The 55,863-nt window shown below is 64.9% G+C and carries 52 protein-coding genes (1 of these 52 only partly in view); 27 read left to right on the top strand and 25 right to left on the bottom strand.

Annotated elements, in window-relative coordinates:
* Window positions 1-102: 102 nt before the first annotated feature.
* Entirely contained in the window at window positions 103-957 is an 855-nt protein-coding gene (locus tag LRP30_RS20540; RefSeq protein WP_249761798.1) for an NAD(P)-dependent oxidoreductase, read from the top strand.
* Between the two features lie 50 nt (window positions 958-1,007).
* Here the strand turns inward: LRP30_RS20540 and LRP30_RS20535 are convergent, their stop codons facing one another.
* The 3 genes from LRP30_RS20535 to recG form a co-directional block, all read right to left on the bottom strand.
* Window positions 1,008-1,436: a hypothetical protein gene (locus LRP30_RS20535; RefSeq protein ID WP_249761499.1), complete on the bottom strand. Its 429-nt coding sequence runs from the start codon at window positions 1,434-1,436 to the stop codon at window positions 1,008-1,010.
* Between the two features lie 227 nt (window positions 1,437-1,663).
* Window positions 1,664-1,870, bottom strand: a complete 207-nt coding sequence (locus LRP30_RS20530; protein ID WP_091894458.1) for a hypothetical protein — start codon at window positions 1,868-1,870, stop codon at window positions 1,664-1,666.
* Window positions 1,871-2,025: 155 nt separating this feature from the next.
* Window positions 2,026-4,134 carry an ATP-dependent DNA helicase RecG gene (gene recG, locus LRP30_RS20525; protein WP_128941163.1) on the bottom strand — a complete coding sequence of 703 codons (2,109 nt, stop codon included), beginning with the start codon at window positions 4,132-4,134 and terminating at the stop codon, window positions 2,026-2,028.
* A gap of 197 nt (window positions 4,135-4,331) precedes the next feature.
* Here recG and LRP30_RS20520 point away from each other — a divergent pair, with 197 nt between their 5' ends.
* Both LRP30_RS20520 and mfd read left to right on the top strand, forming a co-directional pair.
* Complete coding sequence (locus LRP30_RS20520; RefSeq protein WP_128933833.1) at window positions 4,332-4,622, top strand: succinate dehydrogenase assembly factor 2; 291 nt, start codon at window positions 4,332-4,334, stop codon at window positions 4,620-4,622.
* Entirely contained in the window at window positions 4,619-8,137 is a 3,519-nt protein-coding gene (mfd, locus tag LRP30_RS20515) for a transcription-repair coupling factor (protein WP_128933834.1), read from the top strand. Before LRP30_RS20520 ends, mfd begins: the two co-directional genes overlap by 4 nt.
* A gap of 131 nt (window positions 8,138-8,268) precedes the next feature.
* On the opposite strand, the gene LRP30_RS20510 is transcribed toward mfd, so the two are convergent.
* From LRP30_RS20510 to LRP30_RS20500, 3 genes are all read right to left on the bottom strand, one after another.
* Window positions 8,269-9,492 carry a GGDEF domain-containing protein gene (locus LRP30_RS20510; protein ID WP_128941165.1) on the bottom strand — a complete coding sequence of 408 codons (1,224 nt, stop codon included), beginning with the start codon at window positions 9,490-9,492 and terminating at the stop codon, window positions 8,269-8,271.
* Between the two features lie 84 nt (window positions 9,493-9,576).
* Window positions 9,577-11,079 (bottom strand): class I adenylate-forming enzyme family protein, encoded by a 1,503-nt coding sequence (locus LRP30_RS20505; RefSeq protein WP_249761498.1) that lies wholly within the window; start codon window positions 11,077-11,079, stop codon window positions 9,577-9,579.
* Between the two features lie 4 nt (window positions 11,080-11,083).
* Window positions 11,084-12,940, bottom strand: a complete 1,857-nt coding sequence (locus LRP30_RS20500; protein ID WP_249761797.1) for an extracellular solute-binding protein — start codon at window positions 12,938-12,940, stop codon at window positions 11,084-11,086.
* 260 nt (window positions 12,941-13,200) lie between these two features.
* Between LRP30_RS20500 and LRP30_RS20495 the strand changes: the two genes are divergently transcribed.
* Window positions 13,201-14,019, top strand: a complete 819-nt coding sequence (locus tag LRP30_RS20495; protein ID WP_128947036.1) for an invasion associated locus B family protein — start codon at window positions 13,201-13,203, stop codon at window positions 14,017-14,019.
* 77 nt (window positions 14,020-14,096) lie between these two features.
* Here LRP30_RS20495 and hspQ read toward each other — a convergent pair whose 3' ends face one another.
* Window positions 14,097-14,429 carry a heat shock protein HspQ gene (gene hspQ, locus LRP30_RS20490; RefSeq protein WP_091894475.1) on the bottom strand — a complete coding sequence of 111 codons (333 nt, stop codon included), beginning with the start codon at window positions 14,427-14,429 and terminating at the stop codon, window positions 14,097-14,099.
* A gap of 106 nt (window positions 14,430-14,535) precedes the next feature.
* Here hspQ and LRP30_RS20485 point away from each other — a divergent pair, with 106 nt between their 5' ends.
* A complete protein-coding gene (locus LRP30_RS20485) occupies window positions 14,536-15,489 on the top strand; it encodes an AEC family transporter (protein ID WP_128933840.1) in 954 nt (317 codons plus the stop codon).
* Window positions 15,490-15,713: 224 nt separating this feature from the next.
* Here LRP30_RS20485 and LRP30_RS20480 read toward each other — a convergent pair whose 3' ends face one another.
* Window positions 15,714-16,898, bottom strand: coding sequence for a UbiH/UbiF family hydroxylase (locus LRP30_RS20480; protein WP_249761497.1), 1,185 nt, complete (start codon window positions 16,896-16,898; stop codon window positions 15,714-15,716).
* Between the two features lie 86 nt (window positions 16,899-16,984).
* On the opposite strand from LRP30_RS20480, the gene pcsA reads away from it, so the two are divergent.
* The 3 genes from pcsA to LRP30_RS20465 all read left to right on the top strand — a co-directional run bounded on the left by pcsA (window position 16,985) and on the right by LRP30_RS20465 (window position 19,550).
* On the top strand, window positions 16,985-17,752 hold the full coding sequence (gene pcsA, locus LRP30_RS20475; protein WP_128933842.1) for a phosphatidylcholine synthase: 768 nt from the start codon (window positions 16,985-16,987) through the stop codon (window positions 17,750-17,752).
* Complete coding sequence (locus tag LRP30_RS20470) at window positions 17,749-18,483, top strand: TerC family protein (RefSeq protein WP_128941187.1); 735 nt, start codon at window positions 17,749-17,751, stop codon at window positions 18,481-18,483. Before pcsA ends, LRP30_RS20470 begins: the two co-directional genes overlap by 4 nt.
* Window positions 18,484-18,575: 92 nt before the next feature.
* The gene (locus LRP30_RS20465) at window positions 18,576-19,550 is read left to right on the top strand and encodes a quinone oxidoreductase (protein WP_249761496.1); all 975 of its coding nucleotides are present in this window, start codon (window positions 18,576-18,578) and stop codon (window positions 19,548-19,550) included.
* A gap of 170 nt (window positions 19,551-19,720) precedes the next feature.
* Here the strand turns inward: LRP30_RS20465 and LRP30_RS20460 are convergent, their stop codons facing one another.
* Window positions 19,721-20,917, bottom strand: coding sequence for an acetylornithine transaminase (locus LRP30_RS20460; RefSeq protein ID WP_249761495.1), 1,197 nt, complete (start codon window positions 20,915-20,917; stop codon window positions 19,721-19,723).
* A gap of 429 nt (window positions 20,918-21,346) precedes the next feature.
* On the opposite strand from LRP30_RS20460, the gene LRP30_RS20455 reads away from it, so the two are divergent.
* Complete coding sequence (locus tag LRP30_RS20455; RefSeq protein WP_249761494.1) at window positions 21,347-22,288, top strand: hypothetical protein; 942 nt, start codon at window positions 21,347-21,349, stop codon at window positions 22,286-22,288.
* A 187-nt stretch (window positions 22,289-22,475) separates the two neighbouring features.
* On the opposite strand, the gene rimO is transcribed toward LRP30_RS20455, so the two are convergent.
* Complete coding sequence (rimO, locus tag LRP30_RS20450) at window positions 22,476-23,801, bottom strand: 30S ribosomal protein S12 methylthiotransferase RimO (RefSeq protein ID WP_249761493.1); 1,326 nt, start codon at window positions 23,799-23,801, stop codon at window positions 22,476-22,478.
* A 111-nt stretch (window positions 23,802-23,912) separates the two neighbouring features.
* Here rimO and LRP30_RS20445 point away from each other — a divergent pair, with 111 nt between their 5' ends.
* From LRP30_RS20445 to LRP30_RS20420, 6 genes are all read left to right on the top strand, one after another.
* Window positions 23,913-24,503: an ANTAR domain-containing protein gene (locus tag LRP30_RS20445; RefSeq protein ID WP_008564898.1), complete on the top strand. Its 591-nt coding sequence runs from the start codon at window positions 23,913-23,915 to the stop codon at window positions 24,501-24,503.
* On the top strand, window positions 24,500-25,663 hold the full coding sequence (locus LRP30_RS20440) for a CmpA/NrtA family ABC transporter substrate-binding protein (protein WP_249761492.1): 1,164 nt from the start codon (window positions 24,500-24,502) through the stop codon (window positions 25,661-25,663). Before LRP30_RS20445 ends, LRP30_RS20440 begins: the two co-directional genes overlap by 4 nt.
* A gap of 336 nt (window positions 25,664-25,999) precedes the next feature.
* Window positions 26,000-27,784: a NirA family protein gene (locus LRP30_RS20435; protein WP_249761491.1), complete on the top strand. Its 1,785-nt coding sequence runs from the start codon at window positions 26,000-26,002 to the stop codon at window positions 27,782-27,784.
* A complete protein-coding gene (locus LRP30_RS20430; protein WP_249761490.1) occupies window positions 27,781-29,391 on the top strand; it encodes a sulfite reductase subunit alpha in 1,611 nt (536 codons plus the stop codon). The genes LRP30_RS20435 and LRP30_RS20430 overlap by 4 nt, the downstream gene beginning before the upstream one ends.
* A gap of 205 nt (window positions 29,392-29,596) precedes the next feature.
* Entirely contained in the window at window positions 29,597-29,749 is a 153-nt protein-coding gene (locus tag LRP30_RS20425) for a hypothetical protein (RefSeq protein ID WP_164934924.1), read from the top strand.
* Window positions 29,750-30,053: 304 nt separating this feature from the next.
* Window positions 30,054-31,007: an IS110 family transposase gene (locus tag LRP30_RS20420; RefSeq protein ID WP_249761489.1), complete on the top strand. Its 954-nt coding sequence runs from the start codon at window positions 30,054-30,056 to the stop codon at window positions 31,005-31,007.
* 24 nt (window positions 31,008-31,031) lie between these two features.
* Here LRP30_RS20420 and LRP30_RS20415 read toward each other — a convergent pair whose 3' ends face one another.
* The 3 genes from LRP30_RS20415 to pxpB are packed head-to-tail and all read right to left on the bottom strand — an operon-like array spanning window position 31,032 to window position 33,600.
* On the bottom strand, window positions 31,032-31,802 hold the full coding sequence (locus LRP30_RS20415) for a 5-oxoprolinase subunit PxpA (protein ID WP_249761488.1): 771 nt from the start codon (window positions 31,800-31,802) through the stop codon (window positions 31,032-31,034).
* 32 nt (window positions 31,803-31,834) lie between these two features.
* Window positions 31,835-32,872 carry a biotin-dependent carboxyltransferase family protein gene (locus LRP30_RS20410; protein WP_249761487.1) on the bottom strand — a complete coding sequence of 346 codons (1,038 nt, stop codon included), beginning with the start codon at window positions 32,870-32,872 and terminating at the stop codon, window positions 31,835-31,837.
* Window positions 32,869-33,600 (bottom strand): 5-oxoprolinase subunit PxpB, encoded by a 732-nt coding sequence (gene pxpB / locus LRP30_RS20405; RefSeq protein WP_249761486.1) that lies wholly within the window; start codon window positions 33,598-33,600, stop codon window positions 32,869-32,871. The genes LRP30_RS20410 and pxpB overlap by 4 nt, the downstream gene beginning before the upstream one ends.
* Before the next feature lie 248 nt (window positions 33,601-33,848).
* Between pxpB and LRP30_RS20400 the strand changes: the two genes are divergently transcribed.
* Window positions 33,849-34,547, top strand: a complete 699-nt coding sequence (locus tag LRP30_RS20400; RefSeq protein ID WP_249761485.1) for a ribonuclease activity regulator RraA — start codon at window positions 33,849-33,851, stop codon at window positions 34,545-34,547.
* Between the two features lie 24 nt (window positions 34,548-34,571).
* Entirely contained in the window at window positions 34,572-34,976 is a 405-nt protein-coding gene (locus LRP30_RS20395) for a cupin domain-containing protein (protein WP_249761484.1), read from the top strand.
* Between the two features lie 138 nt (window positions 34,977-35,114).
* On the opposite strand, the gene LRP30_RS20390 is transcribed toward LRP30_RS20395, so the two are convergent.
* From LRP30_RS20390 to LRP30_RS20380, 3 genes are all read right to left on the bottom strand, one after another.
* Entirely contained in the window at window positions 35,115-35,471 is a 357-nt protein-coding gene (locus LRP30_RS20390; RefSeq protein ID WP_128933857.1) for a hypothetical protein, read from the bottom strand.
* 181 nt (window positions 35,472-35,652) lie between these two features.
* On the bottom strand, window positions 35,653-36,531 hold the full coding sequence (locus tag LRP30_RS20385) for a DUF2147 domain-containing protein (protein WP_249761483.1): 879 nt from the start codon (window positions 36,529-36,531) through the stop codon (window positions 35,653-35,655).
* A gap of 171 nt (window positions 36,532-36,702) precedes the next feature.
* On the bottom strand, window positions 36,703-37,482 hold the full coding sequence (locus tag LRP30_RS20380; RefSeq protein ID WP_128933859.1) for a transporter substrate-binding domain-containing protein: 780 nt from the start codon (window positions 37,480-37,482) through the stop codon (window positions 36,703-36,705).
* A 114-nt stretch (window positions 37,483-37,596) separates the two neighbouring features.
* On the opposite strand from LRP30_RS20380, the gene LRP30_RS20375 reads away from it, so the two are divergent.
* On the top strand, window positions 37,597-38,094 hold the full coding sequence (locus LRP30_RS20375; RefSeq protein WP_164940530.1) for a DUF1993 domain-containing protein: 498 nt from the start codon (window positions 37,597-37,599) through the stop codon (window positions 38,092-38,094).
* 58 nt (window positions 38,095-38,152) lie between these two features.
* Here the strand turns inward: LRP30_RS20375 and LRP30_RS20370 are convergent, their stop codons facing one another.
* From LRP30_RS20370 to LRP30_RS20345, 6 genes are all read right to left on the bottom strand, one after another.
* Window positions 38,153-38,626: a hypothetical protein gene (locus tag LRP30_RS20370; RefSeq protein WP_164935029.1), complete on the bottom strand. Its 474-nt coding sequence runs from the start codon at window positions 38,624-38,626 to the stop codon at window positions 38,153-38,155.
* 170 nt (window positions 38,627-38,796) lie between these two features.
* Window positions 38,797-39,786, bottom strand: a complete 990-nt coding sequence (locus LRP30_RS20365) for a hydroxyacid dehydrogenase (protein ID WP_128933861.1) — start codon at window positions 39,784-39,786, stop codon at window positions 38,797-38,799.
* A 34-nt stretch (window positions 39,787-39,820) separates the two neighbouring features.
* Window positions 39,821-40,921 carry a sn-glycerol-3-phosphate ABC transporter ATP-binding protein UgpC gene (gene ugpC / locus LRP30_RS20360; protein ID WP_128933862.1) on the bottom strand — a complete coding sequence of 367 codons (1,101 nt, stop codon included), beginning with the start codon at window positions 40,919-40,921 and terminating at the stop codon, window positions 39,821-39,823.
* Between the two features lie 6 nt (window positions 40,922-40,927).
* Window positions 40,928-41,839 (bottom strand): carbohydrate ABC transporter permease, encoded by a 912-nt coding sequence (locus LRP30_RS20355; protein ID WP_128941712.1) that lies wholly within the window; start codon window positions 41,837-41,839, stop codon window positions 40,928-40,930.
* On the bottom strand, window positions 41,839-42,777 hold the full coding sequence (locus tag LRP30_RS20350) for a sugar ABC transporter permease (RefSeq protein ID WP_128933864.1): 939 nt from the start codon (window positions 42,775-42,777) through the stop codon (window positions 41,839-41,841). Before LRP30_RS20350 ends, LRP30_RS20355 begins: the two co-directional genes overlap by 1 nt.
* Before the next feature lie 137 nt (window positions 42,778-42,914).
* A complete protein-coding gene (locus LRP30_RS20345) occupies window positions 42,915-44,255 on the bottom strand; it encodes an extracellular solute-binding protein (RefSeq protein WP_128933865.1) in 1,341 nt (446 codons plus the stop codon).
* 496 nt (window positions 44,256-44,751) lie between these two features.
* Between LRP30_RS20345 and LRP30_RS20340 the strand changes: the two genes are divergently transcribed.
* Together LRP30_RS20340 and LRP30_RS20335 are read left to right on the top strand one after the other, a co-directional pair.
* Window positions 44,752-45,537: a Spy/CpxP family protein refolding chaperone gene (locus LRP30_RS20340; RefSeq protein ID WP_249761482.1), complete on the top strand. Its 786-nt coding sequence runs from the start codon at window positions 44,752-44,754 to the stop codon at window positions 45,535-45,537.
* Between the two features lie 112 nt (window positions 45,538-45,649).
* Entirely contained in the window at window positions 45,650-46,027 is a 378-nt protein-coding gene (locus LRP30_RS20335; protein ID WP_249761481.1) for a response regulator, read from the top strand.
* Between the two features lie 86 nt (window positions 46,028-46,113).
* On the opposite strand, the gene LRP30_RS20330 is transcribed toward LRP30_RS20335, so the two are convergent.
* From LRP30_RS20330 to glk, 3 genes are all read right to left on the bottom strand, one after another.
* Entirely contained in the window at window positions 46,114-46,269 is a 156-nt protein-coding gene (locus tag LRP30_RS20330; protein ID WP_249761480.1) for a hypothetical protein, read from the bottom strand.
* Between the two features lie 144 nt (window positions 46,270-46,413).
* The gene (locus LRP30_RS20325; RefSeq protein WP_249761479.1) at window positions 46,414-46,617 is read right to left on the bottom strand and encodes a hypothetical protein; all 204 of its coding nucleotides are present in this window, start codon (window positions 46,615-46,617) and stop codon (window positions 46,414-46,416) included.
* 144 nt (window positions 46,618-46,761) lie between these two features.
* Window positions 46,762-47,748 (bottom strand): glucokinase, encoded by a 987-nt coding sequence (glk, locus tag LRP30_RS20320; protein WP_128941732.1) that lies wholly within the window; start codon window positions 47,746-47,748, stop codon window positions 46,762-46,764.
* Window positions 47,749-48,008: 260 nt separating this feature from the next.
* Between glk and pncA the strand changes: the two genes are divergently transcribed.
* From pncA to LRP30_RS20285, 7 genes are all read left to right on the top strand, one after another.
* Entirely contained in the window at window positions 48,009-48,647 is a 639-nt protein-coding gene (gene pncA / locus LRP30_RS20315; protein WP_128941710.1) for a bifunctional nicotinamidase/pyrazinamidase, read from the top strand.
* 31 nt (window positions 48,648-48,678) lie between these two features.
* Complete coding sequence (locus LRP30_RS20310; RefSeq protein ID WP_128933869.1) at window positions 48,679-49,794, top strand: alpha/beta fold hydrolase; 1,116 nt, start codon at window positions 48,679-48,681, stop codon at window positions 49,792-49,794.
* A gap of 153 nt (window positions 49,795-49,947) precedes the next feature.
* Window positions 49,948-51,981 carry an NAD(+) synthase gene (locus LRP30_RS20305; protein ID WP_249761796.1) on the top strand — a complete coding sequence of 678 codons (2,034 nt, stop codon included), beginning with the start codon at window positions 49,948-49,950 and terminating at the stop codon, window positions 51,979-51,981.
* A 35-nt stretch (window positions 51,982-52,016) separates the two neighbouring features.
* Entirely contained in the window at window positions 52,017-52,400 is a 384-nt protein-coding gene (locus tag LRP30_RS20300; RefSeq protein ID WP_164939254.1) for a GrlR family regulatory protein, read from the top strand.
* Window positions 52,401-52,972: 572 nt separating this feature from the next.
* A complete protein-coding gene (locus LRP30_RS20295) occupies window positions 52,973-53,788 on the top strand; it encodes a sugar phosphate isomerase/epimerase family protein (RefSeq protein ID WP_249761478.1) in 816 nt (271 codons plus the stop codon).
* A 30-nt stretch (window positions 53,789-53,818) separates the two neighbouring features.
* On the top strand, window positions 53,819-55,456 hold the full coding sequence (locus LRP30_RS20290; RefSeq protein ID WP_249761477.1) for an ABC transporter substrate-binding protein: 1,638 nt from the start codon (window positions 53,819-53,821) through the stop codon (window positions 55,454-55,456).
* Between the two features lies 1 nt (window position 55,457).
* Window positions 55,458-55,863: the beginning of an ABC transporter ATP-binding protein gene (locus tag LRP30_RS20285; RefSeq protein WP_128944170.1), read on the top strand. It continues 578 nt past the right edge of the window; the window shows 406 of its 984 coding nt (coding positions 1-406); its start codon is at window positions 55,458-55,460; the stop codon falls past the right edge of the window.

The raw sequence follows: 55,863 nt of genomic DNA, 5'->3' as shown, positions 1-55,863 counted from the left end.
CCATTCCCGCGCGGGATGGCCGCGTTCACGCAGGCGTTCGCGTCCTCTGCTAGTCTCCGGTCGAATTGAGCGTCTCGTTCGGAATTCGACCTGGAGTGCATGATGTCCAAAACCATTGCGATCCTCGCGCCCGGTGCCATGGGCAGCGCCGTGGCTCGCCGCCTCAGCGAGAATGGCGCACGGGTGCTGACGTCACTGAAGGGGCGGAGCGAGGCGACGCTGAAACGGGCGGCGGACGCCGGCATGATCGGCGCCGAGGACGACGCGCTCGCCGAAGCCGACATCATCCTCTCGATCGTGCCGCCGGGCGAAGCCGTGGCGCTGGCTGGACGGCTGGCCGCGCTGATCGTCCGACGCGAGAAGAAGCCGGTCGTGGTCGACTGCAACGCCGTCAATGTCGACACCGTGCAAAGGATCGAGGAGATCATGGGCTCGGCGCAGGCACCGTTCGTCGATGCCGGCATCATCGGCTTTCCGCCGCAGCGTGGTGGCAAGAGCCCGGCCTTCTACATGTCCGGCGAGCACGCCAAGGACGTCGCCGTGCTGAAAGAGCTGGGCCTCGACGTGCGGATCGTCGAAGGCCCGGTCGGCGCGGCCTCTGCGCTCAAGATGTCCTACGCCGGCATCGTCAAGGGCCTCGCCGGCATCGGCTCGGCCATGGTGGTCGCGGCCACGAAAGCGGGCGCGGCCGACGCGCTGCGCGACGAGCTCGCGCTCAGCCAGCCTGCAATTCTGGCGCGCCTCGAAGTGGCGCTGCCGGACATGATCCCGAAGGCGTATCGCTGGGTCGCGGAGATGCGGGAGATTTCGGGATTCTTGGGTCCGGATCATCCGGCCAGCCAGATCTATGAAGGCTTTGCGAAGTGGTTCGAGCATCTCGCCGAGGATGCCAAGGGGAAGGCGATGGATGCCGCGCTGATGAAGGCGTTCGCGGCGAATGTCCCGAAGAAGGACTAGAATCTACCTGCATGCCCGATCTGTCGAATGTCTTGCGCCAAGACCTTGGGCTAGGACAGTGGTTGCGTCTCCGAGAACATATCGACAATCTTGTTGGTCATGCCGTTCACGATCAGCACCTGATCCTTCATCTTGACGTACATATAATCGCGCAGCTCTGGCAATTGCGTGAGCACCTGTGCTGGCAGTCCTTGAGCCTTTACGCCTTTTGGAAGTGTTGCGCCAACGGCAGGGGTAAAGTCCTTGGCTGGCTGGGTGGTCTTCAGCCGGAATTGGATCTCGTTATGCTCGGTCAGCACGGTCTTGCGGATCTGCTCGCGCTGAGCGTTGGTGAGGCTGAGTTTCGGGAGGGATGGATGTTGCGATATCGTTGTGCCGTCGCTCAATTCAACCGCACCTTGCCCACCCGGTTGCGCGAGCGATATTGCGGGCGCGCCGAGTAAGATCGCAAGCGCGGCGATGGTGGTGGGAGCCCTCATGGTCCGCTCCTTCCTGTCTGCGCCGCCCTTGAGCAATTAACGGGCCGATCGTGCGTTCCGTTCCGCGGCGGGGCCCGACGAGCGCGCCTTTGCCTGTCCTACGGGTAATCATGCCCCGGGATCAGGCTACGGCAAGAGTTCCGTGCGTGCGCTCAAGGCAGGCAATGACGGGAATGTACCATCTTGCCCGGGCATCGATTTCCCGGAGGCATTGCGCCGGCGACGGATCAGCGTGGATGACCCCATATGCGCCAATGGGTAGGCTGAATGTCGGCGTGCGTTTTGCCCGATCGATCGACCCAATTGGATCCATCCTTGTGACAGGGAAAGGGAAGCGAGTGGACGATACCATCAAAGTCCAGCGCGCAGATTTCGAGATCCCCGTCTAAGGGAGCCGTCGAAGTGGACTGCCATTCGGTGGAGATGAACTGCATGATCTACCTCCTGCAGGGATGTGGGGACAGTTCCAATATACCTTTAGCACGAGTGATCCGTCCCTGAATGTGAGCCAGTTCGCAATGAAACAAGGAAAACCTTACCCTTCATTGGGGCAATTGCCTTGTCCTTGCCTCGGGCGCACGAGAACGCTTCAGCCCGCACCGATCAACGGGATCGCTTCGTCCCGTTCGTACAGATAGAGCAGGCACCGCAGCGCTTCGCCGCGCTCGCCCTTCAGCTTCGGATCGTCCTTCAGGATGCGCAGCGCCTCGTCGCGGGCCTGGGCGATGAGCTGGCCGTGCACCTCCGGGCGCGCGATGCGGTAGCCGGGCAGGCCGCTCTGGCGCACGCCCAACACATCGCCTTCGCCGCGCAGCTTCAGGTCCTCCTCGGCGATGCGGAAGCCGTCGGTGGTCTCACGGATCACTTTCAGCCGTGCCTTCGACATCTCCCCAAGCGGCTCGCCATAGAGCAGAATGCAGGTCGAGGCTTCCGAGCCACGTCCGATGCGGCCGCGCAGCTGGTGCAGCTGGGCGAGGCCAAAGCGCTCGGCATTCTCGATCACCATGATGGTCGCGGCCGGCACGTCGACGCCGACCTCGACCACGGTGGTCGCTACGAGCAGGCCAATCTCGTGGGCGGCGAACTGGCCCATCACACGGTCCTTTTCCGTGCCTTTCATCTGGCCGTGGACGAGGCCGACACGCTCGCCGAAGCGCTTTTGCAGGCTCTCGAACCGTTTGGTCGCATTGGTCAGATGCTCGGTGCCTTCGGCCTCGGATTCTTCGACCAGTGGGCAGATCCAGTAGACCAGCTTACCCGATTGCAGCGCGCGGCCGACGCCGTCCATGACCTCGCTGATGCGGCTCATCGGCACAGCGCGGGTGTCGATCGGCTGGCGGCCGGCAGGCTTTTCGCGCAGCTCGGAGATGTCCATGTCGCCGAAATAGGTGAGCACCAGCGTGCGCGGGATCGGCGTTGCGCTCAGCACCAGCACGTCGACAGCCTCGCCCTTCGACGTCAGCGCGAGGCGCTCGCGCACGCCAAAACGGTGCTGCTCGTCGACGATGGCAAGCGCGAGATCATGGAAGATCACGTCATCTTGGATCAGCGCATGGGTGCCGACGAGCAGGTCGATCTCGCCGGCTTCAAGCTGCGCCAACAGCTCGCGCCGCTCCTTGCCCTTTTCGCGGCCGGTGAGGATCGCGACCCGCATGCCGGCGCGCTCGGCGAGCGGGGCGATGGTCTTGATGTGCTGGCGCGCCAGGATTTCGGTCGGAGCCATCAGCGCGGCCTGCTTGCCGACTTCGGCAACCGCCGCGGCAGCGAGCAGCGCCACCACCGTCTTGCCGGAGCCGACGTCGCCCTGGAGCAGGCGCAGCATGCGCACGGGCTGTTTCAGGTCCTCGGCGATGGCCGCGGCAGCGCTGCGTTGCGAGGGCGTCAGCGCATAGGGCAGGGCGTCGATGATCTTGTTGCGCAGGTGTCCGTCGCCGGCATTGCGCACGCCGGCGGGGCGGCGCAATTGCGCGCGGATCAGGGCGAGCGCGAGCTGACCGGCCAAGAGTTCATCGAAAGCGAGGCGCGACCAGAACGGCTGGTCCGGCAGGATGTCCGTGAGCTCGATCGGCTGATGCACGCGATTGAGCGCATCGGCAATTGGCGGGAAGTGGCAGCGACGCATCACCTCCGGGCTGATCCATTCGGGCAGGGCCGGCAGCTTTTGCAGCGCCTGCGCGATCGCGCGGCGTAGCGAGCCGAGCGCGAGGCCCTCGGTCAAGGGATAGACCGGATCGATGCCGGAGAGCTTTGCAATCGCCTCTTCGTCGAGCACGCGATCAGGATGCACGATCTGTGGGATGCCGTCATACATCTGCAGCGTGCCGGAGACGTAACGCTTCGCGCCCATCGGCAACAGCTTCTCGACATAGCCGGGCTTGGCGCGGAAGAACGTCAGCACGACGTCCCCGGTGTCATCGCTGGCATAGACGAGATATGGCGCGCGCGCGTTGCGCGGCGGGGGCGGACGATGGCGATCGACGGTGACCTCCAGTGTCACCATGGTTCCCTGGACGGCGTCGCGGATTTTTGGCCGGGCCCGGCGGTCGATGACCTGGCTCGGCAGATGCAGCAGCAGGTCGACCAGCCGCGGCGTCTCGTTGCGGCTGAGCAGGTATTGCAACAGCTTGTCCTGCTTCGGACCGACGCCGGACAGGCTGGTCACGGGAGCAAACAGCGGGTTGAGCAGGCTGGGGCGCATTCGTGGAATCTAAGATCGTTCCTCGCCGTCATGCCCGGCTTTATGCCGGGCATCCACGTCTTTTTTCGGAGCCCGACTGACCATGACGCACCGGATGGGCGAACTGTCACAACAAAGGGCTGACACGGCCGGTCCGAGTGGCTATATCCACCCCGCCCGGCACGTCCGGGCTTTCTGCGTTTGACTGGATTTGAGACATGACGGGAACGACACGATCGAGCAGCGGGCTGGACGACCGCCGCAAGCGGCTTCTGTTCCGCTGCTGGCACCGCGGCACGCGCGAGATGGACCTGATCCTCGGCCACTTTGCGGATGCCGAGATCGGCAATTTGTCCGAGCCTGAATTGATCGAGCTCGAGCGCCTGCTCGAGGTCAACGATCCCGATCTCTATGCCGCCATCACCGGCGACAAGGTGCTTCCGGCCGACGTCACCGGCGCGCTGTTTGCCCGCATCAAGGCGTATCCGATCGCGGACCGCGACGCATGAAGCAGGGTATGAAATCACCGGCCGAACTGCTGACGCCCGGCCGCGCCTTGACGCTCGCCAATGTCGCCGAGGGCGCCGAAGGCCTCGTCGTCTCCGATCTCGCCCGGGCCATCGCGGCGCGGCCGAAGAAGCCGGCGGTCAGTCTTGCGGTGGTGTGCCGCGACGGTCCGCGGATGCAGCAGCTCGAACGCGCGCTGCAATTCTTCGCGCCCGATCTGCCGGTGTTGATCTTCCCGGCCTGGGACTGCCAGCCCTATGACCGCGTCTCGCCGCATGGCGGCATTTTGGCGCAACGCCTGACGACGTTGGCACGGCTTGCGTCCCTGACGGGCAGCGACAAGCCGCTGATCGTGCTGACCACGGTGAATGCCGTGGTTCAGCGCGTGCCTGCGCGCGAGCTCGTCGCGGCGCAGGCGCTGTCGGTTGCCCCGGGCAACGTGGTGCCGATGGACACCATCGTCGCCTGGCTGGAGCATAACGGCTACAACCGCTCCTCGACCGTGCGTGAGCCCGGCGAATACGCCGTGCGCGGCGGCATCCTGGACCTGTTTCCGGCCGGTCTCGACCAGCCCGTGCGCTTCGACTTCTTCGGCGACAGCCTGGAGTCGATCCGCTCCTTCGATGCCGAGACCCAGCGCACGCTGCTCGACATGCGTGCGCTCGACCTCGTTCCGATCTCGGAATTTCAGCTCGTCACCGACACCATCCGCCGTTTCCGCATGGGCTATGTCGCCGAGTTCGGCGCGCCCGAACGCGACGACGCGCTGTACGAGGCTGTCAGCGAAGGCCGCCGCCATCCCGGCATGGAGCACTGGCTGCCGCTGTTCCAGGACCGGATGGACACGCTGTTCGACTATCTGCAAGGGGCAGCAGTCGCGATCGAGCCGCAGGCCGAGGACGCCGTGCGCGAGCGCTTCAAGCAGATCCTCGACTATTACGAGGCCCGGCGCGAGGCGATGGAGCATCCCGGCGGCGGTGCCATCTACAAGCCGTTGCCGCCTGACAGGCTTTATTTGACCGAGGAGGAATGGGGCAGGCGCCTCGGTGATATCCCGCTGGCGCGGTTGACGCAGTTTTCCGTGCCGGCCGATGGCACGAGTGTCATCGATGCCGGTGCGCGCAAGGGCCGTGACTTCGCGCCGGAGCGCAACGACACCACCGTCAACGTGTTCGAATCCGTGGTCGCGCATGTGATGGCACTGCAGGCCCAGCGCAAGAAGGTCGTGATCGCGCTCTGGACCGAAGGCTCGCGCGACCGCATGACTTCGATGCTGCGCGACCACAAGCTGGCCCACACCACCAGCGTCAACAGCTGGCGGACGGTGCAGGCGACGCCGCGCAACGAGACCATGCTCGCCGTGCTCGGCCTCGAAAGCGGCTTCGAGACCGACGAGATCGCACTGATCAGCGAGCAGGACATCCTCGGCGACCGCCTGGTGCGGCCGCGCAAGGCGAGCCGCAAGCTCGACAATTTCATCTCGGAGGTGACGAGCCTCACTGCCGGCGATATCGTCGTCCACGTCGACCACGGCATCGGCCGCTTCATCGGCCTGCAGACCCTCGATGTCGCCGGTGCGCCGCATGACTGCCTCGAACTGCATTATGCGGCCGAGACGAAGCTGTTCCTCCCGGTCGAGAACATCGAGCTGTTATCCCGCTACGGCTCCGACCAGACCACGGTCGAACTCGACCGCCTCGGTGGAGGCGGCTGGCAGACCCGGAAGGCAAAACTCAAGAACCGCATTCGCGAGATCGCGGGCGAATTGATCAAGATCGCTGCCGCGCGCCATCTGCACGAGGCGCCAAAGCTGCCGGTGCAACCGGGCCTCTACGACGAGTTCTGTGCGCGCTTCCCCTATGACGAGACCGAGGACCAACTGGGTGCGATCGAATCCACCCTGAAGGACCTCGAGCTCGGCCGTCCGATGGACCGGTTGATCTGCGGCGACGTCGGCTTCGGCAAGACCGAGGTGGCGTTGCGCGCGGCCTTTGCCGTCGCGCTCGAAGGCAAGCAGGTCGCCGTCGTGGTGCCGACAACGCTACTCGCGCGCCAGCACGCGAGGACCTTCACCGAGCGTTTCAAGGGCTTTCCGGTCAACGTGGCGCAGGCCTCGCGCCTGGTCGCGACCAAGGAGCTCAACCTGGTCAAGAAGGGCATCGCCGACGGTTCGGTCGACATCGTCGTCGGCACCCACGCGCTGCTCGGCAAGGCGATCAAGTTCCGCGAGCTCGGCCTCGTCATCGTCGATGAGGAGCAGCATTTTGGCGTCACGCACAAGGAGCGGCTGAAGGCGTTGCGCTCCGAGGTGCACGTGCTGACGCTGTCGGCAACCCCGATCCCGCGCACGCTCCAGCTTGCGCTCACCGGCGTGCGCGAACTCTCGATCATTGCCTCGCCCCCGGTCGACCGCCTTGCGGTCCGCACCTTCGTTGCCCCGCACGATCCGCTGATGATCCGCGAGGCGCTGTTGCGCGAGCGCTATCGCGGCGGCCAGGCGTTCTACGTGGTGCCACGCATCGACGACCTCGCCGAGGTCAAGGATTTCCTCGACAAGAACGTGCCGGAGATGAAGGTCGCGGTCGCGCACGGTCAGATGCCGCCCGCCGTGATCGAGGACATCATGACGGCGTTCTATGACGGCAAGTTCGACATCCTGCTGTCGACCACGATCGTGGAATCCGGCCTCGACATTCCCAACGCCAACACGCTGATCGTGCATCGCGCCGACATGTTTGGCCTCGCCCAGCTCTATCAGCTCCGCGGCCGCGTCGGCCGCTCCAAGCTGCGGGCGTACGCGCTGTTCACGCTGCCGGCGCAGCAGAAGATCACGGCGCAGGCCGAGCGCCGGCTCACCGTGCTGCAGTCGCTGGAGACGCTCGGCGCGGGCTTCCAGCTTGCCTCTCACGACCTCGACATCCGCGGCGCCGGCAATCTGCTCGGCGAGGAGCAGTCCGGTCACATCAAGGAGGTCGGCTTCGAGCTCTATCAATCGATGCTGGAGGAGGCGATCGTCAATCTCAAGGCCGGCGTCTCAGAGCCTGCCGCCGACCGCTGGTCGCCATCGATCACGATCGGCATGCCCGTGCTCATTCCCGAGGACTATGTCGGCGACCTCTCGGTGCGGCTATCGCTGTACCGGCGCCTCGCCGATCTCGACACCGAGGAGGAGATCGAGAATTTTGGTGCCGAGATGCGCGACCGCTTCGGCGTGCTGCCGGACGAGGTGCGCTATCTGTTCAAGGTCGCCGCGATCAAGGCGTTCTGCCGCAGGGCCAATGTCGAGAAGATCGACGCGGGCCCGAAGGGCGCCGTCATCGTCTTCCGCGACAATTCTTTCGCCTATCCCGAGCGCCTGGTGACGTTCATCCGCAGCCACGGCCAGGCCGCCAAGGTGCGCCCCGACATGAAGGTGGTGTTCCTCCAGGACTGGGAGACCCCGGAAGAGCGTCTCGCCGGCACCACGGAGATCATGCGGCAACTGGCGCACCTCGCCGAGAGCAAGAAGGCGGCGTGAGGCTCCGGTCTCACCACGTCATTGCGCGGAGCCCTTGCGACGAAGCAATCCAGAATCTTTCCGCGGAGAGAGCCTGGATTGCTTCGCTTCGCTCGCAATGACGGTGCTTGTTGCGCCAGCCGGCGAGAAAACTACGACGCCGCGCGCGACGCATCGGCCGACAGCCGCGCCAGCAGCGACCGTGCCGTATCCGACGGTGACAGCGAGTCCACGCTGACCACGGGATCGCTGCGCATCTCGTGCTTGCCGTTCGACGTATGCCGCATCACCGCGGACAGCCGGCGCGCAATCATGTGCGCCGTGCGGAAGTCGGTCTCCGCGAACACCACGATCACCGAGCCGTCCTTCTGTGCCGCGCCAAAATCCATCTGCCGCATCAGGCGGCTGAGGATGCGCGCGGCATCTAACTGGGCGCGGGGGTTATTGGGATCGAAGGCGAAGCGGGCGACGGAGAGGCCGCCGCCGCGGGCCAGCGTCTGCTCCACCGCCTTGGCAAAATCGCGGGCGAAGGCTTCCACCGTGAGCAGGCCGCTGCGCGGATCGAGCCAGCCGCCGGCGTCGATCGAGCGCAGCGTGCGGCTCAGCTGCGCTTCCATCGCATGCTGGCGGATCAGCGGTAGTGCATTGGCGGCGACTTTCACCGGCTCGCCGGAGATCAGCTCGAGATTGGGCAGATCGTAGCTCTGCGCAAGCTGGTGTGCGGTGACGACGACGGGCAGGTTGCGGAAGCGGGTATCCTCGGCGAGCACCGTCAGGAAGGCATCGGCGACGCGCGCTGTAAAGCCTTCGGCGAGCACGACGCCGTCGAGATCGCGGGTGTTGAGATGCTTGGCGGCGGCTTCGATCGAGAGCGCGCCGATGACGCCGACGCGTTCGCCGAGCGCGACCGAGAGCGCAGGATAGGTCTCGCCACGGCCGATCAGGAGCACGGTGGCATCGCGTGCGGGATCGGCCTCAGGCAGCGAGACCGTCGCCTCCGGCAGCCGGCGCAGCACGGTGGCATGAAGGGTGCGCACACGCAGCGCGGCGCGGAGCCGCGCGATCAGGCGGTCGGGATTGCCGCTGCGTGAGGCGAAGGGCAGGGCGTTGGGAGGCAGCGTGCCCGCGGCATCCATGGCCACGAAGGGAAGGTAGGGCGATTGACTGGCGATCTTCTTCGCGAGCGGAGCGATGTGCGGCTCGTGTCCGGCATGCATCGCCGCGAGAACCGCGGCCGGTTGCACCTGCTCGACCGCGCGTGCGGCGCTGGCCCAGTCGGTGTCGACCACGGGAAAGAGCCTGGCCTCGTCCAGCGCCGCAATGAAGGGCGGCCGTTCGACATTGGACACAAACAGGATCGGGCCCGCCTGGGACATTGCAAACTCTGATCACGCAACAGGTGCCGCGCAATCTAGTTTGGCCGCCTTAATGCGGCGTCAACGGAACGGGTGAAACTGGGCCTAGACCGGCCCCGAGCGGTCGCGAAAAGCCTCGACCATCAGGGGGTTAAGCCCGAGCTCGCTGAGCGCCTCGCGGGCGCGGACATTGTCCTGGGCCCGGCCCGCCAGCCGGTGGCCGGAGAGGCGGTCGGGCAGCGCGGTGAGCAGGGCACCCTGCCCGAGCCGGCGGGCCCATTCCTGGAGATCGTTGGAGAGGAACCGGTAGCCACCGACGGCCATGATGCCGGAGGGCGGCGCGGTGATGCAGATCGCGCCGCTCGGACGGTCGAGCCGGGCGGCATAGCCGGTGTCGACATAGTCGCGCGGCGGCTGCGCGATCAACGTCTCGCCGACCGGCTGCGGCGGCGCGTAGGCCGCGATCGGCACCATCGGCCCGCGCAGGCCGAGCGTTCCCTTCGGGGTCAGCAGGATCTCGCCGGCGATGGAGGAGCCGGACTGCTCGCGCGGGGCGCCATGCGGCCCCGGCATCACCGCGACAGGCATGCCGTCCTCGCCGCGGCGGGCGCCGAACAGGCCGGCCTCGCCGAACAGATAGACATCCGTGAGCGGCGCATGCGGCGCGATCCAGGCATCGCTTGCGGCGACCTGCTCGGGCGCGCGCCAGAGGCCGATGACGTTGCGTAAGGTGGGCATCCGCGCCGCGAGATCGGAATCGCCGAGGCGGAGCGCGAGCTGGGCAGGTGCGATCAGCACCTCGCATTCGTGCTGGTTGATCTGCTGCTCCAGCACTTCGCTCTCGAAGGGATGATGCAGCGCCAGCGTGCCGCCCGAGAGCAGCCACACTGCGAGCGAAGAGGCCAGCCCCGCGAACGACATCGGCGCGAACGCCGCCATCACGGTCGCGCCCTGCTTGACGTCGGCTTCGAGCGACATCGCCAACCCGCCGGCGATCAGGCTGAAATGCGGCCGCGGCACCGGGCGAAAACCTTCCGCGGTGACGTCGAAGGAAATCATCGCCGCCTTGCGGCCGTCCTGGATCACGGTGCGCGTGGTGCCGGGCGGGCGGGCCAGCACGCCGTCGAGCGAAGCCATGCCTTCGGGCAGATCGGTGCCGAAGCCGCAGACGTGACGGATCGAGAAGGCTTCGGCCGCCGCATGCATCGCAAGGTCGGCATAGCTGACACCGTCGACCGTGCTCATGGTAACGATGGCGCGCGCGGCGGTGCGGTTGAGCGCGGCGGTCAGTTCCGCGTGCCGCCACAGCAGCGGCAGCACGGCGACGACGAGGCCGGCGCGATGGGCGGCGAGCACCGTCAGCACGAACTCGACCGTGTTGGGCAGCTGGATCGCGATGACGGAATTGGCCGGCAGGCCGGATTCCACGAAATACGCCGACAGTGCCTCGATCGCCGTATCGGCCTCGGCGTAGGTCATCCGCCGCGGCTGGTGCCCGGTCACGCGCGCCTTGTTGAGGGGATCGAGCAAAGCGAGCGCGTGCGGCTGCCGGGTCAGCGTGCGCTGAAACAGCGTGTCGAGCGTCGGCGATGTTGCTGGCTGGTTCACGGCGTCACTTTGCTTGATGAGCTTGCGGCTGCCCCTTCGACCACCAGGTCTCCGGCAAATAGCCGGACAGCGAAGTGGCCTTGGGCCGTTCTATCCGATTCCAGCGCGCGATCCATTGCTCGGATACGTTAAACAGGGGGATTGTGTAGAAGCCCGCGATCAGAGCGCGGTCGAGCGCGCGCACCGCCGAGACGAAATCCGTATGTTCACGGGCCTCCAGCAGGGCGGCGATCATGGCATCGACGGCAGGATCCCTGGCGCCCATGTAGTTGCGGGTCCCCGGATTGTCGGCGGCTGCGCTGCCCCAATAGAAATACTGCTCATTGCCGGGCGACAGCGACTGGTCCCAGCGGTTCTGGATCATGTCGAACTCGTAAGCGAGCCGGCGCTGGTCGAACTGGACGGGATCGACCGAGCGGACGGCCACCTCGATGCCGGCGCGCTTGAGGTCGCGCTGGAAGGCGAGTGCAATGCGCTCCTGGTCGCGGGTCGTGACCATGATCTCGAAGGTGAGGGGCGCCTTGGTCGCGCGGTTGCGCATCACGCCGCCGTCGAGATCGTAGCCGGCCTCTGACAACAGTTTCAGCGCGGCGCGCAGCGTCGTGCGGTCGCGCCCCGAGCCGTCGGTGACCGGCAGGCGGTAGCTGCCGTCCATGATGTCGGGCGGGATTTGCGCGGCGAAGGGTTTCAGCAGCTCACGCTCGCGCGCATCCGCAAGGCGGCCGTAGGCTGATAGTTCCGAGCCGGCGAAATAGCCGGCGACGCGCGAATAGAGCCCGAAGAAATAGTTGCGGTTGACCAGCTCGAAATCGAATAGCAGCGTCAGCGCCTGACGGACGCGGATGTCGGCGAAGATCGGACGGCGGGTGTTGAACACCAGGAATTCCGAAGGCTGCGGCACCCCCGGCTTGATGGTGTCGCGGATCACTTCGCCGCTTCTGGCGGCCGGAAAATCATAGCCGTCGTGCCAGCGCAGGGGCTCGTGTTCGACACGGAAATCATAGAGACCGCGCTTGAACGCCTCGAACTGGCCGTTGGCCTCGCGAAAATAGTCGAGCCTGATCTCGTCGAAATTGTAGAGCCCGCGATTGATCGGCAAATCACGGCCCCAATAGTCGGGGTTGCGGGTCAGCGTCACGCTGGCGCCGGGCTTCACCGCCGTGACGCGATAGGGACCGGAGCCGACCGGGCCCGTCAGCGTCGTCTCCTCGAAACTGGCGACATCGACTGCATGCTTCGGCAGGATCGGCATCAGGCCGAGGATCAGCGGCAGCTCGCGGTCATTGGCATCGGTGAGGTCGAAGCGGACAGTGAGGGGATCGGGCGCCTCGGCCTTCGCGACCTTGGCGTAATACTGGCGGTGATTGGGACGGCCGTGGTCGCGCAAGAGCTGCCAGGAGAACAGCACGTCTTCGGCGAGCACGGGTTTGCCGTCGGAGAAGCGGGCGCGCGGATCGAGGTGGAACGTGACAAAGGTCCGGTCGTCGTTGGTTTCGACGGTCCTGGCGAGCAGACCATAAAGTGCGAACGGCTCGTCCTGGCCGCGCGCGAGCAGGCTCTCGACCACGTAGCTCCGCACCTGCTGCACGGCCAACCCTCTCACGATGAAGGGATTGAGGCTGTCGAAGGTGCCGAGAACGCCCCACGTCAAGCGTCCGCCTTTCGGGGCATCCGGATTGGCGTAGGGCACGTGGGTGAAATCGGCAGGCATCGCCGGCTTGCCGTGCATGGCGATGGCATGGGCTTCCTCGGCACGCACGCCGCCTGCCGACAGCCCGACGGAGAGGGCCAAAACGAGGGCCGGGGCGAGACGGCAAAGGCGGCGTCCGGGGCCCTCGAAGAGGCGCTGGAACATGAACATCGGCACACGTTGATTCGAGGACCGGCGGGCCTGAATCCTATCACAGGGAATTTCACTGGGTGCAGCTGTGGATGTGGCCAAAGACGCTTGTCGGCATTGATCTTTTCGTCGGCCACGTTAAGAAGGCGGTCAATCGCGCAAGAGCGCCGAGCCCGTCACTTATCCGCCTCAATTGACGGGGAGAGAGCCGCGCCCAAGGCGGCCAGGTTCGGCGCTTCGGAGCGGTTCGGGCACTTCCCGTTCAGAAAGGGTTTTCCGCAATGAATTTTCGTTACTTGGCCGCGTCCGTCCGGCCGCGCGGGCGACTTCTCGCCTTGTTGACGGCGACGGCGTTGGCCGTTCCGTTTGCCGCCGAGGCCCAGACCCCGGCGCCGGCCCCAGGTGCCCCCAAGGCGGCTCCGGCCCCAAAAGCCGCTCCGAAGGCTGCCCCCAAGGCTCCGGCGCCCGCAGCGTCTCCGCAGGCCCAGCAGCCTCCCGCTCAGGGCGCGCCGGCGCAGCAGGGCGCAGCGCAGCCGGCTGATCAGCAGATCCAGCTGATCTATGCCCCCTGGACCAAGTTCTGCCTGAAGGGCCAGGACGCCAACGCCAAGCAGGTCTGCTTCACCGGCAAGGATGGTCGCATCGAGTCGGGCCAGCCGGTCATTGCCGCCGTGATCATCGAGCCGGAAGGCGAGCCCAAGAAGATCCTGCGCGTGACACTGCCGCTCGGCATGCAGCTGGTGCACGGCACCCGCATCATCGTGGACAGCAACGCGCCGCTGCAGCAACCGTATGTGATCTGCTTCCAGAACGGCTGCATGTCGGACTACGAGGCCACGCCCGAGCTCATCAACAGCATGAAGAAGGGCCAGAATCTCGTTGTGCAGGCGATCAACGCCAACGGCGCGCCGCTGACGCTGCCGCTGCCGCTCGCCGGCGAATTCCAGAAGGCCTATGACGGTCCGCCGACCGATCCGAAGGTGTTCGAGGAAACCCAGAAGAAGCTCCAGGAAGAGCTTCAGAAGAAGGCCGAGGAGCAGCGCAAGAAGCTCGAGCAGCAGGGCACGCCTCCCGGCACAGCTGCGGCTGGTCAGAAGTAATCGGGATCACATCCCGAACATGAAAAAGGCGCTCGTTTCGAGCGCCTTTTTTACTGGCCGCTTGCTGGCGGCGAATTTCAGTTCAGCGACGGATTGCGCGGGCGATAGCCGCCGGCCTTGTCCTTGATGAAGATCTCGGCGACCTGTGAATGCCGGACCGGCTCACCGGAATCGTCGGGCAACAGATTCTGCTCCGAGACATAGGCTACGTATTCCGACTCCGCGTTCTCCGCGAGCAGGTGGTAGAACGGCTGGTCCTTGTGGGGCCGCGCCTCCTCGGGAATCGACAGCCACCACTCCTCGGTGTTGTTGAATTCCGGATCGATGTCGAAGATCACGCCCCGGAACGAGAAGATCCGGTGGCGCACGACCTGTCCGATCTGGAATTTGGCTGTCCGCGCTTTAATCATCCCCCGTCGATAGACCAGGATTGTGGCCGATGCTAGTGGCCTTATCCGGAATTAACCTTCGCGTCAGGGGCGCATAGCCCCCAAGTCTTCAGAAAACACTTCAATAATGGTCGATATCCTCAATCTGGCTCTACCTTATTTCGGCTTAATCTTCGTCGGATTCGCCTGCGGAAAGACCAAATCCCTGCCGGAATCGGGCCTCGCCTGGATGAACTTCTTCCTGCTCTACGTCTCGCTCCCGGCGCTGTTGTTCGCGATCATGTCGAAGACGCCGTTTGCGGAATTGAACAATCCTCCGTTCCTGGTCGCGACCACGCTGTCGACGGTTGCGGCGTTCACGCTGGCGCTGGTGGTCGGCAAGATGCTCGGCCGGCTGTCGCTGCGTGAGGCGACGCTCGCGGGCCTCTCCGGTGGCTACGGCAATATCGGCTATATGGGACCGGGCCTGGCGCTTGCGGTGCTCGGGCCGAAGGCGTCGGCGCCGACCGCGCTGATCTTCTGCTGCGACAGCATCTTCCTGTTCACGATCGTGCCGCTATTGATCGAGCTGTCCGATCGCGACCATCCCTCGCTCGTGCACGCCTTCGGCGTGGTGCTGAAGCAGATCGTGCTCAACCCGCTGATTATGTCGGCCTGTTTTGGCGCGGCGGTGGCGGCGCTGCATATCGAGCTGCCGGTCGCGCTCGATCGCACCATCACGTTCCTCCAGAACGCTGCTGCTCCGACTGCGCTGTTCGTGCTCGGCGTGACCGTGGCGCTGCGTCCGTTCGACCGGGTGCCGTGGGAGGTGCCGGGCGTGATCGCGGTCAAGCTGCTGATCCATCCGCTCACGGCGTTCGGCCTGATGCTGGCGTTCGGCCCGTTCGCGCAGCCTTGGGCCGCGACTGCGATGCTGATGGCCTCATTGCCGCCAGCGCTGAATGTGTTCGTGATCGCCCGCCAGAACGATGCGTGGATCGAATCCGCATCCGTCGCGGTGCTGCTCGGCACCTTCGCATCCGTGGTCACGCTGACCAGCGTGATGTGGGCGATCCAGAGCGGGCGGCTGATGTTTCCGTAAGCGGCGGAACTGCTGGCAACACGAATGGTGCGCTCCCTCTCCCGCTTGCGAGGGAGGGTTGGGCAGGGGGTGTCCCGCGTTGGGATTGTCCGAAGAGGGCGGAGAAAATCCGACGCGGCGAAAACCCTCACCCGGTGCTACGCACCGACCTCTCCCGCAAGCGGGAGAGGTGCACCGAGCCCGCCGTGAATCCACCCTCACGCCATTCAGGCTTGGTAGACTCCCTATCGCCGCCACGTCGGCGTCAGGCCCTCGCGCATCGCAAAACGCCGGAGTGGGCCGATGGCGCCGAGCAGGTGCATGCCGACGGCGCGGACCGGCTGGAGCGGCAGGAAATCGTTGAGCAGCGAGCGATTGGCGATGTCGATCGCAAAGGTGCGGCTCAAAATGTCCGGACGCCGCGCCCGGTCGTAGCGCTTGAGCACGTCGGACGCGCCGGGATCCTGGCCCGCTGCGACGGCTTCGCCCGCGAGCCGGGCGATGTCGGCGGCATCGCGCAGGCCGAGATTGAGGCCCTGGGCGCCGATCGGGGGAACCACATGGGCCGCTTCCCCGACGAGCGCGATACGGTCACGGCCAAAGGATTTTGGACGCTCGATCGCCAGCGGGAACAGGTTGCGCCCGGGCTCGACCGTCATGCGTCCCAGAATCGAATGCGACTGCTTCTCGATCGCGGCGGACAGCTCCTCGTCGCCCAGGCCGCGCAGCCGTTCGGCTTCGGCGGGCGCGGCGACCCACACGATGCTGGAGCGGTCGCCGGGCAGGGGGACGAACACGCAGGGACCATGCGGCGTGTGGAACTCGGTCGAGACATTGCGATGCGGCCGCGCATGGCCGACGTTGAAGGTCAGCGCGGTCTGCGTCAGCTCGCGCCGCGTCACGGCGATGCCGGCCGCCTCGCGGCACAGCGAGTGCCGACCGTCGGCGCCGACCACGAGCCGGGCCGAGAGGAATTGTGCCGAGGCCGTGCGGATGGCGACGTCGCCGGCCTCGATCAAGATGCTTTCCGCCTCGTCGTCGAAACGGACGAGCTGGGGGAATTCGGCCGCGCGTTCTTCGAGCGCCAGCATCAGCGAACGGTTGTCGATGTTGTAGCCGAACGTGTCGAGACCGATTTCGTGACAGGAGAACCGGACCTCCGGGGCACGGAACAGCCGGCCGGTATCGTCGACGAGCCGCATGACCTCGAGCGCGGCCGCCTTGTCCTTGCAGCGCGACCAGACGTCGAGGCGCTCCAGGAGATCGACGGAGGCACCGAGCAGCGCGGTGGTGCGGTTGTCGGCATAGGGCACGCGCCGCGCCACCAGCGCGGTCCGCGCACCCGCCTGCGCCAATGCGATCGCCGCTGCAAGTCCCGCCGGACCGCCGCCGATCACGGCGGTGTCATGGAGTGTCGATGCGTCTGTCATGGAACGACATTTGACATGGCCCGCGGCAAATTCAAGCCCGCTGATTTTGCTTGATTTTATGACGAATTGCGCGGCCGCGCGTCGCAATGGCGGATGTGCAAATCGGTGTCATTCTGGTAGCAGAAGCCATGGACAGCCAAGAGGATTCCCTGAAGCCCACCCCCGCGATCCGCGCTGCGGCGTTCTCGGTGCACATCTTCACCGCGTTCGGTGCGGCGGTCGCGCTGCTGGCGATGCTGGAGGCCGTGCGCGAGCACTGGGCGGCGATGTTTCAGTGGCTGGGCGTCGCTCTGATCATCGATGCGATCGATGGTCCGATCGCGCGCCGGCTCGACGTCAAGAACGTGCAGCCGAACTGGTCGGGCGACGTGCTCGATCTCGTGGTCGACTTCGTCACCTATGTCTTCGTGCCGGCTTACGCGATCGTGGCCAGCGGGCTGTTGCTGCCGGTCGCAGCTCCCTTGCTCGGCGTCGCCATCATCGTCACCAGCGCATTATATTTCGCCGATCTGCGCATGAAGGCGGACGACAATCATTTCCGCGGCTTCCCGGCGCTGTGGAATGCGGCAGCGTTCTATTTGTTCCTGCTGCACTGGCCGCCGCTCTGGTCGACGCTGCTGGTCGCCGCGCTCGTCGTGCTGACCTTCGTGCCGTTCCACGTGCTGCATCCGGTCCGCGTCGTGCGGCTGCGCTGGCTGACGATGTCGCTGATCGCGATCTGGGCGCTGCTCGGCCTCTACGTGCTGCAGATGGATTTCCGCGTCGGCACCGGCGTGACTGTGGTGCTCTGCGCCATCGCGCTCTGGATCAGCTTCAGCGATGCCCTGATACGACTGGTAAAATCCTTCGCATGATGCATCTCCTCACCAGCCCCGAAGCCTGGGCCGCGCTGCTGACGTTGACGTCGCTCGAGATCGTGCTCGGCATCGACAACGTCATCTTCCTGTCGGTGATCGTCTCGCGCATTCCGGAGAAGCAGGCGCACCGCGCCCGCCAGATCGGGCTCGCGCTGGCGCTGGTGTTCCGCATCATCCTGCTCAGCCTCCTGGTCTGGCTGATCGGCCTGACCGCGCCGGTGTTCTCGTTCGCCGGCTACGGCTTCTCCTGGCGCGACCTCATCCTGATCGGCGGTGGCCTGTTCCTGATCGCCAAGGCGACGCACGAGATCCACGGCGAGGTCGAAGCCGACGACGGCGAGGGCGACGAGAAGTCCGCCGGCAACGCCTTCTTCTGGGTGATCGTCCAGATCGTGATCATCGACATCGTGTTTTCGCTGGATTCGATCATCACCGCGATCGGCATGGCGCAGGACATCGAGATCATGATCGCGGCCGTCGTGATCGCCTGCCTGATCATGTACATTTCGTCGGGCCCGGTCTCGCGATTCGTCGCGGAGCATCCGACCACCAAGATGCTGGCGCTGGCGTTCCTGGTGCTGATCGGCGTCGCGCTGGTCGCGGACGGATTCCAATTCCACATTCCGCGCGGCTATATCTATTTCGCGATTGCGTTCTCGGCGGCGGTCGAATTCTTCAACGTGCTGGCCAAGCGCAACCGCAGGAAAGCCGGCGCGCCGTCGGTCTAGCCGTTCCAATTGCGTCGAGTTGACAAGGCGGGCGCGATGTCTTTCGCTTGTTCGCGAGTAGGCCGAGAGCAAGACAACGAGGAGGTCAGGTGATGACCAAAGCCGTCCGTGTGCACCAGGTCGGAGGCCCTGAAGCCCTGGTCTATGAGAGCGTCGACGTGCCGGCGCCGGGCCCGGGCGAAGTGCGCATCCGCCAGCACGCGGTTGGTCTGAACTTCATCGACGTCTATTACCGCACCGGCCTCTACAAGGCGCCGGGACTGCCCTTCATCGCCGGCAACGAGGCCTCGGGCGAGGTCATGGCGGTCGGGCCCGGCGTGACGCATTTCCATCCCGGCGACCGCGTCGCCTACTACCACAATCTCGGTGCCTATACCGGCGAGCGCAACATCCCCTGGGAGAAGCTGGTCAAGCTGCCCGACCACATCACCCACGAGCAGGGCGCCGTGCTGATGCTGAAGGGGCTCACGGTGTGGTATCTCCTGCACAAGACCTTCAAGGTCGAGCCGCATCATCGCGTGCTGATCCACGCCGCCGCCGGCGGCATCGGCCTCTTGGCCTGCCAATGGGCGAGCGCGCTCGGGGCCCACGTCATCGGCACCGTCGGCTCGCGCGAGAAGGCCGAGCTGGCGGAGGCCAATGGCTGCGACCACGTCATCCTCTACAACGAGGAAGACTTCGTCGCGCGCGTCAAGCAGATCAGCCGCAACGAGGGTTGCGACGTCGTCTATGACGGCGTCGGCAAGGCCACCTTCCCGGGCTCGCTGTCCTGCCTGAGGCCGCGCGGCATGTTTGTTTCTTTTGGCAATGCCTCCGGTCCCGTGCCGCCGTTCTCGATCGCCGAGCTTAACAATCACGGCTCGCTGTTTGCGACGCGGCCGAAGCTCAACGACTATGTCGGCAAGCGCTCGGAATTGCTGGAAGGCGCCGACACGCTGTTCGCCGCCGTCATCAATGGCAAGCTGCATGTGCCGATCAACCACGCCTACGCGCTCAAGGACGCCGCGAAGGCGCATATCGATCTGGAAAGCCGCAAGACGACGGGCGCGTCGATCTTGAAGCCGTAGTTCTTCCGTCATCATCCGCTCTCGTGTCCCGGACGCGCTGCAGCGTTCTTACGCCGCTGTGCAGAGCCGGGACCGAGAAGGCGGCGCGGGACGCTGCGGAGAGATGGGCCCCGGCTCTGCAGCGCACCGCCGAAGGGGCGCTGCGCTGCGTCCGGGGCACGAGACAGATCCTAGGCCACCCGTCTTGCTGCACCCGCCTTGGTCAAAATCCCGTCGAGACAATCGATCATCTCGGCGATCTCTCCCTTCGTGACGTTCAGCGACGGCATGAACCGCAGCGTGTCGACCTGTGGCGCGTTGAGGAGCACGCCGGCTTCGAACGCTTGCGCGACGATGCCGGGCGCCATCGGCAGCTTGAGGTCGAGCGCGAGCAGGAGCCCGCGTCCCCGCACGCCGCCGAGACCGTGCCGGGCCGAGACCTTTTGCAGCTCGCTTTCGAGCAGGAGACCGGTCTCGGTCACCGCCTTCAGGAAGGCGGGCTTGCTGACCTCCTGAAGCACCGCAAGCCCTGCCGCGCACATGATCGGGTTGCCGTTGAACGTGCCGCCCTGATCGCCGTGCGCGAAGCAGGAGGCGCGTTCGGTCGCAAGCAGAGCGGCGAGCGGCACGCCGCCGCCGATGCCCTTGCCGAGCGTCATGATATCAGGCGAAATCCCCGTGTGCTCGTAGTGAAAGAGCTTTCCGGTCCGGCCCATGCCGGTCTGGATCTCGTCGAAGATCAGTAACAGGCCGTGCGCCTCGGTGAGCGCGCGCAGCTCTTGCAGGAACTGATCGGTCGCCGGCCACACGCCGGACTCGCCCTGGATCGGCTCGAGCATAACAGCGACGGTGTTGTCGTTGATCAGCTTCTCCACCGAGGCGATGTCGTTGAGTTTGGCCTTCTTGAAGCCGGCGACCTTGGGCTCGAACAGCGGCTCGAACGCCTTCTTGCCAGAGGCCGACATCGTCGCAAGCGTCCTTCCGTGGAAGCCGCCTTCGAAGCTGATGATCTCGAACGCGCCGTTCCTGTGCAGGCTGCCGTATTTGCGCGCCAGCTTGATCGCGCCCTCATTGGCTTCCGCGCCCGAGTTGGCAAAAAACACCTGATCGAACGCGCTGCCATCGACCAGCGCCTCGGCAAGCTTCAGGCTCGGCTCGTTGTAGAAGGCCGGGCTCGGCGTCAGCAGCCGCTTGGCCTGCGCGGCCAGCGCATCGGCGATCGCGGGCGGCGAGTGGCCGAGGCAGTTGACGGCCCAGCCCTGCACGAAATCGAGATAGCGCTTGCGGCTGTCGTCCCAGAGGTAGGAGCCGGCGCCGCGGACGAACACGGCCTTGGGCCGTGCAGTGATGTCCATCAGCGCATCATACGGATGGGTGGCGGTGGTCATGTCGAACTCCTCTGGAGGCGGGTGGAAAAGACGCGCGAAAAAGCAAGAAGGCCGCACTTTGCGGGTGCGGCCTTCTCGAAAACTCTGCTGAATTCAGGCGATCAGCGGCGTCGTCGGACATGGCGCAACCCATCATCGTCGCGGGTGCGACGACGGAAAGCTGCGCGGCGGTGGGTCCGAGAGTTGATCATGGGGCGCGTCCCTACAGCCGAACGGCAAGGCTTGTCAAGCGGACGGTTTGCGAAACACTCGCCCGGCGTGTGTCGGAACGGCGCGAAGAGCCGGACGTCACTCGCAGCTCATCGATTGCCCGGCCAGCAACCATCGCGCCGCTGGCGCGTTTGTGATTGAAGGACGCGAATTGGTTCGAACCGGACGCACCGCGGCTCAGACCAAGAGGGGCCGGGACCAACGAGACAGTATTCAGCCTTGTCCGACACGCCTTACCCGATCGACCTCGACAGCGTCCGCGGCGCGTTTCCGCCGGGCATCGAGGCGCCATCCCTGTTGCTCGACTTCGCCGGTTGGCTGAAGGGGCGGCCCTGGGGCAGCGTCGGCTGCTTCTCGCTGCAGGGCCAGTTCTCCGATCATGCGCCGATCGTCGACGGCAGTCCCTTGCGCGACAGGTTCTCGCTGTTCATGCGGTTGCCGGATGGCTCGGCAGTCGGCGGCTGGTATGGCGCCGGTCTCGACCGCGACAATCCGCCGATCGTGGGGCTGGGATCGGAGGGCGACTACGAATTGCTGGCGCCGAGCCTCGACGGGCTGCTTGCAAAACTGACGTCGCAGCAATTCGACAACGCCTGGAGCGATCTGAAGCCGCATGACGAGGTCGAGTGCCAGACGGTCGAACTCGCGCAGTGGCTCGCTGGCCGTCCGACAGGCGAAATAGCGGCGCCCGAGGATGCATCTTCGGAGCTGCCCGATTTCCGCGGCTTCGTGGAGAAGTGGAGCCGCGATCGCGAGGACTATTGGGCCAATCACCGCCTGATGGCCGAGCTCGGCTGGCGGCTGGCGGCGCATCTTCCAAAGGGTAAAAAGCCCTGGGACCAGACGCGCTTCGAGATCGCAATCGTCGGCAAGCAGTACGAGGCGCGCGTCCTTTCGCGCGGGCCGCAGCCATTCGAGGAAGCGGCCTCGATCGAATCCCTGCTGCGCGATTTGCGCGAGCAGATGCGCCGCGCCCAGCCCGAGCTCGGGCTGTGGTACGCGATGCATTTCGGGCTCTATGCCGACGGCCGTATCATGCCGAATTTCGAATACGATGTGCGCCCGACGATCGAGGGTGAGCCGGCGAAATTATCCGAGGCACAGGCCGATCTCGCCCGCGCACCGCGTCCGGAGCGCTGGGTGCCGAAATGGCTGGTTTGATAGAGCTGCAGCACCAGCGACGGTCCGCTCCCTCTCCCGCTTGCGGGAGAGGGCTGGGGAGAGGGGGCCTCTGCAGAGAGACACCAACGAGGAGAAAGCCCTCACCCGGCGCTTCGTCGACCTCTCGCGCAAGCGGGAGAGGTTGCAGCGAGCCCGCGGCTAGACCGATCGCAACAGCGAAACGCCGTCAGAACCCCGCGACGCTGCCGTGCAGGTCGTATGCGTCGGCGCGCTCGATCTTGGCCGTGACGATCTCGCCGATGCGCAAGGGGCGGCGGCTGGAGAGATAGACCGCGCCGTCGATCTCCGGCGCATCGGCCTTGGAGCGGCCTTTGGCCACCGTCGGGCCGACCTCGTCGATGATGATCTGCTGGCGCGTGCCGATCTTGCGCTTCAGCCTGCGCGCAGAGATCTTTTGCTGGCGGGCCATCAGCGCGTTGTAGCGCTCCTGCTTGACCTCTTCGGGCACGGGATTCTCGATCGCGTTCGACGTGGCGCCCGCAACCGGCTCGTATTTGAAGCAGCCGACGCGGTCGATCTCGGCCTCATCCAGCCAGTCGAGCAGATAGGCGAAATCGGCATCGGTCTCGCCGGGAAAGCCGACGATGAAGGTCGAGCGCAAGGCGAGATCTGGACATTCCTCGCGCCAGCGCTTGATGCGCGCCAGCGTCTTGTCCTGCGCCGCGGGGCGCTTCATCGCCTTCAGCACCTCGGGGCTCGCATGCTGGAACGGGATGTCGAGATAGGGCAGCACCTTGCCGTCATTCATCAGCGCGATGACTTCGTCGACATGGGGGTAGGGGTAGACATATTGCAGCCGAATCCAGGCCCCGAGCTCGCCGAGCTCGCGCGCGAGATCGAGGAATTTGGCGCGGACCTGGCGATCCCTCCACGGGCTCTCGGCGTATTTGAGATCGACACCATAGGCCGAGGTGTCCTGCGAGATCACCAGCAATTCCTTGACGCCGGCACCGACCAAGCGCTCGGCCTCGCGCAGCACGTCGTTGGCGGGGCGCGAGACGAGGTCGCCGCGCAGCTTCGGGATGATGCAGAAGGTGCAGCGGTTGTTGCAGCCCTCGGAGATCTTCAAGTAAGCGTAGTGGCGCGGCGTCAGCTTGATGCCCTGCGGCGGCACCAGGTCGAGATGCGGATTGTGGGCCGGCGGCAGGGCGCGGTGCACGGCGTCGAGCACGCTCTCATATTGCTGCGGGCCAGTGATGGAGAGCACGCCGGGATAGGCCTGCTCGATCTGCTCGGGTTCCGCACCCATGCAGCCTGTCACGATCACCTTGCCGTTCTCGGCCATGGCCTCGCCGATCGCCGAGAGCGATTCCTGCTTGGCACTGTCGAGGAATCCGCAGGTGTTGACGATGACGATGTCGGCCCCATCATGCTTGCGGGCGAGCTCATAGCCCTCGGCGCGCAGGCGCGTGATGATGCGCTCGGAATCCACCAATGCCTTGGGACACCCGAGCGATACGAAGCTGACCTTGGGCGCAGCCGTCTGATCCATATCTGAAACTGCCTGATTGACGGGCCTGAGCTAGTCCCAATTGCCCACAATTACAACCCTTTGCAGGGCGTTCCGGCGTGCTATGGATGAATCACTGGTGGTGAGTGAGCTATGAGCGCCGAACAGTCGCCCAAAATCGTGATCGTCGACGAAAGCCCGATCCGGGCTGCGATCCTGGAGGAAGGATTGCGGGAGGCCGGATTCACGCAGGTCGTCCATATCCGCGAGATGCAGAGCCTGCTTGCCCGTATTTATGCGGTCGATCCCGACATCATCCTGATCGATCTGGAAAATCCCAGCCGCGACGTGCTGGAGGCGATGTTCCAGGTCAGCCGCGCCGTGAAGCGGCCGATCGCGATGTTCGTCGACCAGAGCGATTCCGCCTCGATCCAGGCCTCGGTGGAGGCGGGGGTATCGGCCTACATCGTCGACGGGCTGAAGAAGGAGCGCATCAAGCCGATCCTCGACCTCTGCGTGTCCCGCTTCAACGCCTTCGCCAAGCTCCAGGAGGAGCTGGAGCGCACCAAGTCGCAGCTCGAGGATCGCAAGATCATCGAGCGCGCCAAGGGCATCCTGATGAAGGTGAAGGGCCTGACCGAGGACGAGGCCTATGTGCTGCTGCGCTCCACTGCGATGCGCGAGAAGAAGAAAATCGGCGAGATCGCCCAGTCGATCATCACCGCATCGGAGATGCTGAAATGACTGGACCGCTCCGTATCGGGTTCATCCCGCTGGTCGATGCCGCAGCCCTGATCGTCGCCGTCGACAAGGGATTCACCGCCGCCGAAGGGCTCGAGGTCGAGCTGGTGCGCGAGGTGTCCTGGTCCAACGTCCGCGACAAGCTCAATATCGGCCTGTTCGACGCCGCGCATCTGCTCGCCCCCGTCGCGATCGCGTCCTCGCTCGGGCTCGGCCACGTCAAGGTGCCGATCGCGGCGCCCTTCAATCTCGGCATCAACGGCAATGCGATCACGGTGTCGCCGGCGCTGCATGCCGCGCTGATGGAGGAGATCGACGGCGACCGCTTCGATCCGATGGTCACCGCGAAGGCGCTGGCGAAGGTGGTCGCCAAGCGCCGCAAGGCCGGCGCGGAGCCTTTGACCTTCGGCATGACCTTTCCGTTCTCGACCCACAATTACCAGCTGCGGTTCTGGATGGCGGCGGCCGGCGTCGATCCGGACGAGGACGTCCGCCTGGTGGTGCTGCCGCCCCCCTACATGGTGGACAGTCTCAAGAGCGGCCATGTCGACGCATTCTGCGTCGGTGCACCCTGGAACTCGATCGCGGTCGATCTTGGCATCGGCCACATCCTGCATTTCGTCTCCGACATCCTGGCGCGCGCGGCGGAGAAGGTCCTGGCCGTCCGCCAGGTCTGGGCCGACAAGCATCCGGACGTGGTCGCTAGCCTCGTGCGCGCGGCGATGAAGGCGGCCGAGTTCATCGAGCATCCGGAAAACCGGATCGAAGCGGCGCGGATTCTGGCGCAACCCGAGCGGATCGGCGTCGATGCCGAAGTCATCCAGCGCACCCTCACGGGACGCCTGAAGATTTCGCCGGACGGCACCTTCCGCGAGAGCGGCCGCTATCTCCTGGTCGGACGCGAGGAGGCAGGGCGCCCCGATCCGGTCCAGGCTGCCTGGCTCTATGCGCAGATGGTGCGGTGGGGGCAGGCGGCCTTGAGCCCCGATGGTGTCAAGACCGCCATGGCGGTGTTCAGGCCCGACCTTTACGACGCGGCCCTCGGCCGCCGCCCGCCCGAGGAAGCCCCGGCGGCATTTGGGGCCTTCGCCGGGCCTGTATTCGATGCCAACAACATTTTGGGGCACCTTGAGGCCTTCGAAGTGGGGCGTTGGAAGGCCTGATTCGCTATTGCATAATTTTTGTGCAATTTTGCTCATCGACTAAATTTTGAGCCGAGTGCTCGAATTTCATGAGCTAATTCGGGCTCGGAATGTTCCGGGATCTCCGCTAATTTCTTGAAATCACGACATCTTTCATTTCGCCGAAGCTGGCACGCAACTTGAATGTTGCACTGCAGCCAGCTTGTCACAGGTGACTGCTGAGCCAAGTCCCGCAGCAACGAAGCTGATCGGACCGTTGGGTGGCTAGGCCGGCTCTCGAGCCAGCAAGGTGCCTTTCGGGTCGCGCCAATTTCCGTCGATGCCACCTCGGTGGCCGCAGGAGCTTCGTTACCGACCATGAAAATCGATACGCTCGCAGTCGACTTTACCGACGAGCAGAAACGCTATCTCGAAGGCTTCACGACCGGTCTGCAGATCAGCCGGGTCGGTCGCGGTCTCGGCGGCGGCGGTGCCGGCAAGGCGAACGCCGAGCCCACCGGCCCCGATGCCGTGCACATCAAGGCGCAGGACAAGGTCATCGCCGGGGGCAAGAAGCTCGCCGACCAGGAGAAGTTCAAGCGCGACGAGCATCCCTTCGATGCCTATCCGCGGCTGCGCCAGCAGGCGCTCGACAACGCGCCGCCGAGCCCGGCGGACAATTTCCGCTGGCGCTATTACGGCATCTTCTATGTCGCGCCGACGCAGGACTCCTACATGTGCCGCCTGCGGATTCCCAACGGCATCATGAAGCACTGGCAGCTGTCCGGCCTTGCAGATCTCGCCGACGAACTCTGCGGTCCCTACAGCCATGTCACGACGCGCGCCAATCTCCAGCTCCGCGAGATCCCACCGAAGCATGCCGTGAAGCTGATCGAGGGCATCCAGGATCTCGGCCTGTGCTCGCGCGGCTCCGGCGCCGATAACATCCGCAACGTGACGGGAACGCCGACGGCCGGCATCGATCCGCAGGAGCTGATCGACACGCGGCCCTATGCGCGCGAGTGGCACTATCACATCCTCAACGATCGCTCGCTCTACGGCTTGCCGCGCAAGTTCAACGTCGCCTTCGACGGCGCCGGCAGGATCGCGGTGCTCGAGGAGACCAACGACATCGCGTTCACGGCTTACGAGGTGAAAGACGGCTTCGGCGTCGAGCCCGGGGTCTGGTTCCGGCTCGGCCTTGGCGGCATCACCGGCCACAAGGATTTCGCCAAATATTCCGGCATCATCGTCAAGCCGGAGCAGGCGACCGCTGTCGCGGACGCAATCGTGCGCGTGTTCATCGACCATGGCGACCGCACCAACCGCAACAAGGCGCGGCTGAAATACGTACTCGACAGCATGGGCCATGACGGCTTCCTCAAGCTGGTCGAGGAGCGGTTGAAGACGCCGTTCACCCGCGTGCCCGAACAGGCGTTTGCGCCGCGGCCGGCCGCGGACCGCATGGCGCATGTCGGCGTGCACAAGCAGAAGCAGGACGGCCTCAACTGGATCGGCGTGTCGCTGACGCTCGGCAAGCTAACCTCTGATCAGATGCGCGGTCTCGCCAAGATCGCGCGTGACCTCGGCGACGGCGAGGTCCGCCTGACGGTCTGGCAGAACCTGCTGATCTCGGGCGTGCGCGACGAGAATGTCGAACTCGCCGTTGCCGCGATCAAGCAGATCGGGCTCGCGGTCGAGGCTTCGCACATCCGCGCCGGCCTGATCGCCTGCACCGGCAATGCCGGCTGCCGCTTCGCCGCTGCGAACACCAAGCGCCATGCCGCCGAGATCGGTGACTGGTGCGAGCCGCGCGTCGCGATGGACAAGCCGGTCAACATCCACGTCACCGGCTGCCACCATTCCTGCGCGCAGCATTACATCAGCGACATCGGGCTGATCGGCGCGCGCGTGCCCGTGAACGAGGAGGACACGGTCGAGGGCTATCACCTCTTCACCGGCGGCGGGTTCGGCCCCGACGCCGACGTCGGGCAGGAGGTCTATCACGACCTCAAAGCCGACGACGCGCCGAAGACGGTCGAAGCACTGCTCAAGGCCTATATCGCCCATCGCTCGTCTCCCGAAGAAACCTTCCTGTCCTTTGCGCGCCGCCATGACGGCGAAACGCTGCGCAAGCTTGCCGATGCACAGGTGTCCGCATGAACCAGATCACGCCTCCGCCGAAACTCGACATCATTCCCGCCAGCGCGCCGTTCTCTGATGCGCAGCGTTCCTGGCTGAACGGCTTCTTCGCCGGGCTATTGTCGCCCGACGTGGCCGCGCCGCTGTCGGCGGAGCAGGGTGCCGCCGTCATGCAAGGCGGAGCCGGTGACGGCGACGACGGCGAAGCGCCATGGCACGACCAGACCATGCCGATCGCTGAGCGGATGAAGCTCGCCGAGGGGCGCCCCGTGCGCCGCAAGATGATGGCGGCGATGGCGCAGCAGGATTGCGGCCAGTGCGGCTACAATTGCCACGACTATTCGGAGGCGATCGCGAGCCGCAGCGAAGCACGGCTCAACCTCTGCGTCCCCGGCGGCAAGGAAACCGCGCGGATGCTGAAGTCCCTGTACGAGGAGCTCGACAAGGCGCCAGTGGCCAAAGCGGCGGACAAGGCGGACGCTCCGGCGCCGGCCGTGACCGTGACGATCGCAGAGGCGGGGCGCTCACGCGACAACCCTGTTGCCGCAACCTTCCTGTCGCGCCGCCTGCTCAACAAGGGGAAATCGGAGAAGGAAACCTATCACATCGAGTTCGATCTCTCCGAGAGCAAGCTCGACTACGTCGTCGGCGACAGTTTTGGTGTGTTCGCGCGCAACGATGTCGGCCTCGTCGACCAGATCATCGCGCTGCTCGGCGCCTCCCACACCACCAAAGTCAACGGCAAGACGCTGCGCGAAGTTCTGATCGACGACGTCTCGCTGTCGCCGGCGCCCGACACGCTGTTCGAATTGATCTCCTTCATCACCGGCGGCGCGCAGCGCGAGAAGGCGCGGGCGCTGGCGCAGGGCGAGGATCCCGATGGCGATGCCGCCACCCTCGACGTCATGGCGGCCTTGCAGAAGTTTTCGGGCACGCGGCCGCACCCGGAGGCCTTCGTCGAGGCGCTAGAGCCGCTCCAGCCACGGCTCTACTCGATCTCGTCCTCGCACAACGCGACGCCCGGAAAGCTGTCGCTGACGGTGGACTCCGTCCGCTACGTGATTGGCAAGCGCAAGCGCCTCGGCGTCGCCTCGACCTTCCTCGGCGATCGCATTGCCGAAGGCGAGAAACTCAACGTCTATGTGCAGAAGGCACACGCCTTCGGCCTGCCGCAGGATCCGAAGACGCCAGTCATCATGATCGGCCCCGGCACCGGCATCGCGCCGTTCCGCGCCTTCCTGCTCGACCGCAAGGCCACCGGCGCGCCCGGCAAGAATTGGCTGTTCTTCGGCCATCAGCGCAGCGATTGCGACTTCTTCTACCAGGAGGAGCTCAACGCGATGAAGACGTCGGGTCTGCTCACGCGCCTGTCGCTGGCTTGGTCGCGCGATGGCGAGAAGAAGTTTTATGTGCAGGACCGCATGCGCGAGGTCGGACGTGAGCTGTGGACGTGGCTTGCCGAAGGCGCGCATCTCTACATCTGCGGCGATGCCAAGCGCATGGCCAAGGACGTCGAGCGTGCGCTGGTCGACATCGTCGCCCAGTTCGGCGCGCGCTCGACCGACGAAGCCGTCAGTTTCGTCGCCGAGCTCAAGAAGACCGGCCGCTTCCAGGCTGACGTCTACTAAGCCTGCTGTCACCACACCGTCATCCGGGCCGGTTCCAACTGGCTCGGATTTGAACGAATAAGATTCTCGGAACCCGCACGTAGAGAGAATTTGCATCTGCGACGTGGCGTCGTCAGAGAAGGCGCATCGCTATTTGCGCTGCTGTCTTGCCTCCCGCCAGGGTTGATCCTTCATAATCCCACAAATGGGGCGTTGGAGATCGACCATGCGCGAACTATCGGCGGAAGCCAGGCTGCATTTCTACGCGCGCTCGCTCTCGCGGCGGACCGGGGCGAGCATGCATCATGCCGCTCTCTATAGCGCGTTTGCCGTCATCGCGGCGATCGTGTTCGGCACGCTCTCGGTGCATCCGTTCTGATTGGACTTCGTAGGGTGGGCAAAGGCGCGCAGCGCCGTGCCCACCATCTCTCAACATGCGAGACCGGCTTGGTGGGCACGCTCCGCTTTGCCCACCCTTGTAATAGCGCAATCAGATATTGTCGGCGTGTTCCGTGAGGAATGGCCTGCCGCGGCTGCAACCCGCGGCAGGCCGCTGGCGATCGGATCGCGCCCACCCTGAGCAGTTTGTGGCTGCCCCGTAGCAGGATCGCGCCAGCACCTTCATCGGACCCGGATGGTTGCCGGAACAATCAGGTTCGCTTCACAAGGCAGGGTCGACGAAGATGGCACAGACTAGCACGACGACAGCGGGAATCGATACGTCCAAGGCGAAGCTCGACATTGTAGTTCATGGTCGAGACGAGGGTTGGGAGGTCGCCAACGACCTTCCCGGTTGGCGGAAGCTGGTGCAACTGCTGACCAAAGCTGGCGTCAAGCGAGTCGGGATCGAAGCGACCGGCGGTTACGAGCGTGGGGTAGTGGAGCATTTGCGTGCGGCCGGCGTCATCGTGCTGGTGCTGCAGCCGATCCAGGTCAAGGCGTTCGGCCGCTCCCGATTGCGTCGCGCCAAGAACGATACGCTGGATGCCGCGCTGATTGCTGCCTGCGCGGCATCGCTCGAAGAGGTGAGGAGTGCGCCGGATCCGCGCTTGGCGGAGCTCGCCGAGCAGCTCACCTTCCTCGAGCAGATCGAGGACGACATCAAGCGCTTCAAGACCCGGCTCGAGCATCTCGATAAGCCTGGGCTACGCCGCATCGTGCTGGATGACATTGCCCGGTTGAAGGCAAGGCGGCTCTCCCAAATCCGTCACATCGCCAAGCAACTACGCGCTCACCACGATCTCGCTGTCCGCCTTGACCTCGTGATGAGCATTCCCGGGATCGGTGAGCGCACGGCACTGGCCCTCCTGGTCCGCATGCCTGAACTCGGCCGTGTCAGCCGGGAGGAAGTCGCAGCCCTTGCCGGGCTGGCTCCCTTCGACAACGATAGCGGGCAGTACAAGGGCCAACGCCGTATCGCCGGCGGCCGCGCTCGCCTGCGTCGCTCTCTGTTTGCGGCAGCCCTGCCTGCGGCCTTCCGCTGGAATAAGGCCGTCATGGCCCTCTATGCCCGCCTGACTGCGGCCGGAAAGGCTCACAATGCCGCTCTCGTCGCATGCGCGCGCAAGCTGCTCATCTATGCCAACACCGTCGTGCAACGCGGAACGCCGTGGACTGAAAAACTCCTCGGCGTTTAATGGTTGCTACGGCACCGCCGTGCCTCACGCCCCGCGCTTGAACGGCGCGACCTCGATTCCCGCTTCCTTCAACGCCTGACGCACACTGCGCGCGATCTCGACCGCGCCGTGCGTGTCGCCGTGGATGCAGACCGTATCGGTGCGCATCTTGATCACCTTGCCCGTCACCGAGACCACCGCGCCGTCCTGCACCATGCGCACGACGCGATCGGCGATCACTTTCGCATCGTGCAGCACCGCGCCGGGCTTCTTGCGCGAGACGAGGTTGCCGTCGTCCTCATAGGCGCGGTCGGCGAACACCTCGTGCACCATCGGCAGATTGGCCGCTTCACCGGCCTTCACCAGCTTCGAATTGGCGAGCACGACGAAGATCAGGCTGGGATCGACCGCCTTGATGCCGGCGGCGATCGCCTTCGCCGTCATGTCGTCCTCGCAGGCGACGTTGGAGAGCGCGCCATGCGCCTTCACATGGGTGACCTTGTGGCCGGCCGCGGTCGCGATCGCCTGCAACGCGCCGATCTGGTAGGCGACGAGGTTCTCGATCTCGGAGGCCTTCAGGCCGGCGATCGGATGCCGGCCGAAGCCGTGCAGGTCGCGGTAGCCAGGATGCGCGCCGACCGAGACGCCGCGCGCCTTTGCCAGCTCCACCGTCCGGCGCATGATGTCGGGGTCGCCGGCGTGGAAGCCGCAGGCGACATTGACCGAGCTCGCCAGCTCGATCATGGCGGCGTCATTGCCCATCTCCCACGCGCCAAAACCTTCGCCGAGGTCGCAATTGAGATCGATCGTCTTCATGGGTGCTCTCCGCCTCTGGTCTTTGTTGCCGTTTACGGTTCCGCCGCGACCTGCCACGTCCCTGCGTCGACGGCGCTCACGGCATAGCCCGCAACGTTAGCATCGCTGAGCGCCTCGATGTTGAGCGCGACGGTGTCGGCAGAGCGCAGGCGATCGGGCAGGCTGCGGATCAGTTGCGCGAATTTGCGCGCCTCGTCCTGCGCCTCGGCCATACTGACGGCCTTGAAGCGGAATGCGGTTCCCGCCGAGGTCTGCGCCAGCCGGCCAATATCGGCCGTGATCACGGTTGCGATCTTCGGATAGCCGCCGGAGGTGCCGCGGTCCATCATCAGCACGATCGGCGCACCGTTGCCGGGCACCTGGATGCTGCCGTTGACGGTGCCGTCGGAGACGATGTTGTGGCCGTGCAGATGCTTGATCACGGGGCCCTCGAGCCGGTAGCCCATGCGGTCGGAGGTCGCCGAGATCTTCCACTCGCTGTCCAGGAACAGCGCCTTGTTGGCATCGTCGAACTCGTCGTCCTGCGGACCCAGCAGAACACGGATCGGGCCGCCCACGGGCTTCGGCAATTCGATCCGCACTTCGCTCGCGCCGCTGGCGGCATCGACGCTGAACTCGTCGCCGGCCTGCAGCGGGCGCGGGTAGGGGCTGCCGAGGCCCGCGCGCGCATTCACGGCGAGGCTGCCGAACACCGCCTCGCCCTTGATGGCGCCTTCGATGGCGAGATAGGTGAAGGCGCCGCCGCGGGCAAAGCCCAGCGTCAGCGTCTCGCCATCCTTCAAGGTCACCGATGTGTCCATCGCGATCGGATTTCCGGCGATATCCGCATTGCGCGGCGCGCCTGAAATCGCGACGCGCACGGCACCATCACAGGCGGTGAAGGAGGCGCCGAATGGACCGATCTCGACTGCGGCCGCAAACGGCCCGTTGCCGACAAGCGTGTTTGCCGCAGCAAGCGACAGCCGGTCCATCGCTCCGCTCACCGTCAGGCCGTAGCGCTGCGCGCCGTGGCGGCCGCCATCCTGGACTGAGCTTGCAGGGCCGATGCTGGCGACGACGAGCCGGCTCATGCGACCACCTGCTCGGCGATGATCTCGCCAGCTTCCGCAGCGCGGTCCAATTCCTCGAACGTCTTGTGGTCGATGGCGAAAAACGTCACGCGATCACCGGGTTCGGTGAGGAAGGTCGGATTGCGGTGGAGCTGATAGGTCCGCACCGGCGTGCGGCCCAAAAGGTGCCAGCCGCTCGGGGCGGCCAGGCATTGGATGCCGGCCTGGACGCCGCCGATCGAGATCGTGCCGGCGGGCGTCAGCACGCGCGGATTCTGCCGCCGCGACATGTGGAGGGATTTGTCGAGGCCGCTGAGGTAGGACCAGCCCGGCGTGAATCCGATCATGGCGACCTTGTAGTCGCCGGCAACGTGGCGGGCGACAATGTCGTCCGGCGTGGAGCTCAGCGCCTTGGCGACATCCTCGAGATCGATGCCGTGCTCGCCGCCATAGGCGACGGGAATGCGCCAGCGGCGCGCCTTTGTCGCCGGCGGCAACTTCTGGCTGGCGAGCGCGATCAGCTTGTCGCCGAGCGTATCGAAACCGATTTTGCCGGGATCATAGTGCACCAGCAGCGAGCGATAGGTCGGCACGGCTTCAGTGATGCCGTCGATCGGGCTTGCTGCAAGCGCCTTGTCGAGCGCCAGCACGCGCTGGTTGGCATCGTCATCGATGGTGCGGCTGAACTCGACCGTGACGGCGCTGTCGCCACTGGGCAGAAGGCGGGGCGGGGGAAGCGTCGCGGCCATGAGCTGTCGAAATCGGGCTTCTGAAGAATGCGGCCCCCGGCGTTCGAGTTCCGCTTCTTCCTGCTTCGCGTAAATGCGCTCGCAAGTCCAATAAATTAATGCTGGGGGAAGCGATAAGGCCTTGTTATCGCGTCGCATAATAGCCCAGCGGCCCTGCGTTATTGCTAGCCTCTTGGCCCTTGACGCAAGGGCTGCGGCTCGCAAGATGCGCGCGTTCTTTCCCGCCCATCCGGAGCTCGTCTGTTTCCATGTCGCTGTCACCCGAAGCCCGCAAGACCCTCGCCGGCATCACCACCGCCACCATCACCACGGTCCTGCTGAAGAAGGGCCTGCGCAATGTGTGGATGCGCGGCGCGCGGCCGCTGCGCCCGGGCCTGCCGCGCCTCGTGGGACCGGCCTTCACCCTGCGCTTCGTGCCCGCGCGCGAGGATCTGGCGACGCCGGAATCCTGGTCGTCGCCGATCTCGACCCGCACCGCGATCGAGGCGATGCCCGAAAGCTGCATCGCCGTGGTCGATGCCATGGGCATCACCGATGCCGGCATCTTCGGTGACATCCTCTGCGCGCGCATGGTCAAGCGCGGCGTGACCGCGCTGGTCACCGACGGCGTCGTGCGTGACGTCGAGGGCGTGCTCGGCACCAATCTTCCGGTCTGGTGCGACGGCTATGCCGCGCCGCCTTCAGTCGCGGGCCTGACCTTCGTCGGCTGGGGCGAGCCGATCGGCTGCGGCGGCGTCGCCGTTTTCCCGAACGACATCGTGGTCGCCGACCAGGACGGCTGCGTGCTGATCCCGCAGGCGATGCTCGATCACGTGCTCGCCGAGGGCGTCGAGCAGGAGCGCATGGAGGCCTGGATCGTCAACGAGGTGAACAACGGCGCCGTGCTGCCGGGCCTCTATCCCATGAACGCCGAGACCAAGGCGCGCTACGCCGCCAGCAAGAAGTAATCGGGAAGCAGCGAGGTAATCCCCATGGAAATCACTGTTGCAGGCACGCGGCCGACCCGCCGCGCGCCCAAGGAACACTTCACCGGCACTGTGTGGCAGGACCCCGTCATCATGGCGCCCGCGCCGGCACGGCTGAACTGCTCGCGCGTCGCGTTCGAGCCGGGCGCACGAACCAATTGGCATCACCATCCGCTGGGGCAGACGCTCTACGTCATCTCCGGCGTCGGCCGCGTCCAGTCCAAGGGCGGCCCGATCCGCGAGATTCGCCCCGGCGACACCGTCTGGATTCCGCCGGGCGAAGTGCATTGGCACGGCGCATCGCCGACCAACGGCATGTGCCACATCGCCATGCAGGAAGCGCTCGACGGCGTCTACTCGACTTGGCTGGAGCCGGTGACCGACGCGGAGTATGGGGCGGCGGTCGGCTAGTCCCGTGCCCCGGACAAGACGCATCGCCCTGCGATGCGTCGCCGAGCCGGGGCCCAGACTCTTCCGAGGGATTGACACTGCTGGGTCCCGGCTCAGCGTCACGGCGGTTCGCGCCGCGCCGGGTCCGGGACACAAGACCTACATCCGCTCCGCCGTCCACGTCCCCGTGCACATGGCGCCGCGCCAGGTGCCGGAGCCTGACGTGCCGCTGAGCCGGCCGAAGCCGACGGCGCGCTTGATGCCGGTGCTTAAGGTGACATTGATGCTGCCGGCATCGGCGACCCGGCCCGACGCCGTCACCGCGGCGCTGCTCGACGCGATCTGACCATTGTTGATGCCGATCGCGACGGTCGCGCCGTTGCCGCAGGTCTCGCTCGATGACGAGATGCGGACATTCCATGTGCCGTCGAAAGTGCTTGTCGTGGCACCGGCCTGTGTCAGCGGAAAGGCAATGGCGACAAGCGTAACGAAGAGTCCTGTGCGAATGCCGTTCATGGCACGCCCCTGTGGTTGACCATGCAGGGGAACGTGGCACGGCTCGCAGAACCGGCGATGTGAGGGGGCTCACGCCTGCAGCAGGCTCTGTGAGGTGGCTCACCTCGCCATCACACCTCGGACAACGCAAAGGGGCCCGGATCACGGGCCCCTCGTTCTGATCAGAGCATCGAAGCCAAACTCAGTTCACGCGCGTCCAGGTTTGGCCGCCGCAGAACATGCCGCCGAAGGCGCAGCCCTGCACGCGCAACCGGTCGGTGCCCTTCATCGCGATCGTCGAATCGTAGGTCGAGCCGGAATTGGGATCGAGGATGCGGCCTGACCATTTCTGGTCCTTGCCGGGCTTCATGTTGATCAGGACCTGCTCGCCGTTCTGGTTCGATTTTGAATCGACCGAATAGCCGCAGAGATTGGTGCCGCATTGCTCGATGCGGACCTTGCCCTCCTTCTCCTCGGTGAGCCAGACGCCGAGCGGCGAATTCAGATCGCGCGTGGGCGCGGCCGCCGGAGCAGGCGTGGCTGCAGCCGCCTGAACGGGAGCGGGCGCAGGCGCCGGGGCGGGTGGCGGAGGCGGCGCCGGTGGTGCGGCAGCCACGGTCGGGGCGGGCGGCGGGGTCGCAGCGGGCGCTGCCTGCTGCTCGACCGGAGCAGGGGCCGGAGGCGGCGCAGGCGGCGGCACCAAGGCCGTGGCGGCCGGCGTGTTGTTGGCAGTGACGGCCGGCGGCGGGGCCGGTGGTGGCGGAGCGGGAGGCGGCGCCGCTGCTGCTGCGGGCGCAGGCGCCTGCACGGCGGCTGCGGGGGGCGCGGCGGCGGGAGCGAGGGCCGGTGCCGGAGCAGCCGCAGGCGCTTGCGGATCGACCGTGGCTTGCTGCGGCGCCTGCTCGTTCTTCTTGGCCTTCTTGGCCTTGCCCTGGCCGGTGTTGTCGTACACGCCGGGAATCTGCACCGTGCCGCGGTCCGGATCGATCCGGATGGTGCGCCCGCCATATTCGAAGGTGTACTGTGCCTGAGCAGCCGTGCTCGCCAATAGGAATGCGGCCGTGGCCAACAGCTTCCTCATTTCGCATCTCCTGAACAGATGGTCCCCGGACCGACGCATACGCTCCGGTTCGATCGCAAAAAGTGACCTAGATCACTTTCATCCGTATGAGTCGTGCTGCGGTGCGTTCGGGTTCAATACGCCCGGAACCCGTCCACAGTTTGGCCGAAGCGAGCGACAGGACGACGCGGCCTAGTCGAACCAGGTCGCGTAGATCTTCCGGTAGCTGCCGTCCTCCATGGAAATATGCAGCCATTGGTCGACGAAGGCCTTCAGCGCCATGTCGCGCTGGAGCCAGTAGGCCTTCTCGGAGAAGTCGAACGGCTTTTCCGGATGCACCGCGCAGAGCACGCCGGCATGCTGCTTCTGCTGGTAGCGCGTCTCGGAGGCATCCGTCATCATCAGGTCTGCATTGCCCTTGGCGATCTCGTCGAAGATCACCGTGTTGTCGGCGAAGACGGTGATCTCGGCATCCTTGATGTTGGCACGGGCGAAGCGCTCGTTGGTGCCGCCGGGATTGACGATGACGCGGGTGCCCTTCTTGTCGATGTCGGCGATGCTCTGGTACTTGCCGACGTCGGCGCAGCGCGCGATCGGCGTCTTGCCCTCGCGCATGATCGGCGTGGAGAAGAAGCCCTTCCTCTGCCGGTCGAGCGTGACCGAGACGCCGCCCATGGCGATGTCGAACTGGTCGGCCTCGAAATCCTTCATCAGCTTCGGCCAGGCCGTCGGCACGAATTCGACCTTGACGCCGAGCGCCTTGCCAAGGGCCTGCGCCATGTCGACGTCGAAGCCGCTGAACTGCTGCGTGGTCTTGTCCAGATAGGTGAAGGGCTTGTAGTCGCCGGTCATGCCGACGCGCAATGTGCCGCGCTTGACGATCTCGTCGAGGCGCGAGGGCGCCTGCTGCGCATGCGCCGAGACATTCACCAGCAACGCCACGGCCAAAGCCGCCCAGATTCGAACGATCATCTCTTTTCCACCCATGCCCGAGCTGTCATTGTGCAGCTCTTGAGGCGTGGATTTAGACCAGATGTCCGTCGCTGGCGAGGCAGAATTGAAGGGAATTCAGAGGTGACGATCTCGATGTACGAGGCCTCGGTCGGCCTCTTCGTGCCTAACTTGCGCAACCTGTCCGGATTGCTCGACAAGGGCGTCGCCTATGCCGAGACTCGCAAGTTCAATCCGGCGGTTCTGCTCGGTATGCGCCTTGCGCCGAACATGTACGATCTGGCGCAGCAGGTCGGTGAGGCTTGCCGCCATGCCGTGGTCGCCCCGGCCTTGCTGGCCGAGCGCGAGCCGGTCACGCTGCCGGTGCTGGAGCACGACATGGCCGGGCTTCAAGCGCGCATCGCGACGTCGATCGAATTCATCGAGAGCCTGCCGCGCGCTGCGATCGACGCCGCGGCGGAACGCAATGTCTTCTTCAAGCTGAAGAACGGCACCGAGCTGCCCTTCACCGGGCGGACGCTGCTGCTGACGTTCAGCGTCCCTCAGTTCTTCTTTCACGTGACGACGGCCTACGACCTGTTGCGGCACGCCGGCGTCGAGCTCGTGAAGAAGGATTATCTCGGGCGCAGGTAAGCATGTTCACCTCTCCCCGACGGGGAGAGGTGCAGAGACATCCGGTCTGCAAGCTGCCTTAAGCTTCGCCCTTGCGCTCATAGTCGGCAAGCGAACTGCGGCCGGCGATCTCGCTGCGCAGCTCTTCGAAGCGCCGATGCGCTTCGTGCTCCTGCGCATCGACGAAATGCACGGCGGCCTCGCTCGTCATCGGGCCGCTGACCACGGGGGCGGACTGCTCGCCGATGGTCTCATGGACGTAGTACTGGCCGTCATCGCCGCGATGGACCGTCCATTTCAGGCGGATCGCGACCATCGGGCCGGGGCCGATCTTGCTGTAGCCGTCGGCATCGGTGTGCTCCGGCACCAGCGGCTGCTCCTCGACCACCGGATGCTCGTCGACAGCTGGCTGCTCGTCGTTGGCCATGTGCTCACGCTCTCCGGCGACGACCATTTCGGTCTCGGTCTCGCGAACGACCAGAACGTGCTCGGGGTGCTCCAGAATGCTGGCGATGGTCGCCAGCGCGTGGTCAGTCGGGTCGATCTCTGCCAAGGGTCCATCCTCCAGCTCGACGCGCCGGCCAGTCTGTCCCGCCACCGCCGCGCTTCCCTCTCATTACGCGCGTTTGATTAAGGCTGAGTTGGGGCTTGATCTGCACCAAAATGGGACGCTTTCTGGCCTTCCGAAGGCGGGGCGGACGGGCCGCCCGACCATTGGCTCACTCAGCCCAGCACGTCCTGATTGATGACGTTCTGCCGGATGGGATCGCCGTCCAGCGCACTCAGGATGTTGCGCGCGGTCTGCTCGCTCATGCGCTGGACGGCCTCGACGGTGACGCCGGCGACATGCGGAGCCATGATGACGTTGGGCAGCGCGAACAATGCGTTGCTGAGCGGCGGCGGCTCCACCTCGAACACATCGATGCCGGCCCCGGCGATCTTTCCGGAAGTGAGCGCGTCATAGAGCGCGGCCTCTTTCACGATGCCGCCGCGCGCGGTGTTGATTAGATAGGATCTCGGCTTCATCCGGCCGATCCGCGCCGCATCGAACAGGCCGGTGGTTTCCGGCGTCTTCGGGCAGTGGATGGTGACGAAATCGGCATGGGGCAGCGCGGCATCGAGATCGGCGACGGGCTCGCAGCCCGCTGCCTTGATCTCGGCGGCTCCCTTGTAGGGATCGTAGACCTGGACGTTCATTTCCATCGCCAGGCAGCGCTTGGCGGTGCGACTGCCGATCCGGCCGAAGCCGACGATCAGCACGGTCTTGCCGTAGAGATCGAACGGCAGCATGCCGAGCCGGTCGGCCCATTTGCCGTCCTTGACGCAGGCGTGCATCTCCTGCGCGCGCTTGGCCAGCGTCAGCATCATGAACAGCGCCGCTTCCGCGACCGAGGGCGAGTTCGCGCTGCCCGCGACCATCAACGGCACCTTGCGGCGGGAGAGGGCGGGCACGTCGACGGCGTCGTAGCCGACGCCGATGCGGGTCACCACCTTCATGTCGCCGGACGCCTCCAGCTCGGTCTCGCCGAAGGCAGTGGCACCGAGCGCGACGCCGTGGACCGGCGCATGGCTCTTGAGCAAGGCTTCGAAGTCCTTCGCCGAGATCAGGTTCGAAAACTCGACGAGCTCGATATCGTCCCGCTGGGTGAGGAGGGCGCGTGCCCCTTGCGACAAAGTTTGTGTAACGAAAATCTTCTTCTTGTTGGTCGCCATCGTCCCCTGCCTGCGCGAGTTTCTTGTCCGGCCGTCACAACACGACGCCGGACGCCTCGTTTAGCAGGTGCATGTTGTTGAGGTCCATCGCCAAACGCATGGGTGCCCCGTCCTTGGCGCCGGCATTGGGATTGACGCGGCCGCAGACCGGCGTGCCGTCGAGCCCAAAATAGACCAGCGTCTCCATCCCCATCGGTTCGGTCACGTCGAGCACGGTCTCGAAGGTCTCGACGCCGGGCTCCAGATGCGCATGCGACTCGGTGAGATGCTCGGGGCGAAGGCCCAGCAGCAGCTTCTCGGTGCGCGGCAGAGCGTTGTAGCGTGCGGCGCGGGCCGGCGGCAGCGGGAAAGCGATGCGGTCGGTGAGACGGATCTGAAGCGTGCCGCCGACATCCTCGAGCCGGCACGGGATGAAGTTCATCGCGGGCGAGCCGATGAAGCCCGCGACGAAGCGTGTCGCCGGCTTGTGATAGAGCTCGTTCGGCGTGCCGATCTGCTCGATGCGGCCCTTGTTCATCACCACGACGCGGTCGGCCAGCGTCATCGCCTCGACCTGATCGTGGGTGACGTAGACCGTGGTGGTGCGCACCTTCTGGTGGACCTTCTTGATCTCGATCCGCATCTGTACGCGCAGCTTGGCATCGAGATTGGACAGCGGCTCGTCGAACAGGAAGACTTTCGGGTTGCGCACGATGGCCCGGCCCATCGCGACACGCTGGCGCTGGCCGCCGGAGAGCTGTTTCGGCTTGCGGTCGATCAGGTCGGTGATGTCGAGAAGCCGGGCGGCTTCGGTCACCCGCGCCTTGATCTCGGCCTTGGGATAGTGCTTGAGGCGCAGGCCGAACGACATGTTCTCCGCGACCGTCATGTGCGGGTAGAGCGCGTAATTCTGGAACACCATGGCGATGTCGCGGTCCTTTGGCGGCACGTCGTTGACGACGTCGCCCCCGATCATGATGTCGCCGTCGCTGATGTCCTCGAGCCCTGCGATCATGCGTAGCGTGGTCGACTTGCCGCAGCCGGAGGGGCCGACCAGCACGATGAACTCATGATCGGCGATATCGAGGTCGATGCCGCGCACGGCTTCGACATCGTCGTAACGTTTAACTACCTTCCGCAAAGCAACGTCAGCCATGAGTCATCAACCCTTTGTCGCACCGGCGGTCAGGCCGGCAATGTAGTAGTCCATCAGGAATGCGTAGATGATCAGCGGTGGCGCGGCGCCGAGCAGCGCGCCGGTCATGATCTGCCCCCAGTTGAACACGTCGCCCTTGATCAGCGTGGTGGTGATGCCGACAGGCAGCACGAACTGGTCCACCGACGTCGTGAACACCAGGGGATAGAGGAACTGTGCCCAGGAGACGGTGAAGGCGAAGATCGTCGCGGCGATCAGGCCGGGCAGGGCGACGGGAATGAAGATCCGCGTCAGGGTCTGGAGCCAGGAGGCACCGTCGATGAGGGCGGCCTCATCGAGCTCCTTCGGGATCGAGGCGAAATAGCCGATCATGATCCAGGTGCAGAACGGCACGGTCAGAGTCGGATAGATGAACAGCAGGACGTACCATCTGTTGAGCAGCGTGATGCCGGTATAGTCCTGAAAGACCGCGAGCATCTTGAACAGCGGAATGAACAAAAGGCTGTCCGGGATCAGGTAGGTGAGGAAGACGCCCGTGGCTAGCGTCGCCGAGCCCCAGAACTTCATCCGCGCCAGCGCGAAGGCCGCGGGGATGCTGATCAGCATCGTGATGATCACGACCGCGATCGCCACGATCGACGAATTCCAGAAGAAGCGCAAAAACTGGTTCGATGTCAGGAGTTCGACATAGTTCGACAGTGTCGGATGGAACACCCACCAGGGGTTCGTCGCCGCCGAGATCTCCGCACTGCTCTTGAGCGAGGTGATCAGCATGTAGACCGGCGGCGTCAGGAAGAAGATCGCAAACAGCACGAGGAAGAAATAAGACCAGCGCAGCGCCCAGGCGCGGTCGCGGCTCATGCTGCCATACTTGACCTTGCGGGTGGGGCCAGCCTTGTCGATTGCAAGTGAGCTCATCAGGCTTCGTTCCCGCGTTTGGAGACATCGCGCAGGATGAAGATCGCTGCGACGGCAAGGATCGGCACCATGAACAGCGAGACGCACGCGCCGAGCGGAATATCGTTGCTCTGGATGCCGACCTGGAACGCCCAGGTGGCGAACAGATGCGTCGTATCCAGCGGACCGCCTGAGGTCAGGATGCGCACGATGTCGAAATTGGCGAACGTGACGATCAGCGAGAACAAGGTGGTGATTGCGATGATGTTACGCATCATAGGCAAGGTGACGTACCAGATCCGCTGCCACCAATTGGCGCCGTCGATCGCCGCGGCCTCATAGAGCTGATCGGGGACGGATTTCAGCGCGGCCAGATACATGATCATGAAGAACGGCGCGCCGTACCAGACGTTGACGAGGATGACGGAGAACCGTGCCCAGAAAGTGTCGCCGAGCCAGGGGATCGGGCCGACGCCGAAGAAGGACAGCGTGTAGTTGAAGGCGCTGTAGGAAGGGTCGAACAGCCACAGCCAGGCCAGCGTGCTCATCGCCGGCGGGATCACCCAGGGCACCAGCAGCATGCCGCGCCATTTGCGCTGGCCCTTGGCGGGAATGTTGTGGACGAAATGTGCGACGATGAAGCCGATCAGCGCCTTGAAGATCACGGCCGTGATCGCGAAGATGCAGGACTGCTCCACCACCATCCAGAACGTCTCGCGCTTGAACAGGAAGGTGAAGTTGCCGAAGCCGACGAATTTCGTCATCGACTTGTTCAGCGTCGCCAGATGAACGGAGTAGAAGGCGGGGTAGAGCACCAGCAGCGCGATCAGGAGGATCAGCGGCAGCGTCAGGAAGAACGCAACCGTCGATTTTCGCCCGAGCGCATTGCGCAGGCTCGATCCCCTGCGGGCGCCAGCCCCACGGGCAACGCGAGCTCGCTCAACGACGACATCGGCCATGACAGAGTCCTTGGGTCAGTCTTCTTGTCTGCTGTCCAACCGGGAAGCCGGCCATGCGGTTTCACGGTCGGGCGGATTGGACCACGGAGCCCGGGCGGCTCACGCACATGGCGCGAGCCGCCCTGTCACTCCCCGGCCTAGCTCCGCATGAAGCCTTCGCACTCGCCCTCGGCCCAGGCGAGCGCCTGCTCCATCGTCTCGCCGCGCGCATAACGCAGCGCCATCTTGGTCAGCGTCGCCTGGAAGTAGATCTGCTGTGCGACCTTGGGCGGCGCCGGCGACGCCGCGATCGACAGCGTCTGATGCTTGTACGGGTCCGGATAGTGAAAGAGCGTTCCCTTCGGCGGCCCTTCTTCCGCCCAGGTCTTGAACTTGGTCATGTTCGCGTAAGCCGGCAGGTCATAGCCGCCGCTCACTGCGACGAACTTCTCGATCGATGATGGCGCGGACAGGTGAACGAGCAGGCTCTTGGCCGCCTCCTTGTTCTTGCCGAAGCTCCAGACGCCCCAGAAGTAGGGCAGGTACGGTGCGAACCGTCCCTTCGGACCGGACGGGAAGCCGTGCGTCCAGCATTGTTCGGCGACCTGTGGCGCATCGCGCTTGGCAACGGCCCAGGCGCTCGGCGGATTGAGGATCATCGCGCCGCGGCCGGAGATCAGCCATTTGTTGTTGGAAGCGTCGTCCCAGGACGGTGCATCCGGCGGCAGGAAGGCGATCAGCTTCTTGTAGAACTCCATCGCCTGGCGAACCTGATCGGTCTTCACCGTGACATCGCCCTTGGCGTTGACGAGTTCGGCGCCGAACGACTGGAAAATTGCGCCGGCGGTATCCACGCTGTCGGTGGTCTCGCCGAGGCCGATGCCGAACGCGAAGCCCGCCTTGTGGCAAGCCTCGGCCGCCTTCAGGAAGGTCTCCATGGTCCAGTTTTCGACCTTGGGCGGGCCGCCGGCCGGGTACATCTCCTGCACGTCGATGCCGGCGTGCTGCTTCATCAGATCGATGCGGGAGCAGGGGCCCTTGATCTGGCTGCCTGGGGTCGCGGGCACCGCGAGCCATTTGCCGCCCGACTGCCCAAGATATTTGACGGTGCCGTTGACTTCGCCATTCTGCTTGAGGAGCGGCTCCATGACGTCATTGAGCGGCTCGAGATTCTCGGCATAGGCCTGCGGCCACCAGCTCGGCATCTGCAGAATGTCGTGACCCGACTTGGCCTGGGCTTCGGCAGCGGCGGTCAGCTCGATCTTCTTGTTGTTGCTGGTGATGTAGTCGATGGAGACTTCGACCTTCTCCTTCGCGGCCCATTCGTTGACGAGATCGGTCGAGGCCTTGTTGGCGCCCGGCACCCAATGGTCCCAGAAGCCGATCGAGAGCTTGCCGGCGGCGTAAGCGCCCCGGACATAGGGCGCCGTGATCAGCGCCGCGGAGGACATTGCAGTGGCAGCCACAAATTGACGTCGCGTCAGTGTCTTGCGTGACATCTCGTTTCCTCGCCTGGGTGTTGTTGTTGGAGTTTCCTCTGAGAGACTTCTTTCTTCGAGTTCTTGTTGGATTTTCTTATTAGTTATTAGTGCCGTCTTGGTGCCGCCGGCCGGCGTCGGCAATTTACGCAGGTCGCAGCAAATTGGTAGCGCGATCAGATCATGATTGATCGCGTCTGTCGAGAAAGCCGAACGGCTTCTCGTCTAGAACTAAGGGTGTGCCCGGCACCTCGCGATCGTATTCGCGACCATGGGTTACAGGCGAACCGCGGGCGTTCATTTTGCGACGCACACTTTGAGCGATCGAGCTCGAATGATCCGTGCGCAATTACGCCGCAGTTTCGAATAAGCCTGCATAACCGCTTCGCGCGAAAGACTTTTCGGACGTGGACAGCAAATGTCCGCGTCTGGACCTCGGCGCGGCGGAAACGATAGAGTTGCAATTGGCGGGTGGCTCTCGCCCGACAGGCCAGGCAGATCGACGATGGAGACGAGAATGATCAAACCGGCGCTGCCAGCGCGGCTTCACCTGCGACGATGGTTTGCGCTGGGGTCCGTGCTCGCGCTGCTGCTCGGCGCAGCCGCGGTGGCGAATGCTCAAGGTCTGGTCAAAGGCGTTCAGGAGGGAGCCGCGGCCGGAAACAAGGCGGCAGGTCCGGTCGGCGGCGTGCTCGGCGGCGCCATCGGCGGCGTGGTGGGCGTCTTCACCGGCGTGCTCGGCGTCGGCAACAATGGCAATCAGGCGCCGCCGCCCAAGGACGCCAGCAAGGATTCCAAGCAGCCGGGCAAGGACAAGGATGCAAAGACCGCCAAGGCGGGCAAGGGCGCCAAAGCGAGCAAGGAGGCGAAGAACGCCGCGCCGAATGGCACGGACAACAAGGACAATAAGGATGTTACGGTTCTGACCCAGAGCGGCGCACCGCAGCAGACCGCGGAGCAGATCGTCGCCAACAGCGATTCCTACATCGAGCGGATCAAGACCGAACTGAACCTCACGCCTGATCAGGAGAAGCACTGGTACGGTTTCTCGAGCGCCATGCACTACCTGGGGCATAATGGTGCAGAGCGGCTCAACCTTCGGGTTGCCCGCGCCAAGCGCGATCCGCCAGACGACATTATCGAGCAGATGCGCAACGAGGCGCAATTCCTGATCGACCGGGCCGCCGACCAGCGCAATGTCGCCGACGCCGCCGAGCCGCTCTATTCGAGCCTCGATGACAAGCAGAAGCAGGTCTTCATTCAGGAGATGGTGCGCCTGAGCCACGAGCGGGGACTGGATTGATCAAGTTGAATCGGATCGGGCGCGCCTGAATTAACGGCGCCTGCCACGAATTCGTGAATCCTCTCCGCAATTCGGTTATGGTTAGCTTCGTAAGGCTGACTGCGGGGTTGATATGGCGGACGGACTCTCCGTTTTCCTGGTCGAAGACGAGGCGTTGATCCGGATGATGATCGCGGACATGGTGGAGGAACTCGGCCACCACGTCGTCGCGGAAGCGGACAATGTCCGCGACGCCAGCGCGTTTGCCATGACCGCGCAATACGATCTGGCCATCCTCGACATCAATCTCATGGGCGTTTACGTCGATCCCGTCGCCGACCTGATCGAGCGCCGTGGAAAACCGTTCCTGTTCGCGACGGGCTACGGGCCGGAGCTGCTGCCGTCCTTGCTCCGGCGCAGGCCGATCCTGCGCAAGCCGATCGCAATGGATCAGCTCAAGGCGATGATCGATTCGATGTTTCCGGAAGCCACAAAGAAGGCGCCGCACTGAGTGACGGCGAAGATGCCGCACTGAGCCCGCCAACGAAAATGGCCGCCCGTCGGGGCGGCCATTTGCCGAAAGAGTTCAGTGCGCTGTCAGATCAGACCGGCGCTGAGATCGACGCCACGCGCGATCAGGCCGAACGAGACGGCCAGGCCCGTGCAGCAGAACAGCCAGATGGTCTTGAACGAAGAATCGGCGAACCGCGTTTCGACGGCGGCCGGCATCACGGCGAGCGAAATCATGCTCATGTCCACTTCCCCCCTTTTGTTGACCCTGATTTGCCTCAGGTGAGGGAACTCTTAGAGCAAAAAGTTTGACGTCAGATTGCGAGGCATCGTTAACGAAGTCGCAATCACGCCGAGTTCTCACGCGTCGGGAGGAGCTCGCAAATCTCAGTTGCGGCCGTTCCTTAGCACCGTGGCAATGGTGCGGGCCGTCATGGCCGCGCGATCCGAGGCGCGCTGGGCAGCCAGCCGGTCTCTTGCCTTTTCCTCGATCAAGAGCTCGATCAAGGCCAGCCGCTTGTCTTCGCTATCCGCCTCGCGCAGCAGGCGGTGGTAGCGGTGATAGTCGAAACCCAAATCCTGTTTACGCATGCCACGCCCCCGCAACTACGCCACACACAGGACAGGATTGTTTCGCATCGGAAACGCGCAGGCAAGCACGATCCTGCGTAGAATCGCCTGTCCGCTGCAATCAGCTGTGAATTATTGGAACCCGCGAGAAGGACGCTCCGTCCCTCAATTTGGATTGTGCTCGGCGAACATCTTGAGGCCGACGAAGCTCGCATCAGGCTTGATCACCAGCCTGGTCGGGATGTTGCGCAAGTAATCCTGGAAGCGTCCCTTGGCCTCGAAGCGTGCCCGGAATGCGGACGCCGCGAGGAATTCCGGAAAACGCGGCACGATTCCGCCGGCGATATAGACGCCGCCGCGGGCGCCGAAAGTCACCGCGAGATTGCCCGCGACCGAGCCGAGGATGGCGCAAAACATGTCGAGCGTCGCGCGGCTGACGGGACAATGGCCCTCCAGCGCGGCTTTGGTGATGGCGGCAGGATCGCGATGCGGCACTTGGGCGCCGTCGACCTCCGCTAGGGCCTCATAGAGACTTTGCAGGCCGGAACCCGAGAGCGCGCCGCGCTCGATGGAGACATGGCCAAGGCGCTTGCGCAGACAGGCAATCACGCGTTCCTCGCGCTCGTTCTCGGCCGGCAGGGTGGCGTGACCGGCCTCGGTCACGACCGCCAGCCGTGCGCCATGGCGCTCGACCAGACAGGAGACGCCAAAACCGGTTCCGGGCCCGATCACCAGCAACGGCTCTCCGGGCAGGCCATCCTGTCCGCCAAGCGGGATCAGGTCGGCAGGCTGCAAGGCGGGAAGGGACCAGGCCATCACTTCGAAGTCGTTGAGCACGTGGACGCTGTCAAAGCCGAGCGCGGGTTGCAGCTCGTTGCCATCGATGACCCAGGGACTGTTGGTCATGACGCAGCGATTGTTGGTCACGGGGCCCGCCACCGCCAGCACGGCTCTTCGGGGCTGCTCGCCGCCGGACTGGCGTCCGAGAACATCGACGATGGCCTCCCGGACGGTTGGGAAGTCGGCGACCTTCACATAGTCGATCGGTCCGGCCGGATCGCCGTCGCTGGATTCGGCCTGGCTCAGCGCGAAGCGCGCGTTGGTGCCGCCGATATCGGCGAGAAGAATCTGTCCTGTCTTGCCGATCGTCATGACCATATGGCTGCCGCGGCCGTGCAGGCCACGGGAACCCTTCTCCTCCACGCTGTCGACGCAGTCCGCATGGGTGCTGATGCCCGAGAATCCGCCCTTGGGTGCCGCTAGTCAACACGGACCAGCCCAAACCGTTTCATTTCAGGAACGATCGGTCCATTCTTACAAGCCGCACCGCGCGTACGATGGTTGCGAAGCCGCGCGGGAAGATCGACATTGGAGACGAGCGTCTCGGTGCCTACAGTCCCCGGACGGCTGGAATGAGGCCTTGCATGAAGATCTCCGACCGTGACGTGCTGCTGGCGATTGACGTGCAGAACGACTTCTGCACCGGCGGAGCGCTCGCCGTTCCCGGCGGTGAAAAGGTCGTCCCCGCCATCAACCGAGTCGCCCAAAAATTCGCCAATGTGGTGCTGACCCAGGACTGGCATCCGCGTGATCACGTGTCATTCGCGACGAACCATGCCGGCAAGCAGCCGTTCGAGACTATCGAGCTCGACTACGGCACCCAGGTGCTTTGGCCCTCTCATTGCGTGCAGGGGACGGCGGGGGCTGAATTCCACCGCGAGCTCGACGTTGTCAGGGCGAGCCTGGTGGTGCGCAAGGGCTTTCGCCGCGGCATCGATTCGTATTCGGCGCTGTTCGAGAACGACCATAAGACGCCGACCGGACTGCTCGGTTATTTGCGCGAGCGCAAGCTGAAGACCGTCTTCGTCGCTGGTCTCGCGCTGGATTTCTGTGTTCGCTTCTCGGCGGAGGATGCTCGCCAGGCAGGTTTCGAGGTCGCCGTCGTCGAGGATGCCTGTCGCGGCATCGATCTCGACGGCTCCGTGGCCGCGACCCATCGGAGTTTTAGGGATCGCGGCATCTCGGTCGTGAGCCTCGAGGCGTTCCTGTGAGGATCGTTCCTGTGAGGATATCGAGATAGCCATGGTGGAGAAGACCGGCAAACAGCCACGCGGACCAGGGCATGCGCCGGATGATCCCTTGCTGTGGCCGTTTGCGGCGGCCCAGCTCGCCATGGACGCCTGTTTCTGGTGGCTGGAGCGCGGAGCTGCAGAGCAGGGCGAGAGCAGCCTGCCATGGACGACGCCCAGCACGGTTGCGCTGGAGCTTGTGACGATGCGCCTGCGCGATTTCACGCAGACGCGGTCCGGCCAGCCGGCGCTGGTCTGCGCGCCCTATGCGCTGCATCGGGCCCTGATCGCCGACTTTGCGCCCGGCCACAGCGTGGTGCAGTCGCTGCAAAACGGCGGCATCGACCGCGTCTACCTCACCGACTGGCAGTCAGCCACGCCGGAGATGCGCTATCTCTCGATCGACAGCTATCTTACCGATCTCAACGTCGCCATCGACGAGATCGGCGCGCCGGTCGATCTCGTCGGGCTGTGCCAGGGCGGCTGGCTGTCGCTGCTCTATGCGGCACGCTTTCCGGCCAAGGTGCGGCGGCTGGTCCTGGTCGGCGCTCCCGTCGATCTGTCGATCGACTCGGCGCTGTCGCGGCTCGCCCGCAACGCGCCCGAGCTGGTTTACGACCAGCTCGTCGCACGCGGCGGCGGCAATGTCAGCGGCGAGGAGATGCTGCGCTTCTGGTCCAAATCACCTGACAGCGACGGTATCGAAGTGGCGTTGCAGAGGAGGCTTTCGGACGAGGAAGGCGCGAGCCTGCTCGCGCGCTTCGATCGCTGGAACACCGAGACGCTCGATTTGCCGGGCACCTACTACCTTCAGATCGTCAACTGGATTTTCCGGGAGAACCGGATTGCCGGCGGCCAATTCGTTGCGCTCGGCCGCCCGGTTGACCTGAAGGACGTCAAGGCGCCGGTTTTCCTGCTGGCCGGGCTGGACGACGATGTCGTTCCGGCTGTGCAGGCACTCGCCACCGCGGGTCTCGTCGGCACGCCGCCGGCGTTCATTGCGGCAGCCTCCGAGCCGAGCAATCATCTCGGCCTGTTCATGGGGGCGCGGACCCACGTCCATGCCTGGCCCCGGATCGCCGAGTGGCTGCGCAACGATCTGTCCGGCGTCTTGGCCCGCAGCGCCTGACGTCGCGGGCGCCGACCGGCCGATATGCAAATCCGTTATGCATGACGGCGGATGGCCTGCACCGGCCCCGGTCGATGGGCTACATATGATGCGGAGCTGACGGCTGCGGCCGGCGGCGCAAGAGATTGCAAGGGATTGAAGGTACAGCGCTCGATGACGTTCCACTCGATCTACGCCCACGGATTTGCGCGCGTGGCGGCCTGCGTCACCACCTCCCACGTGGCCGATCCCTCGGCCAATGCGAAGGCCATTCTGGCCGCGGCCAATGCCTGCCACGAACAGTCGGTGGCGGCTGCCGTGTTTCCCGAGCTGTGCCTGTCCGGCTATGCGATCGAGGATTTGGTCAAGCAGGACCCGCTGCTCGATGCGGTCGAGCGCGGGCTTGTGACGATCGTCAAGGCCTCCTCAACGCTGATGACCGTCCTGATCGTCGGCGCGCCGCTGCGCTTTGGCAATCGCATCTACAATTGCGCCGTCGTCATTCATCGCGGCAACATCCTCGGCGTCGTGCCCAAGAGCTACCTGCCGACCTATCGCGAATTCTACGAGGGACGGCATTTCGCCTCCGGCGCCGGCATCGCCGGCGAGACGATCTCCTTTGGCGGGCTGCATGCGCCGTTCGGTGTCGACCTTCTGTTCTCGGCCGAGGACGTCCCGGGCCTGACCATCGGCGTTGAGATCTGCGAGGACATGTGGATCCCGGTGACGCCGGCTTCCGAGCTCGCGCTCGCGGGCGCCAGCGTGCTGATCAATCTCTCGGGCAGCCCGATCACGATCGGCCGGGCGCGCTCGCGCGCGCTGCTGTGCCAATCGACATCGGCGCGCTGCCTCGCGGCCTATGTCTATGCTGCCGCCGGAGCAGGGGAATCGACCACCGATCTCGCCTGGGATGGCCAGACCTCGATCTACGAGAACGGCGTGCTGCTGGCCGAGGGCGAGCGGTTCCGCCAGGGCGGCCAGATCACGTATGCCGACGTCGATCTCGACCTGCTCAGGCAGGAGCGTGCGCTGATGGGCACGTTCGACGACAACCGCCGCCAGCGCGAGGCGTTTTTCCGCAAGGTGACATTCGCGCTGAAGCCGCCGGCCGCCGACATCGGCTTCCTGCGCAAGGTCGAGCGCTTTCCCTTCGTGCCGAGCGACGAGAGCCTGCTCGAGCAGGATTGCTATGAGGCCTACAACATCCAGGTCGCCGGCCTCGTGCAGCGCATGCGCGCGACCGGCACCAAGCGTGTCGTGATCGGCGTCTCGGGCGGGCTCGATTCCACCCATGCATTGATCGTCGCCGCCAAGGCGGTCGATCTGCTCGGCCTGCCGCGCCAAAACATCCTCGCCTTCACCATGCCGGGCTTTGCCACCGGCAGCGAGAGCAAGACCAACGCGCTGGCGTTGATGCAGGCGCTGCAGACGACCTGGCAGGAGCTCGACATCCGCACCACGGCGACGCAGATGCTGAAGGATATCGGCCATCCCTTTGGCAAGGGCGAGAAGGTTTACGACGTCACCTTCGAGAACGTTCAGGCTGGCCTGCGCACCGACTATCTGTTCCGGCTCGCCAACCATCACGGCGGCATCGTCATCGGCACCGGCGATCTCTCCGAGCTCGCGCTCGGCTGGTGCACCTATGGCGTCGGCGACCAGATGGCGCACTACAACGTCAATGCCGGCGTGCCGAAGACGCTGATCCAGCACCTGATCCGCTGGGTGATCTCCTCGAAGCAGTTCAGCGACAACGTCAACCGGACGCTAGGCGCGATCCTGGCTGCCGAAATCTCCCCGGAACTCGTGCCGGTACAGCCCGGCGAGAAGCCGCAGAGCACGGAGGCGTCCGTCGGCCCCTACGAGCTGCAGGATTTCAACCTGTTCTACACGCTGCGCTTCGGCATGCGTCCCTCCAAGATCGCCTTCCTGGCGCAGCACGCCTGGAAGGATGTCGCCAAGGGCGAGTGGCCGCCGGCATTCCCAAGCGATCGGCGCAAGGCCTACGATCTTCCTGAGATCCGGCGCTGGCTCGAGGTGTTCCTGCGCCGCTTCTTCGCTTTCAGCCAGTTCAAGCGCTCGGCCATGCCGAACGGACCGAAGGTCTCGGCCGGCGGCTCATTGTCACCGCGCGGCGACTGGCGCGCGCCGTCGGACGCGAGCGCGGCGGCATGGCTCGAGGATCTCGAAAGGAACGTGCCGAACTGATCGGTGTGGCGGATCGACATAGGGGAGACGATTGGATGTCGGCCGGAGATGGGGCAGAAGCGGGTGAGGAGGCCAGGGTCGTCAACGGCCTCTACATCTTCGACATCGAGATGCGCGACGGCAAGCGTGGCCAGGCCAGGGGCGTGGTCGTGCTCTGCGACGGACGCATCATGGGCGGCGACAGCTATTTCTATTACACCGGCAGCTACACGTACCGGAACGGCAAGTGGCGGGGCGACATGATCGTCAATCAGCATACCGAAGCCGTTGGCAAGACGCTCGCGTTCGGCGGCAGGGAGGTCACTTGCGGTTTCTCGGGCGGTTACTCGGCCGGCGGCGCCGAGGTCGAAGGCATGGCGCTGGTTGGGAAGACCACCGTGACATTCACGGCCCGCCTCACGCTCAAGGAGGCGATGTGAGGCTGGCGTGATCTGCCCGATGGGAATGTTCGCTGACGATCGAGCCGCAGACGCGCTAGAGCATGATCCGGAAAAGTGTGCAGCGGTTTTCCGAAATGATCATGCTCAAACAATATCCTTTAGGTGCCAGACCGGAAGACGACGCTGAAACGACAACGCGCCGCCCGGCCGAACAGCCGGACGGCGCGAAATCGTGTTCAATCTGAAAAGTTTCGAGGTCCGGAGTGCCTAGGAGTCCGGACCTCGTCACCTTGCCCCAGCCTTCAATCTCCCGCCCCATGTGGTCTCCCAACCCCATGTTGCGCGAGGTGATGCCCGTGGAAGTGGCCGCCGATCGATGTCCGGCGATGTACGCGAACTATGGTTGGGACTCCATTCCGGATCACTACGGACATGAATACGCTTGCCGTGTGTTCGTTCGGCATCGGTGCTGCGATCTTGTTTCCTGAATCCGCAGCGGGCGGCGGCAGGATGTCCACATCTCCTCACGTTGAAGAACCTGCGTTTCACCGGCCTGTCATTGAACTGGTCTAGCGCTGCTCCCGTCATCGCTGACGGCCAAGGAGCAAGCCATGTCGAAGCCGGTGCTGGGCGCCGCATTGTCCATCAAATCGATCCCTGCGCATCGCGACTGGCTTCTGGAACGGCAGCGCGATCTCGAGGTCCAGGATTTTTTCCGCGCCGATCTGCTCGATAGTGACTGGCGCACGACCGCCGGCGAGATCAAGCAGATCCTTGCGGGCCACACCGGGCGGCTTGGCATTCACGGCCCGTTCTGGGGCTTCAAGATCGACAGCCACGATCCCATGATCCGTCAGGCCGTGACCAAGCGCCTGCTTCAGGGTCTCGATGCCGCCGAGTTTCTCGGCGCGACCCAGATGGTGATCCATTCGCCGTTCACGACCTGGGACCACAACAATCTCGATCTCTATCCCGACAACCGCAGTAATCTTGTCGAGCGCGTCAAGGCGACGCTGGCCGAAGTGATCGCGCGTGCCGAGACCATCGGCTGCGAGATCGTGATCGAGAACATCGAGGACAAGGATCCACGCGACCGCGTCCGTCTCGCCAAGGCGCTCGAAAGCAGCAAGGTCCGGGTCTCGCTCGATACCGGACACGCCAATTATGCCCACATCTCCACCGGCGCGCCGCCGGTTGATTACTACGTCGAGACCGCCGGCGACATGCTGACGCATGTGCATCTCCAGGACACCGACGGCTTTGCCGACCGGCACTGGGCGCCGGGCGAAGGCAACATCCCGTGGGTCGCCGTGTTCCGCGCACTGGGACGGCTGACGTCCAACCCGCGGCTGATCCTCGAACTCCGCAACCGCGACGACGTCCGCGCTGGCGCAGCCCATCTCGCCGCGCTCGGGCTTGCCGAATAACCGACATCACAAAGGGCAGGGGTCACCATCATGAGCAAGCTCACCCGTCGCACCATCCTGAAATCCGGCGGCGCTGCCGCAAGCGCAATCCTTTTGCCGCGGTTTGCGATCGCGCAAGGCGACAACCGTCCGTCGGTGACGATCGCCGTGCAGAAGGTCACGAATGCGAACGTGCTCGACGTGCTACGTGAGCAGTCCAATGTCGGCGAGCGCGTGTTCTTCTCCTCGATCTGGGAAGGTCTGATCTCCAAGAACTGGCGCGGCAATCTCGAGGCCGTGCCGGGACTTGCCACCGAGTGGCGCCGCATCGACGACCAGACCGTCGAGGTGAAGCTGCGCCAGGGCGTCAAGTTCCACAATGGCGACGAGCTCACTGCCGAAGACGTCCTCTTCTCCTTCAGCCGCGAGCGCATGTTCGGCGAGACCGAGGCCAAGAGCCGCACCACCATCCAGGCCTTCGAGAAGATCCCGACGCCGCGTCCGGGAAAAGAACTGCCGCCTGATGTGCCCGCCGTTGCCCGCCGCATCTGGCCGGACCTCGTGCGCGTCGATGCCGTGGACAAGTATGCGGTGCGCTTCTACAACGCGACACCCGACGTCACGATCGAAGGCCGGCTGTCGCGTTACGGCTCCGACATCATGAACCGTCGGGCCTGGGAAGAATCCGCGAGCTATCTCGACTGGGCGCGCAAACCCATCACGACCGGTCCCTACAAGGTCGTCGAGCTCAAGCCCGACGTCTCGCTAACGCTCGAAGCCCATGACGAATATTGGGGCGGCCGTCCGCCGCTCAAGCGCATCCGCTTCCTAGAAGTGCCTGAAGTCGCGAGCCGCATCAACGGGCTGCTCTCGGGCGAATATCAGTTCGCCTGCGACATCCCGCCGGACCAGATCGCCGGCATCGAGAAGAATTCGGCGTTCGAAGTGCAGGGCGGCACCATCCTCAACCACCGCCTCACCGTGTTCGACAAGAACCACGCCCAGCTCGCCAATCCGCTCGTCAGGCGCGCCTTCACCCATGCGATCGACCGCCAGGCGATCGTCGACAGCCTGTGGGCCGGCCGCACCCGCGTGCCGAAGGGCCTGCAATGGGAATTCTACGGCGACATGTTCAACGCCGACTGGAGCGTGCCGGCCTATGATCCCAAGCTCGCGCAGGATCTGTTGAAGCAGGCCAATTACAAGGGCGATCCGATCCCCTACCGTCTGCTCAACAATTACTACACCAACCAGGTCGCGACCGCGCAGGTGCTGGTCGAGATGTGGAGGTCGGTCGGCCTCAACGTGCAGATCGAGACCAAGGAGAACTGGTCGCAGATCATGGAGCGCGCGCCGACCCGCGCCGTGCGCGACTGGTCGAACTCGGCCGCCTTCAACGATCCAGTGTCGTCGCTGGTCGCCCAGCACGGGCCGAACGGCCAGCAGCAGCAGATCGGCGAATGGACCAACATCGAGCTGAACAAGCTCTCGGAGTTCCTGGAGACCTCGACCGATCGCGCGGCCCGCAAGAAGGCGTTCCGCCGCATGCTGGAGATCGCCGAGCGCGAGGACCCTGCCTACACGGTGCTGCACCAAAACGCGACCTTCACGGCCAAGCCGAAATCGATCAAGTGGAAGGCAGCGCCCGCCTTCGCGATGGATTTCCGCGCCGGCAATTTCGAGGCTTGAGGTGGCGCCGCTGGTCAGCATCCGGGACCTGCGGGTCGCCTTCAACGGCGTGCCGGTCCTGCGTGGCGTCGACGTCAGCTTGCAGAAGGGCGAGGCGCTCGGCCTCGTCGGCGAGTCCGGATCGGGCAAGTCGGTGACGTGGCTTGCAGCGCTGGGCCTGCTGCCGCGCCACGCGCAGGTCACGGGCTCGGTGCTGCTCGACGGCCGTGAGATCCTTGGCGCGCCCGCCGCCGAGCTCGACCATGTCAGAGGCGGGCGGGTCGCCATGATCTTCCAGGATCCTGCGAGCGCGCTCAATCCGGTGCTGACCATCCGCAGGCAGCTCTGCGAAGCGCTGGCGCTGCATCGCGATCTCTCGGGCGAGGCGGTGAAAGCGGAGGCCCGGCGGCTGCTCGATCTTGTCGGCA

Source organism: Bradyrhizobium sp. C-145 (assembly GCF_023375135.1).
GTDB classification, from domain to species: domain Bacteria; phylum Pseudomonadota; class Alphaproteobacteria; order Rhizobiales; family Xanthobacteraceae; genus Bradyrhizobium; species Bradyrhizobium zhanjiangense.
Note: the sequence above shows the minus strand (reverse complement) of the source record. Positions and strands in the feature narration are given on the sequence as shown.

Excerpts from the sequence above, each read along its gene's own strand:
- pxpB (WP_249761486.1), bottom strand. The coding sequence starts at position 33,600 with ATGGCCGCGACGCTTCCCCCGCCCCGCCTTCTGCCCAGTGGCGACAGC.
- LRP30_RS20385 (WP_249761483.1), bottom strand. The coding sequence starts at position 36,531 with ATGAGGAAGCTGTTGGCCACGGCCGCATTCCTATTGGCGAGCACGGCT.
- LRP30_RS20425 (WP_164934924.1), top strand. The coding sequence starts at position 29,597 with ATGCGCGAACTATCGGCGGAAGCCAGGCTGCATTTCTACGCGCGCTCG.
- LRP30_RS20355 (WP_128941712.1), bottom strand. The coding sequence starts at position 41,839 with ATGAGCTCACTTGCAATCGACAAGGCTGGCCCCACCCGCAAGGTCAAG.
- hspQ (WP_091894475.1), bottom strand. The coding sequence starts at position 14,429 with ATGATTAAAGCGCGGACAGCCAAATTCCAGATCGGACAGGTCGTGCGC.
- LRP30_RS20335 (WP_249761481.1), top strand. The coding sequence starts at position 45,650 with ATGGCGGACGGACTCTCCGTTTTCCTGGTCGAAGACGAGGCGTTGATC.
- rimO (WP_249761493.1), bottom strand. The coding sequence starts at position 23,801 with ATGGATCAGACGGCTGCGCCCAAGGTCAGCTTCGTATCGCTCGGGTGT.
- LRP30_RS20500 (WP_249761797.1), bottom strand. The coding sequence starts at position 12,940 with ATGTTCATGTTCCAGCGCCTCTTCGAGGGCCCCGGACGCCGCCTTTGC.
- pcsA (WP_128933842.1), top strand. The coding sequence starts at position 16,985 with ATGGCGGATGTGCAAATCGGTGTCATTCTGGTAGCAGAAGCCATGGAC.
- LRP30_RS20520 (WP_128933833.1), top strand. The coding sequence starts at position 4,332 with ATGACGGGAACGACACGATCGAGCAGCGGGCTGGACGACCGCCGCAAG.
- LRP30_RS20345 (WP_128933865.1), bottom strand. The coding sequence starts at position 44,255 with ATGTCACGCAAGACACTGACGCGACGTCAATTTGTGGCTGCCACTGCA.
- LRP30_RS20375 (WP_164940530.1), top strand. The coding sequence starts at position 37,597 with ATGTACGAGGCCTCGGTCGGCCTCTTCGTGCCTAACTTGCGCAACCTG.
- mfd (WP_128933834.1), top strand. The coding sequence starts at position 4,619 with ATGAAGCAGGGTATGAAATCACCGGCCGAACTGCTGACGCCCGGCCGC.
- LRP30_RS20460 (WP_249761495.1), bottom strand. The coding sequence starts at position 20,917 with ATGACCACCGCCACCCATCCGTATGATGCGCTGATGGACATCACTGCA.
- LRP30_RS20325 (WP_249761479.1), bottom strand. The coding sequence starts at position 46,617 with ATGCGTAAACAGGATTTGGGTTTCGACTATCACCGCTACCACCGCCTG.
- LRP30_RS20430 (WP_249761490.1), top strand. The coding sequence starts at position 27,781 with ATGAACCAGATCACGCCTCCGCCGAAACTCGACATCATTCCCGCCAGC.
- LRP30_RS20445 (WP_008564898.1), top strand. The coding sequence starts at position 23,913 with ATGAGCGCCGAACAGTCGCCCAAAATCGTGATCGTCGACGAAAGCCCG.
- ugpC (WP_128933862.1), bottom strand. The coding sequence starts at position 40,921 with ATGGCTGACGTTGCTTTGCGGAAGGTAGTTAAACGTTACGACGATGTC.
- LRP30_RS20420 (WP_249761489.1), top strand. The coding sequence starts at position 30,054 with ATGGCACAGACTAGCACGACGACAGCGGGAATCGATACGTCCAAGGCG.
- LRP30_RS20480 (WP_249761497.1), bottom strand. The coding sequence starts at position 16,898 with ATGACAGACGCATCGACACTCCATGACACCGCCGTGATCGGCGGCGGT.
- LRP30_RS20395 (WP_249761484.1), top strand. The coding sequence starts at position 34,572 with ATGGAAATCACTGTTGCAGGCACGCGGCCGACCCGCCGCGCGCCCAAG.
- LRP30_RS20350 (WP_128933864.1), bottom strand. The coding sequence starts at position 42,777 with ATGGCCGATGTCGTCGTTGAGCGAGCTCGCGTTGCCCGTGGGGCTGGC.
- LRP30_RS20415 (WP_249761488.1), bottom strand. The coding sequence starts at position 31,802 with ATGAAGACGATCGATCTCAATTGCGACCTCGGCGAAGGTTTTGGCGCG.
- LRP30_RS20390 (WP_128933857.1), bottom strand. The coding sequence starts at position 35,471 with ATGAACGGCATTCGCACAGGACTCTTCGTTACGCTTGTCGCCATTGCC.
- recG (WP_128941163.1), bottom strand. The coding sequence starts at position 4,134 with ATGCGCCCCAGCCTGCTCAACCCGCTGTTTGCTCCCGTGACCAGCCTG.
- LRP30_RS20340 (WP_249761482.1), top strand. The coding sequence starts at position 44,752 with ATGATCAAACCGGCGCTGCCAGCGCGGCTTCACCTGCGACGATGGTTT.
- LRP30_RS20305 (WP_249761796.1), top strand. The coding sequence starts at position 49,948 with ATGACGTTCCACTCGATCTACGCCCACGGATTTGCGCGCGTGGCGGCC.
- glk (WP_128941732.1), bottom strand. The coding sequence starts at position 47,748 with ATGACGATCGGCAAGACAGGACAGATTCTTCTCGCCGATATCGGCGGC.
- LRP30_RS20365 (WP_128933861.1), bottom strand. The coding sequence starts at position 39,786 with ATGGCGACCAACAAGAAGAAGATTTTCGTTACACAAACTTTGTCGCAA.
- LRP30_RS20310 (WP_128933869.1), top strand. The coding sequence starts at position 48,679 with ATGGTGGAGAAGACCGGCAAACAGCCACGCGGACCAGGGCATGCGCCG.
- LRP30_RS20435 (WP_249761491.1), top strand. The coding sequence starts at position 26,000 with ATGAAAATCGATACGCTCGCAGTCGACTTTACCGACGAGCAGAAACGC.
- LRP30_RS20465 (WP_249761496.1), top strand. The coding sequence starts at position 18,576 with ATGACCAAAGCCGTCCGTGTGCACCAGGTCGGAGGCCCTGAAGCCCTG.
- LRP30_RS20410 (WP_249761487.1), bottom strand. The coding sequence starts at position 32,872 with ATGAGCCGGCTCGTCGTCGCCAGCATCGGCCCTGCAAGCTCAGTCCAG.
- LRP30_RS20330 (WP_249761480.1), bottom strand. The coding sequence starts at position 46,269 with ATGAGCATGATTTCGCTCGCCGTGATGCCGGCCGCCGTCGAAACGCGG.
- LRP30_RS20485 (WP_128933840.1), top strand. The coding sequence starts at position 14,536 with ATGGTCGATATCCTCAATCTGGCTCTACCTTATTTCGGCTTAATCTTC.
- LRP30_RS20300 (WP_164939254.1), top strand. The coding sequence starts at position 52,017 with ATGTCGGCCGGAGATGGGGCAGAAGCGGGTGAGGAGGCCAGGGTCGTC.
- LRP30_RS20540 (WP_249761798.1), top strand. The coding sequence starts at position 103 with ATGTCCAAAACCATTGCGATCCTCGCGCCCGGTGCCATGGGCAGCGCC.
- LRP30_RS20290 (WP_249761477.1), top strand. The coding sequence starts at position 53,819 with ATGAGCAAGCTCACCCGTCGCACCATCCTGAAATCCGGCGGCGCTGCC.
- LRP30_RS20470 (WP_128941187.1), top strand. The coding sequence starts at position 17,749 with ATGATGCATCTCCTCACCAGCCCCGAAGCCTGGGCCGCGCTGCTGACG.
- LRP30_RS20440 (WP_249761492.1), top strand. The coding sequence starts at position 24,500 with ATGACTGGACCGCTCCGTATCGGGTTCATCCCGCTGGTCGATGCCGCA.
- LRP30_RS20380 (WP_128933859.1), bottom strand. The coding sequence starts at position 37,482 with ATGATCGTTCGAATCTGGGCGGCTTTGGCCGTGGCGTTGCTGGTGAAT.
- LRP30_RS20495 (WP_128947036.1), top strand. The coding sequence starts at position 13,201 with ATGAATTTTCGTTACTTGGCCGCGTCCGTCCGGCCGCGCGGGCGACTT.
- LRP30_RS20400 (WP_249761485.1), top strand. The coding sequence starts at position 33,849 with ATGTCGCTGTCACCCGAAGCCCGCAAGACCCTCGCCGGCATCACCACC.
- LRP30_RS20530 (WP_091894458.1), bottom strand. The coding sequence starts at position 1,870 with ATGCAGTTCATCTCCACCGAATGGCAGTCCACTTCGACGGCTCCCTTA.
- LRP30_RS20535 (WP_249761499.1), bottom strand. The coding sequence starts at position 1,436 with ATGAGGGCTCCCACCACCATCGCCGCGCTTGCGATCTTACTCGGCGCG.
- LRP30_RS20510 (WP_128941165.1), bottom strand. The coding sequence starts at position 9,492 with ATGTCCCAGGCGGGCCCGATCCTGTTTGTGTCCAATGTCGAACGGCCG.
- pncA (WP_128941710.1), top strand. The coding sequence starts at position 48,009 with ATGAGGCCTTGCATGAAGATCTCCGACCGTGACGTGCTGCTGGCGATT.
- LRP30_RS20295 (WP_249761478.1), top strand. The coding sequence starts at position 52,973 with ATGTCGAAGCCGGTGCTGGGCGCCGCATTGTCCATCAAATCGATCCCT.